This is a genomic window from Mesorhizobium sp. B2-2-4 (assembly GCF_006442375.1).
In the GTDB taxonomy this organism is placed as follows: domain Bacteria; phylum Pseudomonadota; class Alphaproteobacteria; order Rhizobiales; family Rhizobiaceae; genus Mesorhizobium.
Map to the genome: position 1 here is coordinate 169,303 of NZ_VFWB01000010.1, position 57,671 is coordinate 226,973.

General features: G+C 64.1%; 47 protein-coding genes (2 of these 47 only partly in view). 24 read left to right on the top strand and 23 right to left on the bottom strand.

What is annotated here, in order from left to right; all coding sequences use genetic code 11:
• The 8 genes from FJ959_RS24515 to FJ959_RS24550 form a co-directional block, all read left to right on the top strand.
• Nucleotides 1-1,345 carry the 3' portion of an amidohydrolase gene (locus FJ959_RS24515; protein WP_140632585.1) on the top strand. The gene continues 335 nt to the left of window position 1, outside the view, so the window shows 1,345 of its 1,680 coding nt (coding positions 336-1,680); the start codon falls outside the window, past its left edge; it ends in the stop codon at nt 1,343-1,345.
• Between the two features lie 153 nt (nt 1,346-1,498).
• Nucleotides 1,499-2,593: an ABC transporter ATP-binding protein gene (locus tag FJ959_RS24520; RefSeq protein WP_140522308.1), complete on the top strand. Its 1,095-nt coding sequence runs from the start codon at nt 1,499-1,501 to the stop codon at nt 2,591-2,593.
• Nucleotides 2,593-3,513, top strand: coding sequence for an ABC transporter permease (locus FJ959_RS24525; RefSeq protein ID WP_140522306.1), 921 nt, complete (start codon nt 2,593-2,595; stop codon nt 3,511-3,513). The genes FJ959_RS24520 and FJ959_RS24525 overlap by 1 nt, the downstream gene beginning before the upstream one ends.
• Nucleotides 3,506-4,306 (top strand): ABC transporter permease, encoded by an 801-nt coding sequence (locus FJ959_RS24530; protein ID WP_140496194.1) that lies wholly within the window; start codon nt 3,506-3,508, stop codon nt 4,304-4,306. The genes FJ959_RS24525 and FJ959_RS24530 overlap by 8 nt, the downstream gene beginning before the upstream one ends.
• A 23-nt stretch (nt 4,307-4,329) precedes the next feature.
• Complete coding sequence (locus FJ959_RS24535) at nt 4,330-5,364, top strand: extracellular solute-binding protein (protein WP_140496193.1); 1,035 nt, start codon at nt 4,330-4,332, stop codon at nt 5,362-5,364.
• 64 nt (nt 5,365-5,428) lie between these two features.
• Nucleotides 5,429-6,625, top strand: a complete 1,197-nt coding sequence (locus FJ959_RS24540) for a serine hydrolase (protein ID WP_140632588.1) — start codon at nt 5,429-5,431, stop codon at nt 6,623-6,625.
• Between the two features lie 33 nt (nt 6,626-6,658).
• A complete protein-coding gene (locus FJ959_RS24545) occupies nt 6,659-7,837 on the top strand; it encodes a serine hydrolase (RefSeq protein ID WP_140566272.1) in 1,179 nt (392 codons plus the stop codon).
• Nucleotides 7,838-7,958: 121 nt separating this feature from the next.
• On the top strand, nt 7,959-10,280 hold the full coding sequence (locus FJ959_RS24550) for a Tex family protein (RefSeq protein ID WP_140632674.1): 2,322 nt from the start codon (nt 7,959-7,961) through the stop codon (nt 10,278-10,280).
• Here FJ959_RS24550 and FJ959_RS24555 read toward each other — a convergent pair whose 3' ends face one another.
• Nucleotides 10,281-11,192, bottom strand: coding sequence for a LysR family transcriptional regulator (locus FJ959_RS24555; RefSeq protein ID WP_140513619.1), 912 nt, complete (start codon nt 11,190-11,192; stop codon nt 10,281-10,283).
• A gap of 104 nt (nt 11,193-11,296) precedes the next feature.
• Here FJ959_RS24555 and FJ959_RS24560 point away from each other — a divergent pair, with 104 nt between their 5' ends.
• The 8 genes from FJ959_RS24560 to FJ959_RS24595 all read left to right on the top strand — a co-directional run bounded on the left by FJ959_RS24560 (nt 11,297) and on the right by FJ959_RS24595 (nt 23,912).
• Entirely contained in the window at nt 11,297-12,493 is a 1,197-nt protein-coding gene (locus FJ959_RS24560; RefSeq protein ID WP_140632590.1) for an acyl-CoA dehydrogenase, read from the top strand.
• A gap of 104 nt (nt 12,494-12,597) precedes the next feature.
• A complete protein-coding gene (locus tag FJ959_RS24565) occupies nt 12,598-15,957 on the top strand; it encodes a transglutaminase family protein (protein WP_140632593.1) in 3,360 nt (1,119 codons plus the stop codon).
• Nucleotides 15,958-15,963: 6 nt separating this feature from the next.
• Entirely contained in the window at nt 15,964-18,375 is a 2,412-nt protein-coding gene (locus FJ959_RS24570) for a circularly permuted type 2 ATP-grasp protein (protein ID WP_140632596.1), read from the top strand.
• Between the two features lie 14 nt (nt 18,376-18,389).
• Nucleotides 18,390-19,274, top strand: a complete 885-nt coding sequence (locus FJ959_RS24575) for a transglutaminase family protein (RefSeq protein ID WP_140632599.1) — start codon at nt 18,390-18,392, stop codon at nt 19,272-19,274.
• Nucleotides 19,275-19,404: 130 nt separating this feature from the next.
• Nucleotides 19,405-20,508: a DNA topoisomerase IB gene (locus FJ959_RS24580; protein WP_140632602.1), complete on the top strand. Its 1,104-nt coding sequence runs from the start codon at nt 19,405-19,407 to the stop codon at nt 20,506-20,508.
• A gap of 84 nt (nt 20,509-20,592) precedes the next feature.
• Entirely contained in the window at nt 20,593-20,967 is a 375-nt protein-coding gene (locus tag FJ959_RS24585) for a YciI family protein (RefSeq protein WP_140496184.1), read from the top strand.
• Entirely contained in the window at nt 20,964-22,226 is a 1,263-nt protein-coding gene (locus FJ959_RS24590; RefSeq protein ID WP_140632605.1) for an RNA polymerase sigma factor, read from the top strand. Before FJ959_RS24585 ends, FJ959_RS24590 begins: the two co-directional genes overlap by 4 nt.
• 171 nt (nt 22,227-22,397) lie before the next feature.
• Complete coding sequence (locus tag FJ959_RS24595) at nt 22,398-23,912, top strand: aldehyde dehydrogenase family protein (RefSeq protein WP_140632608.1); 1,515 nt, start codon at nt 22,398-22,400, stop codon at nt 23,910-23,912.
• Nucleotides 23,913-24,099: 187 nt separating this feature from the next.
• On the opposite strand, the gene FJ959_RS24600 is transcribed toward FJ959_RS24595, so the two are convergent.
• The 17 genes from FJ959_RS24600 to FJ959_RS24680 all read right to left on the bottom strand — a co-directional run bounded on the left by FJ959_RS24600 (nt 24,100) and on the right by FJ959_RS24680 (nt 43,724).
• Nucleotides 24,100-24,954, bottom strand: a complete 855-nt coding sequence (locus FJ959_RS24600) for a hypothetical protein (RefSeq protein ID WP_140632611.1) — start codon at nt 24,952-24,954, stop codon at nt 24,100-24,102.
• Between the two features lie 382 nt (nt 24,955-25,336).
• On the bottom strand, nt 25,337-28,228 hold the full coding sequence (locus FJ959_RS24605) for a nitrate reductase (RefSeq protein ID WP_140632614.1): 2,892 nt from the start codon (nt 28,226-28,228) through the stop codon (nt 25,337-25,339).
• A 3-nt stretch (nt 28,229-28,231) separates the two neighbouring features.
• The gene (gene nirD / locus FJ959_RS24610) at nt 28,232-28,561 is read right to left on the bottom strand and encodes a nitrite reductase small subunit NirD (RefSeq protein ID WP_140522291.1); all 330 of its coding nucleotides are present in this window, start codon (nt 28,559-28,561) and stop codon (nt 28,232-28,234) included.
• Nucleotides 28,562-28,769: 208 nt separating this feature from the next.
• Entirely contained in the window at nt 28,770-31,220 is a 2,451-nt protein-coding gene (gene nirB / locus FJ959_RS24615) for a nitrite reductase large subunit NirB (protein ID WP_140632617.1), read from the bottom strand.
• A gap of 20 nt (nt 31,221-31,240) precedes the next feature.
• Nucleotides 31,241-32,542, bottom strand: coding sequence for a nitrate/nitrite transporter (locus FJ959_RS24620; protein WP_140496177.1), 1,302 nt, complete (start codon nt 32,540-32,542; stop codon nt 31,241-31,243).
• A gap of 68 nt (nt 32,543-32,610) precedes the next feature.
• Complete coding sequence (locus FJ959_RS24625) at nt 32,611-32,931, bottom strand: hypothetical protein (protein ID WP_140496176.1); 321 nt, start codon at nt 32,929-32,931, stop codon at nt 32,611-32,613.
• A 210-nt stretch (nt 32,932-33,141) separates the two neighbouring features.
• Nucleotides 33,142-34,368, bottom strand: a complete 1,227-nt coding sequence (locus FJ959_RS24630) for a CmpA/NrtA family ABC transporter substrate-binding protein (protein WP_181167297.1) — start codon at nt 34,366-34,368, stop codon at nt 33,142-33,144.
• A 2-nt stretch (nt 34,369-34,370) separates the two neighbouring features.
• On the bottom strand, nt 34,371-34,973 hold the full coding sequence (locus tag FJ959_RS24635) for an ANTAR domain-containing response regulator (protein WP_140496174.1): 603 nt from the start codon (nt 34,971-34,973) through the stop codon (nt 34,371-34,373).
• A 125-nt stretch (nt 34,974-35,098) separates the two neighbouring features.
• On the bottom strand, nt 35,099-35,431 hold the full coding sequence (locus tag FJ959_RS24640) for a hypothetical protein (protein ID WP_140496173.1): 333 nt from the start codon (nt 35,429-35,431) through the stop codon (nt 35,099-35,101).
• A gap of 112 nt (nt 35,432-35,543) precedes the next feature.
• On the bottom strand, nt 35,544-36,344 hold the full coding sequence (locus FJ959_RS24645; protein ID WP_140549708.1) for an endonuclease/exonuclease/phosphatase family protein: 801 nt from the start codon (nt 36,342-36,344) through the stop codon (nt 35,544-35,546).
• A gap of 107 nt (nt 36,345-36,451) precedes the next feature.
• Complete coding sequence (locus tag FJ959_RS24650) at nt 36,452-37,915, bottom strand: phosphatidylserine/phosphatidylglycerophosphate/cardiolipin synthase family protein (RefSeq protein ID WP_140632620.1); 1,464 nt, start codon at nt 37,913-37,915, stop codon at nt 36,452-36,454.
• A 124-nt stretch (nt 37,916-38,039) separates the two neighbouring features.
• On the bottom strand, nt 38,040-39,065 hold the full coding sequence (locus tag FJ959_RS24655) for an ABC transporter ATP-binding protein (protein WP_140632623.1): 1,026 nt from the start codon (nt 39,063-39,065) through the stop codon (nt 38,040-38,042).
• Between the two features lie 8 nt (nt 39,066-39,073).
• On the bottom strand, nt 39,074-39,916 hold the full coding sequence (locus tag FJ959_RS24660) for a carbohydrate ABC transporter permease (protein ID WP_140556658.1): 843 nt from the start codon (nt 39,914-39,916) through the stop codon (nt 39,074-39,076).
• Nucleotides 39,913-40,833: a sugar ABC transporter permease gene (locus FJ959_RS24665; RefSeq protein WP_140496454.1), complete on the bottom strand. Its 921-nt coding sequence runs from the start codon at nt 40,831-40,833 to the stop codon at nt 39,913-39,915. The genes FJ959_RS24660 and FJ959_RS24665 overlap by 4 nt, the downstream gene beginning before the upstream one ends.
• Nucleotides 40,834-40,856: 23 nt before the next feature.
• Complete coding sequence (locus FJ959_RS24670) at nt 40,857-42,101, bottom strand: sugar ABC transporter substrate-binding protein (RefSeq protein ID WP_140496168.1); 1,245 nt, start codon at nt 42,099-42,101, stop codon at nt 40,857-40,859.
• A gap of 79 nt (nt 42,102-42,180) precedes the next feature.
• A complete protein-coding gene (locus tag FJ959_RS24675) occupies nt 42,181-42,969 on the bottom strand; it encodes an SDR family oxidoreductase (RefSeq protein WP_140632626.1) in 789 nt (262 codons plus the stop codon).
• On the bottom strand, nt 42,966-43,724 hold the full coding sequence (locus FJ959_RS24680) for a FadR/GntR family transcriptional regulator (protein WP_140513598.1): 759 nt from the start codon (nt 43,722-43,724) through the stop codon (nt 42,966-42,968). The genes FJ959_RS24675 and FJ959_RS24680 overlap by 4 nt, the downstream gene beginning before the upstream one ends.
• A gap of 133 nt (nt 43,725-43,857) precedes the next feature.
• Here FJ959_RS24680 and FJ959_RS24685 point away from each other — a divergent pair, with 133 nt between their 5' ends.
• Genes FJ959_RS24685 through FJ959_RS24700 form a run of 4 tightly spaced genes read left to right on the top strand, consistent with a single transcriptional unit; the run spans nt 43,858 to nt 47,094 of the window.
• The gene (locus FJ959_RS24685; RefSeq protein ID WP_224518899.1) at nt 43,858-44,997 is read left to right on the top strand and encodes a mandelate racemase/muconate lactonizing enzyme family protein; all 1,140 of its coding nucleotides are present in this window, start codon (nt 43,858-43,860) and stop codon (nt 44,995-44,997) included.
• A 52-nt stretch (nt 44,998-45,049) separates the two neighbouring features.
• Nucleotides 45,050-45,916, top strand: coding sequence for a DUF6772 family protein (locus tag FJ959_RS24690; protein ID WP_140632677.1), 867 nt, complete (start codon nt 45,050-45,052; stop codon nt 45,914-45,916).
• Nucleotides 45,916-46,251: a hypothetical protein gene (locus FJ959_RS24695; RefSeq protein WP_140496164.1), complete on the top strand. Its 336-nt coding sequence runs from the start codon at nt 45,916-45,918 to the stop codon at nt 46,249-46,251. Before FJ959_RS24690 ends, FJ959_RS24695 begins: the two co-directional genes overlap by 1 nt.
• A 54-nt stretch (nt 46,252-46,305) precedes the next feature.
• Nucleotides 46,306-47,094: an SDR family oxidoreductase gene (locus tag FJ959_RS24700; RefSeq protein WP_140632632.1), complete on the top strand. Its 789-nt coding sequence runs from the start codon at nt 46,306-46,308 to the stop codon at nt 47,092-47,094.
• Nucleotides 47,095-47,235: 141 nt separating this feature from the next.
• On the opposite strand, the gene FJ959_RS24705 is transcribed toward FJ959_RS24700, so the two are convergent.
• The 5 genes from FJ959_RS24705 to FJ959_RS24730 all read right to left on the bottom strand — a co-directional run bounded on the left by FJ959_RS24705 (nt 47,236) and on the right by FJ959_RS24730 (nt 52,054).
• Complete coding sequence (locus FJ959_RS24705; RefSeq protein WP_140496450.1) at nt 47,236-47,538, bottom strand: DUF982 domain-containing protein; 303 nt, start codon at nt 47,536-47,538, stop codon at nt 47,236-47,238.
• 687 nt (nt 47,539-48,225) lie between these two features.
• Nucleotides 48,226-48,690, bottom strand: coding sequence for an Hsp20 family protein (locus FJ959_RS24715; protein ID WP_140632635.1), 465 nt, complete (start codon nt 48,688-48,690; stop codon nt 48,226-48,228).
• 354 nt (nt 48,691-49,044) lie between these two features.
• Nucleotides 49,045-50,814 (bottom strand): thiamine pyrophosphate-dependent enzyme, encoded by a 1,770-nt coding sequence (locus FJ959_RS24720; RefSeq protein WP_140632638.1) that lies wholly within the window; start codon nt 50,812-50,814, stop codon nt 49,045-49,047.
• Nucleotides 50,815-50,863: 49 nt separating this feature from the next.
• Nucleotides 50,864-51,304, bottom strand: a complete 441-nt coding sequence (locus FJ959_RS24725) for a DUF2267 domain-containing protein (RefSeq protein WP_140560359.1) — start codon at nt 51,302-51,304, stop codon at nt 50,864-50,866.
• A 147-nt stretch (nt 51,305-51,451) separates the two neighbouring features.
• Entirely contained in the window at nt 51,452-52,054 is a 603-nt protein-coding gene (locus FJ959_RS24730; protein WP_140560360.1) for an alpha-ketoglutarate-dependent dioxygenase AlkB, read from the bottom strand.
• Nucleotides 52,055-52,218: 164 nt separating this feature from the next.
• Here FJ959_RS24730 and FJ959_RS24735 point away from each other — a divergent pair, with 164 nt between their 5' ends.
• The 4 genes from FJ959_RS24735 to FJ959_RS24750 form a co-directional block, all read left to right on the top strand.
• Nucleotides 52,219-54,606: a phosphoketolase family protein gene (locus tag FJ959_RS24735; RefSeq protein WP_140632680.1), complete on the top strand. Its 2,388-nt coding sequence runs from the start codon at nt 52,219-52,221 to the stop codon at nt 54,604-54,606.
• Nucleotides 54,607-54,624: 18 nt separating this feature from the next.
• Entirely contained in the window at nt 54,625-55,815 is a 1,191-nt protein-coding gene (locus FJ959_RS24740) for an acetate/propionate family kinase (protein WP_348641485.1), read from the top strand.
• A 106-nt stretch (nt 55,816-55,921) separates the two neighbouring features.
• Complete coding sequence (locus tag FJ959_RS24745; protein ID WP_140632641.1) at nt 55,922-56,380, top strand: DUF2231 domain-containing protein; 459 nt, start codon at nt 55,922-55,924, stop codon at nt 56,378-56,380.
• Nucleotides 56,367-57,671, top strand: partial view of a sorbosone dehydrogenase family protein gene (locus FJ959_RS24750; RefSeq protein WP_140632644.1) — the 5' portion only. The gene runs 42 nt beyond the window's last position; the window shows 1,305 of its 1,347 coding nt (coding positions 1-1,305); its start codon is at nt 56,367-56,369; the stop codon falls past the right edge of the window. The genes FJ959_RS24745 and FJ959_RS24750 overlap by 14 nt, the downstream gene beginning before the upstream one ends.

Here is a 57,671-nt window from a genome sequence, read left to right on the forward strand (position 1 = left end):
CAAGATGCTGGTCGGACAGGGCGTCGACTACACCGTGCTCGACGACGAGCGAGTGACGCGCCATCATCTCGATGCGATCCTGCCGGACCGGCCCTTCGTCATGGCCGCGCCCGACCACCATACGATGTGGGCCAACACCAAGGCGCTGGACTTGGCTGGCATCCTGAATGGGCGCACGCTTGGCCCCGGCAATGAGATCGTCATGGGCGACGACGGTCTGGCAAATGGCGAACTGCGCGAGGGCGAGGCTTTCGGCCCGGTGCTCAATCTTGCCGGCGAGGGCCGGGTGCGGCTCGGGCTGGCGACGGGCGGCGAGCCAGACCCGATGCCATCGGCGGAAGAACGCGCCGCCGACCGCGACATCATGCGGCGCGGGCTCGCCTGGTGCGCGCGCCACGGCATCACCTCGATCCAGAACATGGACGGCAATCTCTACCAGCTCGAATTGCTGGCCGAGATCGAGGCCGAGGAGGGTCTGTCCTGCCGGGTGCAGATACCCTTCCACTACAAGAATTTCATGACGCTCGACATGCTCGACAAGGCCTCGGCGATGGCCGAGCGCTACAATGGCGAGTGGCTGTCGTCAGGCATGGTCAAGGTGTTCTACGACGGCGTGCTCGATTCCTGGACGGCCGTCATGATCGAGCCCTATGCCGACCGTCCCGACTGGGTGGGTGAACCACTGTTCACGCCCCAGCAATTCATCGATCTCGCCGTCGCCGTCGACAGGCGCGGCCTGCAGATCGCCGTGCATTCGATCGGCGACGGCGCGGTGCGCGCCGTGCTCGACGGCTACGAGGCGGCGCAAAAGGCCAATGGCAAGCGCGACAGCCGGCATCGTGTCGAACATATAGAGGTCATCGCTGCATCTGATGTGCCGCGTTTCGCCGAACTCGGCGTCATCGCCTCCATGCAGCCGCCGCATCCGCCCGGCGCCATGGATTTTCCGCTGGAGCCGACCGTCTCGCGCATCGGGCCGGCGCGCTGGCCGCTGAGCTATGCCTGGCGCACCCTGAAGAATGCCGGCGCGCATGTCGTGTTCGCGTCGGACTGGCCGGTGTCGCCGATCGATCCGATCCTGGGCATCCAGGCGGCAGTAATGCGCAAACCATGGGCATCAAGCGATCCGGACCAGAGCTTCTCGCTGCGTGAATCGCTTGCCGCCTACACGGTCGAGGGCGCCTATGCCGAATTCGCCGAGCACCGCAAGGGCACGCTGAAGCCAGGCTATATGGCCGATCTGGTGGTTTTGTCGGCCGACATCGAAAAAACGGCACCGGCCGACCTGCACAAGGTGCGCCCGGTAACGACGATCTGCGGCGGCAAAGTCACCTACCAGGCCTGACATGGCATGCGGCCTGCCTGCTGAAATGGCGGACTGAAATGACCGACTGAACTGTGATTCAATGCCGGACTTGCCAACCCACCGGCCGTGTGGTCACATCCAATAGGGGAAAAGCTCCGCCAGCAAGAGCGGGGTCAACAGTGAGGCGTAATCGTGCCGGACAAACCGGATCGGAATGCGATTGAAGTAGTAAACGTCAGCAAAATTTTCGGATCGGGTGAGGGGCAGGTCGCTGCCCTCGACACAGTCTCGGTATCCATCCGCGAGAACGAATTCTTCACACTGCTGGGACCATCCGGCTGCGGCAAGACCACCTTGCTGCGGCTGATCGCCGGCTTCGACTTTCCAACCGCCGGCGAAATCCTGCTTTACGGCCAGGACATCGCGCCATTGCCGCCCTTCAAGCGGCCGGTCAACACCGTCTTCCAGTCCTATGCGCTGTTCCCGCACATGACGGTGGCAGACAATATCGGCTTCGGCCTGGAGATGCTGGGCAAGCCCAAGGCGCAGATCAAGGCGCGCGTTGCCGAGATGCTGAAGCTGGTCAAGATGGAGGCGCTGGCGGGCCGGCGCACCGGCCAGATTTCCGGCGGCCAGCAGCAGCGCGTGGCGCTGGCCCGGGCGCTCGCGCCGCAACCGAAGGTGCTGCTGCTCGACGAACCGCTCTCCGCCCTCGACTACAAGCTGCGCAAGGAGATGCAAATCGAGTTGAAGCGGCTGCAGCACGAGACCGGCATAACCTTCATCTTCGTCACCCATGACCAGGAAGAAGCGCTGACGATGTCGGACCGCATCGCCGTGATGTCGTCGGGCAAGATCCTGCAGGTCGGCTCGCCCTGGGATATCTACGACAAGCCTGCCGAACGCTTCGTCGCCGACTTCATCGGCGAGACCAACTTTCTCACCGCGGCCATATCGGGCACCGGCAACGGCAAGGCGCGCGCGACGCTCAAATCCGGCACCACCATCGAGGCGACCGTCGCCGAAGGTTTCCAGCCGAAGGACAACGCCACCGTGGTGGTGAGGCCGGAGCATGCCAAGCTGACCAAGAGCAAGGGCGACCTGGCGGGCACGGTCGACAACATCGTCTATTTCGGCACCGACACGCATATCCATGTCCAGCTCGACAGCGGCGAAGCCTTCACCGTGCGCCAGCAGAACACGCGCAGCGCCGGCTGCGGTTTCGAGCGCGGCGACAAGGTCGGCATCCTGATCGGCAACGACGCCGCGCAAGTGCTGAGGGACTGATGGCCACCGCCGAAGAAGTCGCCAAGGCAGCGGAGCGGCGCGACGTCCGCGCCCGCTGGTTGCTGTCAGCGCCGGCGCTGCTGGTCATTCTGCTCGCCGCGACCGGCCCGTTGCTAATCGTGCTCGTCTATTCGTTCCTGACGCCCGGCGCCTATGGCGACGTGAAGTGGCAATTTTCGCCGGAAGCCTGGGTGTCGGTGTTCATGGAACGCGACATTTTCGACGACACGCTGTCGCTCGCGGCCGCCCACGTCACCATCTTCCTGCGCTCGATCAAGCTCGCGGTGGTGACGACGCTGGCGACTTTGGCGCTCGGCTTCCCGACCGCCTATTTCATGGCGACGCGCAGTGAAAAGACCAGGGATCTCTGGCTATTCCTGATCACCATTCCGTTCTGGACCAACCTCCTTATCCGCACTTTTGCTGTTCTGCAGATCATCCGCAACGAAGGCATCGTCAATACCATCCTTCTGAAGCTCGGCATCGTCTCGGCGCCGGTGCAGATCCTCTACACCGACACGGCGATCCTGATCGGCATGGCCTATGTCTACCTGCCGCTGATGGTGCTGCCGATCTATGCAAGCATGGAAAAACTCGATTTCCGGCTGGTCGAGGCTGGCTACGATCTCTACGCGACGCGCTTCAAGGTGCTGCGCAAGATCATTTTCCCGCTGGTCAAACCCGGGGTCATCGCCGGCTCCATCCTGGTCTTCATTCCGGCCCTTGGCGCCTATGTGACGCCGAGCGTGCTTGGCGGCGGCAAGAACATGATGCTGTCCAACCTGATCGAATTGCAGTTCGGACAGGGCCGCAACTGGCCGCTTGGCTCGGCGCTGTCGATCACGGTCATGATCATCGTCATGGTGGCGCTGCTGGCCTATGTGCGCAACGCCGGCAAGTCGGGGGTGCGTCATGGCTAGCAATTTCTCCATCAAGCACCAGCCTGGCTTCACCGCCATCGCGGCAACCTGTTTCGTCGTGCTCTATTTGCCGATCATCGTGCTGGTCATCTACGCCTTCAACGCGGCGAGCTCGACCTCGGAATGGGGCGGGTTTTCGCTCAAATGGTTCCAGTCGGCCTGGCAGAACACGCAGGTCATCGATGCGACGATGCGTTCCTTCCAGATCGGCGCCATAGCGGCGGCCCTTGCCACCATCTTCGCCACCATGGCCGCGCTCGCCACCACGCGCACACCGCCCTATCCCGGGCTGACCTTCAAATACGCGGCCATCAACCAGCCGCTGATGGTGCCCGAAATCGTCACCGGCGTGGCGCTGCTGATCTTCTTCTCGCGCATCAAGATCTTCACCGGCTATTCCGGCCTTGGCTACCTGATCGCCGCGCATACGGCGTTCTGCATCCCGTTTGCCTACCTGCCGATCCGGGCGCGGCTGGAGAATATGGACCTGACGCTGGAACGCGCCGCCGCCGACCTCTATGCGACGCCGTGGAAGACCTTCCGCCGCATCACGCTGCCGCTTTTGTGGCCCGGCATCCTCGCCGGCCTGATGCTGGCTTTCGTCATCTCGCTCGATGACGTCGTCATCACCGAATTCGTCAAGTCGGGCGGCCAGGACACGCTGCCCACCTACATGCTCGGCCAGATCCGCCGCGGCATCACACCCGAGATCAACGCGATATCGACCGCCTTCCTGCTGCTTTCGGTCGCGATCGTCACGTTGTTTTTCTTTGTCAGCAGGAAACGAGACTGAAACCGATAATGGGAGTTAAAACGATGAACTGGAAGACAACGGCGTCCGCCATGGGGTTGGCGTTGCTCGCTTCGACGGGCCTTGCCCGCGCCGACGGCGTGCTCAACATCTACAATTGGGGCAATTACACCAGCCCCGACGTGATCAAGAAGTTCGAAGCCAAATACAACGTCAAGGTGACCATCACCGACTACGATTCCAACGATACCGCGCTTGCCAAGGTGCGCCAGGGCGGCACCGGTTTCGACATTGCCGTGCCTTCGCAGACCTATGTACCGATCTGGATCAAGGAAGGCCTCGTTCAGGAAACCGATCCGGGCAAGATGGAGAACTTCAAAAACGTGGCGCCGGAATGGGCCAATCCTGAGTTCGATCCGGGCCGCAAATACACGGTTCCGTGGGCCTGGGGCACGATCGGCGTCGTCGTCAACACCGACGCCTACAAGGGCCCGGCCAACACGTGGGGCATCATCTTCAACACGCCTGACGAGTTGAAGGGTAAGGTCAATGTCGTACCGGAGATGGGCGACGTGATGTTCGCCGCGATCAAATATGTCGGCGGCCAGCAATGCACCAACGACAAGACGGTGCTGAAGAAAGTACGTGACCTGCTGGTGGCGGCCAAGCCGAACTGGATCGCCATGGAATACAACACCATTGAGAAGATGGGCGCCGGCGACTTCAAGGCAACCAGCGACTGGAATGGCTCGGCTTTGCGTCAGCGCCTCGCCAACCCGGCCATCCACTTCAACTACCCGAAGGAAGGCTATGGCCTGTGGAGCGACAACGTCGTCGTCCTGAAAGAGGCCAAGAATGTCGAGAACGCCAAGCTGTTCCAGAACTTCATCATGGATCCGGAAAACGCGGCCGGCCTCTCGGCCTTCCATCGTTACGCCAATGCCATCGCCGGTTCGGACAAATACATGCCGGCCGACATGAAGGACGCGCCGGAAGTCGTCATTCCGGCCGACGCCAAGCCGCTTGGCGAACTGCAGCAGATGTGCGCGCCAGAGACGCAGGAACTCTACACCAAGATCTGGACCGAACTGCAGAAGTAATCGCCGCATGACGGACCCGGCGGCACATGCCGCCGGGTCTTTTCCGTTTCCGGGAATGGCTTTCATGGACTCCTATCGCAACAGCGATCCGCGGCCGCCGATCATGCAGGGCTCGCCGCCCGCCATGGTGCCACCAAGGCTCGACTGGGACAGGCCGCCCTGGAACCGCTGGGCTTTCCAGCACATCAGGGAAATTCTGCCGACCGTCGAAGTCTGGCGCGGCAATGGCCACCGTCACCGCCTCGAACGCGCCGAGGTCGATCTCGACGGGCTGCCGGTCGAGGACAGCGATGGCAAGGCCTCGACGCTCGCGGGCCTGCTCGACGAGACCTACACGGATGGTTTCCTGGTGCTCAAGGACCGCAAGATAGCCTATGAGCGTTACCTCAACGGCATGGACGAGCGCACGCTGCATCTGTCGCAGTCCATGGCCAAATCGGTCACCGGCTCGGTGTTCGGCATACTGGCCGGGCGCGGGCTGGTCGATCCGACAAAACCGCTTGCCGACTACCTGCCGGCGCTGAAGGCAACCGGGTGGGCCGGCGCCAGCGTCCAGCACGTGCTCGACATGACGAGCGGAGTGCGCTTTTCCGAGGAATATACCGATCGCTATTCCGATATCGGCCAGGTCGATGTCGCCACCGGCTGGAAGCCGGTGCCGCCGGGCAGCGACCCGGACTTTCGCTGGCCCGCGCACATGTTCGAGCTGATCCTGGGCTTGACGGAGACGGTTCGGCCACATGGGGCGGCATTCGAGTACCGCTCGGTCGAAACCGATGTGCTCGCGTTCATCATGGAGGGGGTGACAGGCAAGCGGCTGGCACAGCTGGTTTCGGAAGAACTCTGGCAAAAGCTCGGCGCCGATGAAAGCGCCTGCTTCACCGTCGACAGCGCGGGCTACGCACTGGCCGATGGCGGCTTCAACGCGACGCTGCGCGATTATGCCCGCTTCGGCCAGCTGATCCTCGACAATGGCGGTGGCATCGTGCCTGCCGATTGGATCGAGGCGACGCGCAGCGGCAGCCACGGGCCGGGCTTTAGTCCGAACCTGCCAGAGGGCAGCTATCGCAACCAGTTCTGGATCGAGAATCCACATTCGCGGGCGCTGATGTGCCGGGGCGTGTTCGGGCAGATGATCCACATCGACTGGAATACGCGGATGGTCGTGGTCAAGCTTTCGAGCTGGCCGGATTTCAGCAACGTCGCCTATTCCATGGCGACGCTGAAGGCCGTGCATGCCATCGCCGCCGCGCTGAGCTGAACCCCCACAAGACACGACCTGGAAGGAAATGCCATGACCGGCAAGACCGCGTTCGAGACCCGTTACGGCTTCCGCCGCAACCAGGTGCTGCTCGCCAACTGGCGGGAAAATCCGTTCAACCGATGGTCATTCCAGAACGTCGGCGAGCTGGTGCCGAGCGCGCGTGTCGCCGCCCTGCCGGTCAACGAGGCGCCGGCCGAGGATTTCGGCGGATTGCTCGACGAAAAGATCGCGGTGGCGAGCACGCCGGAAACCGTCGCGGCTTTTCTCAGCCGCTCGCACACGGATGCGCTGACCGTCATGAGAGGCGGCAGGATCGTCGGCGACTGGTTTGCGCCGCATATGGATTTCGGCGCCCGCCACATCATCTTTTCGATCAGCAAGTCGGTGACCGCGATCATGGCCGGCATATTGGAAGGCGAGGGCGTGTTCGATCCGGAAGCCCCGGTGACGGCCTACATACCGGAAGCCGGCGATTCGGCCTATGGCGAGGCTACCGTGCGGCATGTGCTCGATATGAGTGTCAGCCTCGATTTCGAGGAGGCCTACCTCGATCCCGAAAGCGCCTTTGCTCGTTACCGTCGCGCCACCTTGTGGAACCCGGGCGGCGGCACGGAAAGCCTGCGTGAATTCCTCCTGACACTGCAGCGGCTCGCCGAGCCGCATGGCCAGACCTTCCGCTACCGGTCCCCCAATTCCGACCTGCTTGGCCTGCTGCTCGAACGGGCGTCCGGCCAGCGCTTCGCCGACCTGATGCGCGAGAAACTGTGGCTGCCGCTGGGTGCTGCCGGCGAAGCTTCGGTGGCGGTCGACATGGAGGGCACGGCGCGCACTGCCGGCGGCATCTCGGTGACGCCGCGCGATCTGGCGCGCGTCGGCGAGATGATGCGGCAAGGGGGCACTGCGAATGGCCGCCGCATCGTGCCCGAGGCCTGGGTGCGCGACACCACGGTAACCGGCGGCAGTTCTGAAGCCTGGCAGCGTGGCGCCATGCTGCCGCTGTTTCCCAAGGGCCGCTACCGCAACAAATGGTACCAGACAGGACATGAGAACGGGGCCTATTGCGGCATCGGGATCCATGGCCAGTGGCTCTATGTCGACCCCCGGACGGAAGTGGTGATCGCCAAGATGTCATCGCAGCCCGAGCCGGTCGACGATCCGCTCGATCTCGAGATCGTCGCATTCTTCGAAGCGCTGAGCCGGATGGTCTGAGCGGCCGCAACATTAGGGCGCGCTTTCCTGTGGACCTCTGTCGCCGGTGAAACCGCGAAGGTTGGCGGGCAGGATAACTGCGCCTATGGTCGCCGCTCTTTTCGAGAAGAGCAGGAACGGCATGGCATCCGACATCAAGCGCATCGCAGCCATTATCGCGACCGAGATCACAGCGCGGCCCGAACAGGCCGCCGCTGCCATCGGGCTGCTCGACGAAGGCGCGACCGTGCCGTTCGTGGCGCGCTACCGCAAGGAGGTGACGGGCGGGCTCGACGACACGCAATTGCGCCTGCTGTCGGAGCGTCTTGCCTATCTGCGTGAGCTCGACGCGCGGCGTGACACCATCCTTGGCTCGATCCGGGAGCAAGGCAAGCTGACCGACGAGCTTGAATCCAAGCTCGCCTCCGCCGTCACCAAGGCCGAGCTCGAAGACATCTACCTGCCCTACAAGCCCAAGCGCCGCACCAGGGCGGAGATCGCCCGGGAGCGTGGGCTGGGGCCGCTGGCGGAAGCCATCCTGGCCGACCGCTCGCTGGTGCCGGCGGAACTCGCACTGGCCTATCTGACCGAGGACGTGGCCGACGCCAAGGCGGCACTTGAGGGTGCGCGCGACATAGTGTCGGAGCAGTTCGCCGAGAATGCCGACCTGGTCGGCAAGCTGCGAAGCTACATGAAGGAACGCGCCTTCATGCGCGCCAGGGTGGTCGACGGCAAGCAGGAGGCGGGTGCGAAATTCTCCGATTATTTCGACCATGTCGAGCGCTGGGCCACCGTGCCGAGCCACCGCGCGCTGGCGATGCTGCGCGGCCGCAACGAGGAGGTGCTGTCGCTCGACATCGAGGTCGATGCCGACGACTCTTCGCCGGTGAAGCCGGTAGAGCGGATGATCGCCAATGCCTACGCCATCGGCGGCAGCCTGCCGGGCGATCGCTGGCTGATGGAGGTCGCAGGCTGGACCTGGCGCATAAAACTATCCCTGCACCTGACGCTCGATCTGATGCGCGACCTGCGCGAACGGGCCGAGGAAGAGGCGATCCACGTCTTCGCCCGCAATTTGAAGGATCTGCTGCTCGCCGCCCCCGCCGGATCGCGGCCGACGATGGGGCTCGACCCTGGCATCCGCACCGGCGTCAAGGTCGCGGTGGTCGACGGCACCGGCAAGCTGGTGGCGACGACAACGGTCTATCCGTTCCCGCCCAGGAACGATGTGCGTGGCACGCAGGCGGAGCTCGCCAAGCTCGTTCGCCTGCACAAGGTCGAGCTGATCTCGATCGGCAATGGCACCGGCAGCCGCGAAACCGAGAAGCTGGTGGCCGACATGCTGTCCGACATGCCTTCCGACGGCGGGCCGAAGCCGCTCAAGGTGATCGTCAGCGAGGCCGGCGCTTCGGTCTATTCGGCTTCGGCGACGGCGGCGGCGGAATTCCCCGGTCTCGACGTGTCATTGCGCGGTGCGGTGTCGATCGCGCGCCGCTTGCAGGATCCGCTGGCCGAACTGGTCAAGATCGAGCCGAAATCGATCGGCGTCGGCCAGTATCAGCACGATGTCGACCAGTACCGGCTTGGCCGCTCGCTGGAGGCGGTGGTCGAGGACGCCGTCAACGCGGTTGGCGTCGATCTCAACACGGCTTCGGCGCCGCTTCTGGCGCGGGTTTCAGGGCTCGGGGCGTCGCTCGCAGACGCCATCGTCGCGCATCGCGATGCCACCGGCCCGTTCGCCAGCCGCAAGGATTTGCTCAAGGTCTCCCGCCTCGGGCCGCGTGCGTTCGAGCAATGCGCCGGCTTCCTGCGCATCCCGAACGGCTCCGAGCCGCTCGACGCCTCGGCCGTGCATCCGGAAGCCTACGGCGTGGCCAAAAAGATCGTCGCCGCCTGCGGGCGCGATGTGCGTTCGCTGATGGGCGACAGTGCGGCGCTGAAGGCGCTCGATCCGCGCGTTTTCGTGGACGAGCGGTTCGGCCTGCCGACGGTGCGCGACATTTTGGCTGAGCTGGAAAAGCCCGGCCGCGATCCGCGCCCCGGCTTCAAGACGGCAACCTTCGCCGATGGCATCGACGACATCAAGGATCTGAAGCCCGGCATGCTGCTGGAAGGCACCGTCACCAATGTCGCCGCCTTCGGCGCCTTCGTCGACATCGGCGTCCACCAGGACGGGCTGGTGCACGTTTCGCAACTGGCCGACCGTTTCATCAAGGACGCGCATGAGGTGGTCAAGGCCGGCGACGTGGTCAAGGTGCGGGTCGTCGATGTCGACATCAAGCGCAAGCGGATCGCGCTTTCCATGCGCAGGGATGGTGGCGAGGGCGGCGCATCGCGCGGCCCGCGAGACAATGGCGGCGGCAGGCCGGCGCCACGCTCGCCCGCGCCGCAGCGCCAGCCGGAGCGGCCGCCACAGCAAGGTGCGTTCGGCGCGGCGTTGGCGGATGCGTTGAAGCGGAAGTAGCTACCACGCCAGAACAGCCGGGTCCTTTTCAACCTGGCTCGTCAGCCAATCTCGAAAACTCGCGACCGGCGGATGGCCGCGCTTGTCGTGCGGGACGACTAGATAATAGGCGCTGCGGCTGTGCATAGGCTGGCCGGGCGCGGGCACCAGCTGGCCGCGCTGCAACTCGCCTGAGATGAGGATTTGCGGCAGCAGAGCCACGCCCAGACCCGCCATACAGGCCTGGGCGGCGGTGCCGAACTGTTCGAACTGCATACCCGGTCCGGTCGGCGCGCTCAGGCCCTGATGCTCAAACCATTCTGTCCAGGCGCCAGGCCGCGTCGCCATGTGCAGCAGCGGCAGACGGCCGATGTCGGCCGGCGTGGCGATGGAGCGCTCGGCGAGAAATTCGGGCGACACCACCGGGGCCACCACCTCCCGCACCAGCAGCGTCGAGTCTGCCTCGGGCCAGTCCGGCAGGCCATAATGGATGGCGGCATCCAGCCGCTCTCTGGCGAAGTCGAAGCGGCCGACGCGGGTGACGAAGTTGATGGTGATGTCGGGATTGTTGTCGACGAAGTCTGGGATCATCGGCATCAGCCAGCGCGTGCCGAAGGTCGGCAGGATTGCGAGGTTCAGGATGCCGCTATGCCGATTACTCATCAATCCAAGGGCTGCGTCGCGCAATTGGCCAAGTGCCGAACGGACCACTTCGGCGTAGGTTTCGCCCGCCGCCGACAGCCGGACATTGCGGCTGTCGCGCTCGAACAGCCGGCGGCCAAACTGGCCCTCGATCAGCCTGATCTGCCGACTGACGGCGCCCTGGGTTAAATCCAGCTCCTGGGCTGCAGCGGTGAAACTGCCAAGCCGGGCCACCGCTTCGAAGGCGGCAAGCGCGTTGATGTTAGGCAAAAGACGACGTTGGACGCTCATGATCTATTCCTAACGCTCATTGATCGGTGAAGCAATTTCGTTTGATTTTTTCAGGCCGTGGGCCGATAAGCCGGGCTTCACCCGTTTTTAAGGATCGAGACGCCATGGCCGCCGACAAGAATGCATTCGCCTGGGAAGACCCGTTCCTGATCGAGGACCAACTTTCGGAAGACGAGCGCATGGTGCGGGACGGGGCGGCGGCCTTCGCCGCCGACAAGCTCGCGCCGCGCATCGAGGAGGCCTATCTCAACGAAACCTTCGACACGGCGATTTTTCGCGAGATGGGCGAGGCCGGCCTGCTCGGCATCAACATTCCGGAAGAATTCGGCGGCCTCGGCGCCAACTATGTCACCTACGGCCTGGTCGCCCGCGAAGTGGAGCGCGTCGATTCCGGCTATCGTTCGATGATGTCGGTGCAGTCGTCGCTGGTGATGTATCCCATTTATGCCTATGGCTCGGACGAACAGCGCAGGAAGTATCTACCCAAGCTCGCCAGCGGCGAGTGGATAGGCTGTTTCGGCCTGACCGAACCGGATGCCGGCTCCGACCCCGGCGGCATGAAGACGCGCGCCGAGAAGACCGCCAATGGTTACAAGCTTACCGGCTCCAAGATGTGGATCTCCAATGCGCCCGTCGCCGACGTGTTCGTCGTCTGGGCGAAGCTGAAGGGCGAGAACGGCAAGGATGAGATCCGTGGCTTCGTCCTGGAAAAGGGCATGAAGGGGCTTTCGGCGCCGAAGATCGGCGGCAAGCTGTCGCTGCGGGCGTCGATCACCGGCGAGGTGGTTATGGAAGGCGTCGAGGTCGGCGAGGATGCTCTGCTGCCCAACGTGTCGGGGCTGAAGGGGCCGTTCGGCTGCCTCAACCGGGCTCGCTACGGCATTTCCTGGGGCTCGATGGGCGCGGCCGAAGATTGCTGGCATCGCGCGCGCCAGTATGGCCTCGACCGCAAGCAGTTCGGCAAGCCGCTGGCCAGCACGCAGCTCTACCAGAAGAAGCTCGCCGACATGCAGACCGAGATCGCGCTCGGGCTGCAGGCCTCGTTGCGCGTCGGGCGGCTGCTCGACGAAGGCAAGATGGCGCCGGAGATGATCTCGATCGTCAAGCGCAACAATTGCGGCAAGGCGCTCGACATCGCCCGCCAGGCGCGCGACATGCATGGCGGCAACGGCATCCAGATCGGCTATCACGTGATGCGCCATGCGCAGAATCTGGAGACGGTCAACACCTATGAGGGCACGCATGACGTGCACGCGCTGATCCTGGGGCGGGCGCAGACGGGGATCCAAGCGTTTTTCTGAGGTTCGGTAGCCGTTTAAGTTAGGTGCAGCGCAACATCCGCTTGGAGAATGACGGCCAGATGTGTCAGGGTTCGGCCAGCTAAACGCCGATCTTCCGGGGCTCCATGGCAATTCTGGCCGCCGTCTATCACCTGACCCATTACAAATACGACCGGCCGGTGGTTCTTGGTCCCCAGGTGATCAGGCTCCAGCCGGCGCCACATTCGCGCACCAAAGTGCTCAGCCATTCGTTGAAGGTCGATCCGGCGAACCACTTCGTCAATCTCCAGCAGGACCCCTACGGCAATTTCCTCGCCCGTTTCGTCTTTCCCGACCCGGTGAGCGAACTCAAGATCGAGGTCGACCTCGTCGCCGACATGACGGTCTACAACCCGTTCGATTTCTTCGTCGAGGAGACGGCGGAAAATTTCCCGTTCGAGTATCCGGAAGAGACACGCAACGACCTCGCCATCTATCGCACACCGGAACCGGCAGGCCCGCTGCTGTCGGCGTTCCTGAAAACCATCGATACCAGCCCGAAAAACACGGTCAATTTTCTCGTCGACCTCAATGCCCGGCTGCAGCGCGAAATCGCCTATATCGTGCGCATGGAGACCGGCGTGTTCTCGCCGGAGGAAACGCTGGCGGCCGCCAAAGGGTCGTGCCGCGATTCGAGCTGGCTGCTGGTGCAGATCCTGCGCAATCTAGGCATCGCCGCGCGCTTTGTCTCGGGCTATCTGATCCAGCTCAAGCCCGACCTCGTCGCGCTCGATGGGCCGGCCGGTACATCCGTGGATTTCACTGACCTGCACGCCTGGTGCGAGGTCTATCTTCCCGGCGCTGGCTGGATCGGTTTCGACCCGACTTCGGGCCTGCTTACCGGCGAGAGCCATGTACCGCTTGCCGCCACCCCGCATTTTCGCAATGCAGCGCCCATTTCCGGCATGGCGAGCTTTGCCAATGTCGAGTTCGGCTTCGACATGCGGGTCGACCGCATCGCGGAGCATCCGCGCATCACCAAGCCGTTCTCGGATGAAAGCTGGCATGCGCTTGATGCGCTCGGCAACAAGGTCGATGCGGCGCTGGCGGACGGGGATGTACGGCTGACCATGGGCGGCGAGCCGACCTTCGTGTCGATCGACGATTTCGAGTCCGCCGAGTGGAACACCGCCGCCGTCGGCCCGACAAAACGCGAAAAGGCCGATGCGCTGATCCGGAGGCTGCGCGAGCGCTTCGCGCCTGGCGGCTTCCTCCATTATGGCCAAGGCAAATGGTACCCCGGCGAAAGCTTACCGCGCTGGACCTTTTCGCTCTACTGGCGCACCGACGGCCAGCCGGTGTGGAGCGACCCGTCGCTGATCGCGCGGGAGAAAAGCGAAGCCGATATCGGTCCGAAGCAGGCCGAGAGCCTGCTGACCGCGATCGCCGGCGAGCTCGGCATCGAAACGTCCATGGTCAGCGAAGCCTATGAGGATCCGGCCGAGTGGCTGCTCAAGGAAGGCAAGCTGCCGGAGAATGTCGATCCGTCCAATTCGAAGCTGGAGGATCCCGAAGAGCGCAGCCGCATGGCGACGGTGTTCGAACGCGGGCTAACCAAGCCGTCGGGCTATGTGCTGCCGGTGCAGCGCTGGAACAGCCAGGCGTCGGGCCAGCGCTGGCGCTCGGAAAAATGGACGACGCGGCGCGGGCGGCTGTTCCTGGTGCCGGGCGATTCACCGGTCGGCTACCGCCTGCCGCTCGGCACGCTGCCTCACGTGCCGCCGGAGCAGTTTCCCTATATCGTTCCGGTCGATCCGTCGCAGCCGCGCGGTGCGCTGCCCGTGCGGGAGGCGATCTTGCCCATGGCGGCTCCGGCCGATCCTCAGGGCGCCGATGAAATAGCACGCCGCCAGCAGGCGGCATCGTTCACGGCCGCGACCGCCCAGCAGGACCGGGTCGAGCAGGAGATCACCGAGATCGGCGGCGCGGTGCGTACCGCGCTTTCGGTCGAGCCGCGCGAGGGACGGCTCTGCGTGTTCATGCCGCCGGTCGAGGCGCTGGAGGATTATCTTGAGCTGGTGGCAGCAGCCGAGAACGCGGCCAAGGCGATCAGGTTGCCAGTGCATATCGAGGGCTACGGCCCGCCGCATGATCCGCGCCTCAACGTCATCCGCGTCGCGCCGGACCCTGGCGTCATCGAGGTCAACATCCACCCGGCTGCCAACTGGCAGGACTGCGTGGCGACGACCACGGCGATCTACGAGGAGGCGCGGCAAACGCGGCTTGGCGCGGATAAATTCATGATCGACGGCCGCCACACCGGCACCGGCGGCGGCAACCATGTTGTGGTCGGCGGCGCGACCCCCAATGACAGCCCGTTTCTGCGCCGCCCCGATCTTTTGAAGAGCCTGGTGCTGAAATGGCAGCGGCATCCCTCGCTGTCTTATCTCTTCTCCGGCCTGTTCATCGGCCCGACCAGCCAGGCGCCGCGCTTCGACGAGGCGCGCCACGATTCGCTCTACGAGCTGGAAATCGCCATGGCGCAGATGCCGCATCCGCACCACGGCAACGCGCCTTTGCCATGGCTGGTCGACCGGCTGTTCCGCAACCTTTTGACCGACGTCACCGGGAATACGCACCGCTCGGAAATCTGCATCGACAAGCTGTTTTCGCCTGACGGACCGACGGGACGGCTGGGGCTGGTGGAATTCCGCGGCTTCGAGATGCCGCCCAATGCGCGCATGAGCTTGGCGCAGCAACTGCTGGTCAGGGCGATCATCGCTCGCGCCTGGAAGAACCCGCTCTACGGCCGTTTCGTGCGCTGGGGCACGTCGCTGCACGACCGCTTCATGCTGCCGCATCATGTCTGGGCAGATTTTCTCGACGTTCTCGACGACCTCAAGCTCAACGGTTTCACGTTCCGCCCCGAATGGTTCGACGCGCAGGTCGAGTTCCGCTTTCCCTTCTGCGGCGAGGTCCAATATGCGGGCGTCAAGCTGGAACTGCGGCAGGCCCTGGAGCCGTGGCATGTCATGGGCGAGCAGGGGGCCATCGGCGGCACCGTGCGCTTCGTCGATTCCTCGGTCGAAAGGTTGCAGGTCAAGACCGAAGGTCTCAATCCGGAGCGCCATGCCGTCGTCTGCAACGGCCGCATCGTGCCGATGAAGGTTACCGACAACAGGGAAGTCGCGGTGGCGGGCGTGCGCTTCAAGGCGTGGCAGCCCGCTTCGGGCCTGCATCCGGCACTGCCGGTCAATACGCCGCTGGTGTTCGATATCTACGACCGTTGGTCGGGTCGGGCGGTTGGCGGCTGCGTCTATCATGTCGCGCATCCGGGCGGGCGCAGCTACGACACTTTTCCGGTCAACGGCAACGAGGCGGAAGCGCGCCGGCTCGCCCGCTTCGAAGCGCGCGGCCACACGCCGTCGGCCTATGTGTTGCGCGAGGAACAACCCACGGAAGATTTCCCCATGACGCTTGACCTTCGGCGTCCACCAAGATTCTGATCTGACATGGCAAAGGGGAATCACAAGCGGGTACGCGGCAAGGCGCAGATCCATTGCCTGCTGGAGCACTACCAGCCGATCGACGGCGTCGTCGACGAGATGGTCGACGCTTCGGGCAATCCCCGTCCGGCCTGGAAGCATTTCATCGAGGCGCTCGACGATCTCGGCGCCGAAGAACTCGCCCAGCGTTTTGCCCGTGCCGACCAGTATCTGCGCGACGCCGGCGTCTATTATCGCGTCTACGACAAGGCCGGCGCCAACGAGCGCGAATGGCCGCTGGCGCATGTCCCGGTGCTCATCGAGGACGCCGAGTGGGCAGCGATCAGCGCCGGCCTGGTGCAGCGCGCCGAGCTGTTCGAGGAGATCATCGCCGATATATACGGGCCGAACCGGCTGGTCGAAAAGGGCATCCTGCCGGCCGGTCTGATCGCGGCAAGCCCCGAATATTTGCGGCCGGTGGTCGGCACCAGGCCGGCCGACGGCCATTTCCTGCATTTCTGCGCCTTCGAACTCGGCCGCGGGCCGGACGGCCGCTGGTGGGTGTTGGGCGACCGTACTCAGGCACCATCCGGCGCCGGTTTCGCTCTGGAGAACCGCGTCGCCACGACCCGCGCGCTGTCGGACATCTATGGCGAGATGCATGTGCATCGCCTCGCCGGCTTCTTCCGGCGCTTTCGCGATGCGCTGATCGGCATGGCCAGGGAAGCCGACGGCCGCGTCGCCATTCTGACGCCTGGACCGCTCAACGAAACCTATTACGAACACGCCTATATCGCCCGCTATCTCGGCATCATGCTGCTCGAAGGCGAGGACCTGACCGTTTCCGGGGGCCGGCTGATGGTGCGCACCGTTTCCGGGCTGATGCCGATCAGCGTGCTGTGGCGACGGCTGGACGCGGCGTTCGCCGATCCGTTGGAACTGCGCTCGGAGTCGCAGATCGGTACGCCGGGCCTGATCGAGGCGATCCGGCAAGGCAGCGTGTCCACCGTCAATGCGCTCGGCTCGGGCCTGATGGAAACGCGCGCGCTACTTGCCTTCCTGCCCAAGATCGCGCGCGAATTGCGGGGCGAAGAACTCAAGCTGCCCACCGTCGCGACATGGTGGTGCGGTCAGGCATCCGACCGAGCGCATGTGCTCGCCAATATCGACCGCATGGTGATTGGGCCGGCGCTGTCGACGAGGCTGGCCTTCGAGGACGACGACCAGACCAAGCTCGGCGCGGCGCTGTCGGCCGGGGAGCGGGCCGACCTGGTGGCGCGCATCGAGCGCGACGGCGACGCTTTCGTCGGCCAGGAAGCGGTGACGCTTTCGACGACGCCCGTCTATGTCGGCGGCTGGCTGGAGCCGCGGCCGGCAAGCCTGCGTGTCTACCTGGCGCGCACGCCCGAGGGCTGGACGGTGATGCCGGGCGGGTTCGCCCGCGTCGGCCTGTCGCTCGATCCGACGGCAATCGCCATGCAGCGCGGCGGCCAGGCGGCCGACGTATGGGTGGTCAGCGACCGGCCGGTGGAGCGCGAGACGCTGCTGCCACAAGAGGGTGACAGCTTCAGCCGCACCAGGCCGGGCAGCCTGCCCAGCCGCGCAGCGGAAAACCTGACCTGGCTGGGCCGCTACATCGAACGCTCGGAAGACACGGTGCGCATCCTGCGCGCCTATCATGTGCGGCTCGCCGAAACCTCCGACCCGGATATGCCGTTGCTGGCCGACATCAGGGATCATCTCGAACCGTTCGGCATCGATGTCGAAACAGCGATCCCATCGGGGCTGATCGGCACGCTGGACAGCGCCGTCTACAGCGCCGGCCAGATCCGCGACCGTTTCTCGCCGGATGGCTGGCTGGCCCTCAAGGACCTGTCGAAGACCATCCATCAGTTCGCGACGACGGTGGCGCCGGGGGATGATGCGACACGGGCCATGACCGTCATCCTGCGCAAGCTCGCCGGTTTTTCCGGCCTGCTGCACGAGAACATGTACCGCTTTGCGGGCTGGCGCTTCCTTGAGATCGGCCGGCGGCTGGAGCGCGGCATACAGATCGCCAGCACGCTCGCCCGGCTGACCAGTGACAAGGCGCCGGACGGCTCGCTCGACATGATGCTGGAGATCGGCGACAGCGTCATGACGCACCGGCGGCAATACCCTGTGCAAGCCGGCCGCCGCACGGTGATCGACCTTCTTGCGCTCGATCCGCTCAATCCGCGTTCCATCCTGTTCCAGCTCGAACGGCTGAAGGCCGAGATCGGACTGCTGCCGGCGATCGGCGGCGAAGGGCACATGTCGCCTGCGGCCAAGGAGATCCTGCAGCTCAACACAGCCATCGCCATCAAGGAGCCAGCGGACATGAGTGTGAAGGCGCTGAACGATCTCGCCGGCGAGATAGGCGGGCTCTACAGCAGCCTCGCCAAGGCCTATTTCGGGTAAGGCGGCGCTCCGGCATGCTCTACGACATCAGGCTTCACCTTCACTACGATTACGCCGCCGTCGCCGGCGGCGGCCGTCACCAGGTGCGCGTACTGCCGCCGACCATCGAGGGCGTGCAGCGCGTCGTCGCTGCGTCGCTGTCCTTCGCGCCGGCGCCCTACGAACGCTCGGATTTTTCCGATTTCTTCGGCAACAACATCACCTCGATCGCCTTCCGCGACGCGCATGACGCACTCGACATCAGGATGAGCGCGCGCGTGGCGGTGTCGCGGCCCGAGCCCGGGCTCGACGTGTCGCCCGACCTTAGCCGGCTGCGTCAGGAGCTCGCCGCCGTGCGCTCGCTGGCACCGGATACACCGCACCATTTCCTGGCCCCCAGCGGTCACGCCGGCATCGATGCGGCGATCACCGCCTATGCGCGCGATAGCGTCGGCGGCTCGGCCGCCGGTACGGCGATGAACCTCTGCAATCGCATCCACCGCGATTTCACCTATGATGGCGAGGCGACAACCGTGCGGACCCTGGCTGGCGACGCATTCCGGCTGAAGCGCGGGGTGTGCCAGGATTTCTCGCATATCATGATCGCCGGCCTGCGCGGGCTTGGCATACCGGCCGGCTATGTCAGCGGCTTCCTGCGCACCATTCCGCCCAAGGGCAAGGCCAGGCTGGAGGGCGCCGACGCCATGCATGCATGGGTCAAGGTGTGGTGCGGGCGCGATGCCGGCTGGCAGGAGTTCGACCCGACCAACGGCATGCGGGCCTCCAACGATCACATCACCGTCGGCTATGGCCGTGACTATTCGGATGTCGCGCCGATCGTCGGCGTTCTCAAGACCACCGGCGGACAGGTCGGAGAGCAAGCCGTCGATGTTATTCCGGTGGTGCTGGAGAAGACCTGACGTCTGGCCTGCTTGCGCAAAGCGCCTTGCAGGGTTCCGCCCCGGCGTGGGTGGCCGCCGACTTTTCGGACAGGAATGGAACCAGTGCTCGGCCCAGAGGCTTATCTACGGGTGTTTCCGTGGGGCCAGCATGCTGCAGAAATCCGGATTGACTATCGACGGCGAGGCCGCACCAAAGAACGGCGCTCAGATCTCTGCCGAGGATGCCGCACTGATCTATGTCAGCGATACCGAGCCCGGTATCCGCCGACTGAAAGCGGGCAAGGGATTTTCCTACAGGGGACCTGACGGAAGGCCGGTCTCGGATGCCACCCGAGCGCGCATCGAGGCGATCGTTATCCCGCCGGCCTGGACGGATGTGTGGATCTCGCCCGAGGCGGACGGCCATATCCAGGCAACCGGCAGGGATCAGCGCGGGCGCAAGCAATATCGCTACCATCCGCGTTGGGCCGAGGAACGCGACAGCGCCAAATATTCGAGCCTTGTCGCTTTCGCCGAAAGCCTGCCGGAGCTTCGGCGTAGGATGGACAGCGACCTGCGCCGCCATGGCCTGCCGCTCGAACGCGTCGTCGCCGCGATCGTCTGGCTGCTCGACAACACCATGATCCGAGTCGGCAACGCCGCTTACGCCCGCGACAACAAGAGCTTCGGCCTGACGACGCTGCGGGACCGCCATGTCGACATCAAGGGATCGAGCCTGCGGTTCGCCTTCAAGGGCAAATCGGGCAAGGAATGGAAATTGAAGCTGGTCGATCGCCGCATCGCGCGAATCGTGCGCGGCGCGCAGGACCTGCCGGGCCAAAAGCTGTTCCAGTATCTCGACGAGGACGGCAACAGACACCCGGTGCGCTCCGAGGACGTCAACCGCTACATCCGCGAGGCCATCGGGGATGCATTCAGCTCGAAACATTTCCGTACATGGGGCGGCACCATTCACGCCGCGTCGCTGTTCGCGCAAACGGTGCTGCCCGACAGCCAGGCACAGCAGAAACGGGCGATGAACAGCGTCATCGACAGGGTCGCCGAGCGGCTGGGCAACACGCGCGCCGTCTGCCGCCAATGCTATATCCATCCGCAAGTCTTCGAAGCATGGCTGCAGGGACGGCTGCTTGCCGAAATGGCGGAAGCCAACAAGCGCAAACGGTCGATAGACGGTCTCGATGACGAGGAAGCGCTCGTGCTGCGATGGCTGAAGACGCACGAAAGCGGACCCGCGGCAACCAGCGGCCGCTGAATCCGCGGCGCCTCGATTTTTTTATCGACGCCGTGTCGGGATCGGTCCTAGTGTTTCGTCCTTTGACACAGAAGAGGACAAACCATGCTCTACGCGATCTTGTGCTATGCTTCCGAAGACGTCGTCTGCTCCTGGAGCAAGGAACAGGACGACAAGGTCATGGCCAACATTCTCGATGTCCAGCAGAAATACGCGGACGCCGGCCGGCTTGGCCCGGTGGCGCGGCTTTTGCCGACGACGGCGGCGACGACGCTGAGGAAGGTCAAGGGCGAATCGATCGTCATCGACGGGCCGTTCGCCGAGACCAAGGAACAGTTCCTCGGCTTCTACACGCTCGAATGCGCCGATCTCGACGAGGCGGTGGAGTTCGCACGCGAACTTTCCGAGGTCAATCCGAGCGGCGGCTCCTACGAAATCCGGCCGGTATCCATCTTCAATCCCACTAGGGTCGCCGTATGACCGAACTTGCCTGGATCAGCTCAGCGATCAGCGCCGCCCGCCCGCAGGCGATGGGTGCGCTGCTGCGCTATTTCCGCGACCTCGATACGGCGGAGGAAGCTTTCCAGGACGCTTGCCTCAGGGCGCTGAAGAACTGGCCGCAGAACGGTCCGCCGCGCGATCCGGCGGCCTGGCTGATCTTCGTCGGACGCAACAGCGGCATCGACGCGGTGCGCAAGCGCGCCAAGCAGGCGCCGATGCCGGAAGAGGACCAGATATCTGATCTCGAGGACGCAGAGAGCGACATCGCCGAGCGGCTCGATGGCGCGCACTACCGCGACGACATATTGCGGCTGCTATTCATCTGCTGCCATCCCGACCTGCCGGCAACGCAGCAGATCGCGGTGGCGCTGCGCATCGTCTCGGGTCTCACGGTCAAGCAGATCGCACGCGCCTTCCTGGTCGGCGAAAGCGCCATGGAGCAGCGCATCACTCGCGCCAAGGCACGTATCGCCGACGCCGGCGTGCCGTTCGAGACGCCGGGCGCGGTGGAGCGCTCGGAGCGGCTCGCCGCGGTCGCGGCCATGGTCTACCTGATCTTCAACGAGGGCTATTCGACCAACAGCGGCGAGGCGCCGGCCCGCGCGCCGCTGTGCGAGGAGGCGATCCGGCTGGCCCGGCTGCTGCTCAGGCTGTTCCAGACCGAGCCGGAGATCATGGGGCTGACGGCGCTGCTGCTGCTCCAGCATGCGCGCGCACCGGCCCGCTTCGATGCGGACGGAGAGATCGTTCTGCTCGAGGATCAGGACCGCAGCCTGTGGAGCCGCAAGATGATCGATGAAGGGCTGGCGCTGGTCGACAAGGCACTGCGCCACCGAAAGCCCGGCCCTTACCAGGTGCAGGCGGCGATTGCCGCGCTGCATGCTCGGGCTGAAAAGGCCGAGGACACGGACTGGGTGGAGATCGACCTGCTTTACGGCCTGCTCGAACAGATGCAGCCGTCGCCCGTCGTCACCCTCAACCGTGCGGTCGCGGTTTCCAAGGTGAGCGGACCGGAGGCCGCGCTCGCCATAATCGAGCCGCTGGAGCAGAGGCTTTCCGGCTATTTCCACTTCTTCGGCCTCAAGGGCGGGCTTTTGATGCAACTCGACCGGGGCGAGGAGGCGCGGGTCGCCTTCGATCGCGCCATCGCGCTTGCCAACACCGCGGCGGAAGCGGCCCATATACGCATGCACATCGACCGGCTGATGAAGGACAGCGCAGCGCGCACCGCAAGCTGACCCTGGTTCAATGGTCTGGCCCGAGCTTGGACCATGCCGGGGTGGCGATTTTTTCCTGAAACCGCTATTGGCACGCCAAGACAGCGCCACCCTGCGCCTGACCGCATAGGGAATGCACGGCGCAATGCTTTGACCACGCCACATGAATGGCGGGATCTGAAAGGGACAGACATGACGATAGCGAAGGAAACCGCCGAGCTGCTGGCGAAACTGGGTGTTGCCAAGGAGGCGCTTGTCGGCGGCGACCTGATCGTGCGCAGCCCGGTCACGGGCGAGCAGATCGCGGCATTGAGCACGATCTCGCCGACCGATGCGGCCAGGACCATCGATGCCGCGCACAAGGCGTTTCAGGCCTGGCGGCTGGTACCGGGCCCGAAGCGCGGCGAGCTGGTGCGGCTGCTCGGCGAGGAATTGCGCGCGCACAAGGCCGAACTTGGCCGGCTGGTGTCGATCGAGGTCGGCAAGATCCCCTCGGAAGGGCTCGGCGAAGTGCAGGAGATGATCGACATCTGCGACTTCGCCGTCGGTCTTTCCAGGCAATTGTACGGACTGACCATCGCCACCGAGCGCCCAGGACACCGCATGATGGAAACCTGGCATCCGCTCGGCGTGGTCGGCGTCATCTCCGCCTTCAACTTCCCAGTCGCGGTGTGGTCGTGGAATGCGGCGCTCGCGCTGGTCTGCGGCGACGCGGTGGTATGGAAGCCTTCCGAAAAAACGCCGCTGACGGCGCTTGCCTGCGAGGCGATCTTCAAGCGCGCCGTCAAGCGCTTCGGCACTGATGCGCCGGAAGGGCTCGCGTCGGTGCTGATCGGCGACCGCGCCGTCGGCGAGATTCTGGTGGATCATCCCAAGGTGCCGCTGGTCTCCGCCACCGGCTCGACCCGCATGGGCCGCGACGTCGGCCCGCGCCTGGCCAAGCGTTTTGCACGCGCGGTGCTGGAGCTCGGCGGCAACAATGCCGGCATCGTCTGCCCGACCGCCGATCTCGACATGGCGTTGCGCGCGATTGCCTTTGGCGCGATGGGCACGGCGGGCCAGCGCTGCACGACCCTGAGGCGCCTGTTCGTGCATGACAGCGTCTACGACGCCTTGGTACCGCGGCTGAAGAAGGCCTATCAGAGCGTCTCTGTCGGCAATCCGCTGGAGACGTCGGCGCTCGTTGGGCCGCTGATCGACAGGGCAGCCTACGAAGCCATGCAGAAGGCGCTGCAGGAAGCGTCCGCCCACGGCGGCAAGGTGACCGGCGGCACGCGGGTCGAGAATGGCCATCCGGACGCCTACTACGTGCATCCGGCGCTAGTCGAAATGCCCAGCCAAGTGTCGCCGGTGACCGAAGAGACGTTCGCGCCGATCCTCTATGTGATGAAGTATTCCGATTTCGACGCCGTGCTTGACGAGCACAATGCGGTGGGAGCGGGGCTGTCGTCGTCGATCTTCACCCGCGACCTGCAGGAGTCCGAGCGCTTTCTCGGCGTCGACGGCTCGGACTGCGGCATCGCCAATGTCAATATCGGCACGTCGGGCGCCGAGATCGGCGGCGCCTTCGGTGGTGAAAAGGAAACCGGCGGCGGCCGCGAGAGCGGCTCCGATGCGTGGAAAGCCTATATGCGCCGCGCCACCAACACGGTGAACTATTCCAAGGCGCTGCCGCTCGCCCAGGGTGTCTCCTTCGACATCGAGTGACATTGCGGGTTCCGGCTCGGGTGACCTTGCGCACCCGGGCCGTTCTGCGGCCTGAGGTTCACTGCTGAGGGCAGTTATGCTGTCATTCTTCGTATGGTGCTGACGTCCCGCCGCCGAGGCGGCTTTTTTGTTTCGAGGATACGCAGCGGCACGGACCGCCTTCATAGCCTGGGCAGCGGCGAGTCTCTCAGAGGTCGGTGGAAAAGCATGCTGCGAAGGCGGCATCCACGATGGCCAGCTTGGCGGCCTGGACGGTCATGTATTCCTGAAAGAAGCGGTGCGAGACCCACATCACGGAATTGCCGCGCTGGCCCAGCCAGCCGATGCTGCCGAGCGCCTCGGCATCGCGTAGTTTTCGGGCGAGGTGGGTGCGCGACAGTTTGAGCCAACTGGCGAATTCCGCCACCGAGACCACGCTGGTCGGAATCCGATCTAGGCCGGCATGGTCGGGGTCGATGCCGGACATGAGCCGATCCATGACGATGCCGCCATTGTTGAGCCAGATGAACAGGGAAAAGGTCTGGTTGGGTTCGCGCACCGGTTTGGACGAAAGCAGGCCGTCGGCCACGAGGGGCTGCAGGGCGGCGAGCATATCGGGCCGCTCCAGGTATTTCGCCAGCCGGTCCGCGCCGTCGAGTCGGTCAAGGGTGCTTAGATGTGCGTGCACCCATCCGGTGAATGTCCGCACCGTGTCCGCTGTCGGCTGCAACGGGTGGGTGCGCCCGTCTCCGCCCGCGACGTATTCGGCGATGCGGTAATTCAGCATCTCCTTGATGAAAGCGTCGGCGGTGTTGCGGCTGGCGACCTTGTGCTGATGCACGAACTCGATGAAGCGCGACACCGTCAACGCGGTGCGACGGTCGCCCGGGTCGCGCCTGAAATGCATGGCAAGGCCGACATGGCCCATCAGCCAGCGCTGCTGCGTGGCGAATATGGAAGCAAGCCGCGGGCTGGCTTCGTAGATGTGGATCAGCGCCAGCGACTGCTCCTGGACGTGGCGGTGCAGATCCGGATGAGCGGCTATGTCCTCGATGTCCAGCATCCGCCTCCTTCTGGTTGGCCAAGCTTACTGCGCTCCAAGAGCGGGTCGCGTCGAAGCGGATTCATGCGACGCGCTTTTGGCTTTTTCCGTGCATGTCGTCCTCCCAAAACCGAGGTTACTTTTGGGCGACATGCATTAAGACATTTTCAGCCTTGCGCTTTTGTGTCCAGATGAGACAGCTCGGACTAAAGTCCAGTTCTGTAGCCAATGATGGCGGCGAGACGTCGGCGGCAACCCACACGGCGGCAAGTACGGCGCGCTTAGCGATCTGGACAACCGCAGCTACGCCCCGGGTGTCGTCCTGCCGCCCGGCTATGATGGGCTGACGCGGGGTCCGCCGGCGCATACGCATCGGGAGGCCGCCGATGGCGGGTTCTGCCGCCTACTCGGCCGCCTGAACGCGATGTGCCTGGATGATGGCGCGGATCTCAGAGCGGCAGGAGCCGCAATTGGTGCCTGCCTTCAGCGCGGCGCCGATGGCTTCCACGTTCGTGCAGCCGGAAGCCACCGCCGCCGTGATCTGGTTGATCCCGACGTTGAAACAGGAGCAGACGGTCGCGCCGGCATCGCGCCGTTCGGCACCGGCGCGGCCGGCGACGATGCGGAAGCGCTCGCGTTGGCTGGCATGGGCCTCTTCGAGCTGCTGCGTTGCCCATCCGCGCGACACGGCGACCGGGCCGGGAGCGACGAACAGGGCGCCCGCGAGCTGTACGCCATCGAAGGCGGCGATGCGATGCTGGCCGGCATCGCGGTCGTGATAGGCGAGTATTTCGGCATCGGTCGAGGCGCCGAACAGGGATTGGGCAAAAGTCGTCCAGTCGATTTTGTCGTCTGCAAAGGCGAGCTCGACCCGCCAGCCATCCCTGCAGCGGGCCACGGCCCAATAGTCGCCGGCGACCGCTTCGGGCCTTTGTCGGGTCACGGCGAAGCCGAACGCCATCGCGGCGAATTTCTCGATGTGCACCGCGACGTGCTTCAGTGCCGGCTGGCCGGAAACCGGGTCGGTGAGCGGCGCGGTGAGCGTGTCGAGCCGGCCCTTGGCGGTGAACTGGTCCGTCCAGTGCATCGGCGCGAAGATGCTGCCCCGGCGCTGGCGGGACGTGATCAGCGCGCGCACGAGCACGGCGCCGCGCGGGCTGGAAACGCGCGCGATGTCGGCATCGCCGATGCCGTATCGCGCGGCGTCGTCGGGATGAATGTCGACGAAGGGTTCGGCCATGTGCTGCGACAGACGCGGGCTTTTGCCGGTGCGTGTCATGGTGTGCCAATGGTCGCGGACACGGCCGGTGTTGAGGATGAGGGGGAATTTCTCGTCCGTGCGGGTTTCCGTGACAGGGCGGACGGCGATGAAGCGCGCCTTGCGGTCGGGCGTGTAGAAATTGCCGTCGGCGAAGAAGCGGGTGTTCGGTGGCCCTGCTTTATCGTTCTCCGGTTGGGGCTCAGCTTGAACGTTCCCCTCCGAGAGATGTCGAGCCCAGGCGCCCCCCTCTGTCCTGCCGGACATCTCCCCCTCTAGGGGGGAGATCGGCAGTTTTGTCGACGGCGCTCGTCCTGAGATATCGGCGATTGGCGAAGGCCGTCGTGGCATCCAATCTCCCCGCTTGAGGGGGAGATGGCCGGCAGGCCAGAGGGGGGTGGCCGGGCTCGGTGCTGGCCATTGGAAAGGCGCCAGCGCGTCGTATTCCTCCCCATCGAGGCCGGCATAAACCCCAATGTCGAAATCGCGCCCACCGTCGTTTTCAAATCCCGACAGCGCGGCATGCTCGCCAAAAACCTCCGCCGGGGACGCATGCGCGAACGCTTCGGCAAAACCCATCCGCCGCGCCACTTCCGTAATGATCCACCAATCCGGCCGGGCCTCGCCAGGTGCCGCCAGGAACGGGCGCTGGCGCGAGATGCGGCGCTCGGAATTGGTAACGGTGCCGTCCTTCTCGCCCCAGGCGGTGGCCGGCAGCCGGACATGGGCATGGCGCACCGTGTCTGTGTCGGCCTGCACGTCCGACACCACCACAAACGGGCAGGCCTTGATCGCTGCTTCGACGGCGTCGGCATCGGGCATCGAATCGACAGGATTGGTGGCGAGGATCCACAGCGCCTTGATCCGCCCGTCGGCGACCGCCCGGAACATGTCGACCGCTTTCAGGCCGGGCTTTTGCGCGATGTCAGGTGCATTCCAGAAGCGCTTCACGCGTTCGCGATGCCCCGAATTTTCAATCTCCATATGCGCGGCCAGCATGTTGGCCATGCCGCCGACCTCGCGTCCGCCCATGGCGTTGGGCTGGCCGGTGACCGAGAACGGCCCGGCGCCGGGCCTGCCGATGCGACCGGTGGCGAGGTGGCAGTTGATGATGGCGTTGACCTTGTCGGTGCCAGACGACGACTGGTTGACGCCTTGGCTATAGACCGTGACGGTCTTGGCGGTCGCGGCGAACAGGCCGTAGAAGCGGGCGAGCTCGTCCTCGCTCAGGCCCGTGGCGGCAGCGATGCCGGCAAGGTCGAGTGCCGAGGCGGCGAAAAGGGCTTGTCCGAAGCCGGTCGTGTGCGCGGTGATGTAGGCGCGGTCGAGCGCATTGTGCTGGCCGAGCCAAGCGAGCAGGCCGGTGAACAGGGCGACGTCGCCATCGGGCGCGATCGCCAGGTGCATGTCGGCGATATCGGATGTCATGGTGCGGCGCGGGTCCACCAGCACGATTTTCATCTCCGAGCGCTTCTCACGCGCGGCAGCTATGCGCTGGTAGAGCACGGGATGGCACCAGGCGAGATTCGAGCCGACCAGCACGATGAGATCGGCAAGCTCCAGATCCTCGTAGGTTCCGGGCACCGTGTCGGAGCCGAAGGCGCGGCGATGGCCGGCGACCGAGGAGGCCATGCAGAGGCGCGAATTGGTGTCGATATTGGCCGAGCCGATGAACCCCTTCATCAATTTGTTGGCGAGATAATAGTCCTCGGTCAGCAACTGGCCGGAGACATATAAGGCGACCGCATTCGGCCCATGTTCGGCAATGGTTTGCGAGAAGGTCGACGCGACAAGATCGAGTGCCTCGTCCCAGGAGGCGCGGCGGCCGTGGATCTCAGGATGGAGCAGCCTGCCGTCAAGACCTATGGTCTCGGCAAGAGCAGAGCCCTTGGAGCAGAGCCGGCCGAGATTCGCGGGATGGTCGGGGTCGCCGCGGACCGACACCTGTCCGTCTGCGGCGACCTTCGCCAGCACGCCGCAGCCTACCCCGCAATAGGGGCAAGTGGTCCTCACCTCGCGTGCTTCGCCAATCTGCATGGGTCAGGCCGCGCGGCTTGCCAGCGCTTCCAGCGCGATGAACAAACGCTCGCCCTCGATCTTCACCGGAATGGTGCGCACCGCGCCCTCGTCGGCGCCGAGCGCCTTGCCGGTCTCCAGCGAGATGACCCAATTGTGCAGGGGGCAGGTGACCGCCGCGCCATGCACGATGCCCTGGCTCAGCGGCCCGCCTCTGTGCGGGCAATGATCGTCGATGGCGAAGACCTGGTCCTCGGCGGTGCGGAAGATAGCGATCTTGCCCTGCGGCGTGGCAACACAGCGCGCGCCCCGGCGGGGGATGTCGGACAGGGAGCCGATCGGTGTCCAGGTCATTGGGTCGCCTTTACTTGATACGAATGCGCCCAGGCGCCCCCCTCTGTCCTGCCGGACATCTCCCCCTCAAGGGGGGAGATCGGCAGTTTTGCTGATGGCGTCCGTTCTGCGAAGTTGGCGATTGGCAAAGGCCGTTGTGGCATCCAATCTCCCCCCTTGAGGGGGAGATGGCCGGCGGGACAGAGGGTGGCTCGCGCGAACATCTCCATCACTCCGCCGCCTCCGCGAACCCGACCGAGGCCATCGGCCGGAACTCGTGCTTGTCCTTGCCTGACACGCGTTCCGACCACGGATCGACCTGGGCGAATTTCTGGGAAAAGACGAAGCGGTCGTAGAAGGCCTTGCGCTTGTCGCCATCGTCCATGATCTGGCGCTTGATCTCGGCGATGCCGACGCGCTTGGCCCATTTGTAGATGCGTTCGAGATAGCGGGCCTGCTCGCGGTACATCTGCGTCAGCGCCACGATATGCTCCAGCGCTTCGTCCTCGGTCTTGACCAGGCCAAGCACTTCGGTGCCTTTGATGTCGAGGCCTGCCGCACCCGCGAAATGGATCTCGTAGCCACTGTCGACGCAGATGACGCCGACGTCTTTGCAGGTCGCCTCGGCGCAGTTCCTCGGACAACCCGACACCGCCATCTTGACCTTGGCCGGCGTCCACGAGCCCCACATGAATTTCTCGATGCGGATGCCGAGGCCGGTGGAATCCTGCGTGCCGAAGCGGCACCAGTCGGAGCCGACACAGGTCTTCACCGTGCGCAGGCCCTTGGCATAGGCATGGCCGGAGACGAAGCCGGCCTGGCCGAGGTCGGCCCACACCGCCGGCAGGTCTTCCTTGCGGATGCCCAGCATGTCGATGCGCTGGCCGCCGGTGACCTTCACCATGGGGATCTCGAACTTATCGACGACATCGGCGATGGCGCGCAGTTCGGCGGCATTGGTGACGCCGCCCCACATGCGCGGCACCACCGAATAGGTGCCGTCCTTCTGGATGTTGGCGTGGACGCGCTCGTTGATGAAGCGTGACTGGTAGTCGTCCGCGTATTCGTCCGGCCAGTCGCAGACGAGATAATAGTTGAGTGCCGGCCGGCATTTGGCGCAGCCGCAGGAGGTTTTCCATTCCAGTTCCTGCATGATCGCGGGAATGGTCTTCAGCGCCTTGGCCTTGATCAGCCGGCGCACCTCGTCATGGCCGAGCGTCGTGCAGGAGCACATGGGCTGTACGGCGGCCGGGTTGTACTTGTCGCCGATGGTCAGCACCATCAGTTTTTCGACCAGCCCGGTGCAGGAGCCGCAGGAAGCCGACGCCTTGGTGTGCGCGCGCACGTCGTCGAGCGAAGTCAGCCCCTTGGCCGCGATCGCGCCCGTGATCTTGCCCTTGCAGACGCCGTTGCAGCCGCAGATTTCCGCATCATCCGGCAAGGCTGCAACGGCCGCCATAGGGTCCAGTGGGGCACCCCCCTGGTAGGACTGGCCGAAGATCAACGTATCGCGCATTTGCGATATGTCTGTTTGCTTCTTCTTGAGGTCGTTGAACCAGGCGCCGTCCGCGGTCTCGCCGTAGAGCACGGTGCCGATGATGCGGTCGTCCTTGAGCACGAGGCGCTTGTAGACGCCGGCCGCCGCGTCGCGCAGCACGATCTCCTGGCGGTCCTCGCCCTCTGCGAAGTCGCCGAGCGAGAACAGGTCGATGCCGGTGACCTTGAGCTTGGTCGGCGTGTCCATGTGGACAAAACCGGCCGCCTCGTCGCCGGCGAGCTGGCGGGCGGCGACGCGGGCCATCTCGTATAGGGGGGCGACCAGCCCATAGATCTGGCCGTTCACCTCGGCGCATTCGCCGAGCGCGTAGATGTCCGGGTCGTTGCTGCGCATGCCGGCATCGACGACGATGCCTCTGTTGACGGCGATGCCCGCCTCCTTCGCCAGCGCTGCGTTCGGCCGGATACCGACGGCCATCACCACCAGCGTCGCGGGGATGACGGTGCCGTCGACGAGTTCGACCTGCTCGACCTTGCCGTTGCCCGTGATCGCCTTTGTATTGGCCTTGGTGACAACCTTGATCCCGCGCTGCTCGACGGCGCGCTGTAACAGATAGCCTGCCGCCGGATCGAGCTGGCGCTCCATCAGCGTCGGCATGACATGCAGCACGGTGACGTCCATGCCTTGCGCGTTGAGGCCCGCTGCTGCTTCCAGTCCGAGCAGTCCGCCGCCGATGACCACAGCCTTGGCGCGCGACTGGGCCGCGAGCATCATCGCCTGGACGTCGTCGAGGTCGCGATAGGTGAGAACGCCGGGCAGGTTGTGGCCGGGCACCGGGATGATGAACGGCACCGAGCCGGTGGCGATGACAAGCTTATCGTAGGGTTCGGTGACGCCGTGGTCCGACGTGACGGTCTTCGCTGCGCGGTCGATGGCGACGATCTTGTGGCCCTTGTAGAGGGTGATGTTGTTGGCGATGTACCAGCCGTCGCCATGGATGATGATTTCTTCGTAGGCCTTCTCGCCCGAGAGGACCGGCGACAGCATGATGCGGTCGTAATTGACGCGCGGTTCGGCGTTGAAGATGGTGACGCTGTAGCGGTCCGGCGCCTGTTCCAGCAGGTGCTCCAGCATGCGCCCGGGGGCCATGCCGTTGCCGATGATGACGAGTTTTTGGGTCATGTTCCTAATCCGCTCCGGTGTCACTCTGCAGCATAGGAAAGGGTCGACGCCTTGGTTGATGCGGCCCGCCCCATCCGCCTGACGCTGACATGCATCCAGGCAAAGCAGGCGACGACGAGGACGAAGAGCAGCATGAAGCAACTCGACCAGACGCCGGTGAGATCGTTCAGCGCGCCAAAGGCGATCGGCAGGATGAAGCCGCCAAGGCCGCCGATCATGCCCACGACGCCGCCAACGGCCCCGACGCTCTGCGGATAGTAAGCCGGGATATGTTTGTAGACGGCGGCCTTGCCGAGGCTCATGAAGAAGCCGAGCACGCAGGCGACGGCGATGAAGGCGAGCGGGCCGATCTCGAAATGGAAGGCGATCGGCCCGCTGATGCCGCGCACCACATAGTCTGCCGAGGGGAGAGACAGCACCAAGGTCGCGACGGCACAAACGGAGAAGGTCCAGTAGAGTACGGTACGAGCGCCGACGCGGTCGGAAAGCACTCCGCCATAGGCGCGGAAGATGCTCGCGGGAATCGAATAAGCCGCGCCGATCATGCCGGCGGTCGCCAGCCCGAAGCCGTAAACGCCGATCAGGTAGCGCGGCAGCCACAGCGACAGCGCCACGAACGCACCGAAGGAGAAGAAGTAATAGAAGGCGAAGCGCCAGACCTGCGGGTTCTTCAGCGGCGCGAATTCCTGCCAGAAGCTCCTCGCAGGCGTGGTCTTGCCGGCGCGGCGCTCGCGAATCACGGGATCGTCGCCGGTCGTGAACCAGAAGATGGCGGCCATGATGACGAGTGCTGCCGCCCAGATCAGCGCGACCGATTGCCAGCCCCAGGCGAGAAGCACGAAAGGCGCCAGGAATTTGGTGACAGCGGCGCCGACATTGCCGACACCGAAGATGCCGAGCGCCGTGCCCTGCCTGCCCGCCGGGAAGAAGCGCGAGACATAGGCGACGCCAACGGCGAAGGAGCCGCCGGCAAGCCCGACGCCGAGTGCAGCGATCAGCATCTGTCCGTAAGTGTGCGCAAAAGCGAGCAGGAAGGTCGCTACCGCCGCAGCGAGCATGGTGGCGGTGTAAACCAGCCGTCCGCCATAGCGGTCGGTCCAGACGCCGAGCACCATGCGCACGAGGGAGCCGGTGAGGATCGGCGTGCCGACGAGCAGGCCGAACTCCGTCTCGTTCAGCCCAAGTTCCTGCTTTATGCGCACGCCGATGATGGAAAAGATCGTCCACACCGCAAAGCAGACTGTGAACGCGATGGTGGACATCACGAGCGCCTGCCGGGGGGCATTGTCCTGGCTGGGCGCGGCTGGGAGGATTGCGGTCATGTCAGGCTCCGGTTTGCGATGGAGAAGCACCGCGCGTGTTTTCTTGATCGATGGTCAGCGGCGCGGCATCAGCGCGGCGAGCTTGGCGCGTTCACTTGGGCACCTTTGCCCTCGGCCACGGCGCCAACCGGGAACAGCATCTTCGCTGCGACGAACAGCGCCGCCGCCAGCGCGCTGCTGGCGACAAAATCGCGGCGCGTGAAATCCTTGAGGGTTGTTCCAGTTCCGATCCGTTTCGTCATCGTCGTCTCCGGTTGGGCGCTGCCTGGGACCAGCACCGTCGATTGCGTGTTCGGCCAAACAAAAAAGCCGCCGGCCAGGTCTTCGCGTCCGGGAATCCGGATCGCGTCTTGACCTGAGCGGCAGCTTTGCCTGTGGGCGCCCGCCATTGGACGCCTGTTCCGTGACCCACTAAGGGTCCGGTTATTTCAATGCAGGAACCGTGCCAGTCTCGCCTTAGAAAGGAATTTCGAATGAATTCAGCTGAATAGCCGATTCACGGGCAGATCCGGCCACCAGGTGACAAGGCCAAACATTGGTCAGCTATGCGATCAGTCCGCATAAATTTTGTGCAATGCACAAGAATGGCGCGGAAATGATCACCCTTGCCGCTGCGCCCCGATATAAGCGTCGATCTGGTCCGGATCGAAGATGCGGCCGTCGAAGAAACCGTCGGGGCCGAGCACCAGGCTTGCCCCGGCCGAGCCGACGGGCGTTGCGATCTTCAACGCCCCCTCGACCTTGGCATTGGCGCCCGGCAGCGCTACGCCGAGTGGCTTCAGCGCCGCCCGATAGAGGTCGGGCCGGTAGCAGTCGCGGGCGACGGCGAGGTTTTCAGGCGTGTGCGCGATATCGCCCCAGCGCACCATCTGGGTGTAGAACCACAGCGCATGGCTCTTCCAGGGAAAGTTCGCCGCCTTGTCGAACGGAACGAAGAAGTCCTCGACGTTCCGCTCGGCGCCGCTGCCGAGGCGGAGATGTCCGGTCAGGACCGGCATCTGGATTTCGGCGGACTGGCCAAGGAGGCCGGGCTGCGCCATCAGCGCCGCCAGTTCGCCTCGATTGGCCGGGTCCTGGCACCAGCGGGCGGAGTGGTGCAGTGCCCTGAGCAGCGCCGCCAGCGCCTCCGGCTGCGCTTCGGCCCAGGCCTTGCGCGCACCGATCACCTTTTCGGGACTGTTGCGCCACAAAAGCGCCTTGACGGTGACGATGTGGCCGGTGCCGGCCGCGACGGACGCACTGTTCCAGGGTTCGCCGACGCAATAGCCGTCGATGCGGCCGGCGGCCAGCGCGTCGGCCATGAAGGGCGGCGGCACGATGACGATCTCGATCTCACCGTCGGGGTCGATGCCGCAGGCGGCGAGCCAATAGCGCAGTTCGTAATTGTGCCCGGAATGCGGATGCACGACGGCGAAGCGTAGCGGGTCGCGGCCGGCCGCCGCGCGTTCGCGGATAAACGCGCCGAGCGCCGCGCCGGCGCGGGCCGGATCGAGATCCGATACGGCGCCGTGCGCCGCCATGCCTTCCCAGACGGCGTTGGAGATGGTGACGCAATTGCCGCCGAGGCCGAGCGAAAAGGGCACGATCGTCTCGGATGCCAGCGGCGTGAGCCCGAGGTTGCAGGCGAGCGGCATCGGCCCAAGCATATGGGCAAGGTCGAAATGGCCAATGGCGATGCGGTCGCGGATGTTGGCCCAGGAGGTTTCGCGGTGGAGGACGAGATCGACGCCTTCGCGCGCGGCAAAGCCCATTTCGCCGGCCGCGACCAGCACGGCGCTGTCGAACAGGGGCATGAAGCCGGCGGTGATCTGATGCGCAGCTGTCATGCTCATTCATCCTCCAGCGGCCCGAGCAGCCCGGCTGTCGTCACCAGGCTATGGGCGATGTCGCTGATCTTGCGGTTCTGGTTCATCGCCGTCTTGCGCAGCAGCGTGTAGGCCGCGTCTTCGCTCAGACCCCGCGATTTCATCAATATTCCCTTGGCGCGGTCGATGACCTTGCGGTTCTCGAGTTCGCTGCGCGCTTCCTCCAGTTCGCGTGCCATGCGAGAAAAGGCGTTGAAGCGGCTGACGGCCATGTCGAGGATCGGCTTCACGCGTTCCTGCCTGAGGCCATCGACGACATAGGCGGACACGCCGGCATCGACCGCGGCCTCGATAGAGGCCTGGTCGGAACGGTCGACGAACATGGCGATCGGGCGCTTCACCGCGCGCGACAGCTGGAACATGTTCTCCAGCATGTCGCGGTTGGGATTTTCGAGGTCGATGACAATCACGTCGGGTTCGATCTCGGCGATGCGGCGCGCAATGCCCGCCACGTCATGGACGACGGTCACCCGCTGATGGCCGGCCTCGCGCAGTCCCGCCTCGATGATCGAGGCGCGGATACGGTTTTCGTCGATCACCAGGACGGCTAGGGAGGATAGGACCATGCCCCGCATTGTGGGCAAGGTCGCGGAATTGTGCAATGCGGCATAGCCAGTGCAGCAGAAGGGGCGTGGCCGCAGCTTACCGCATTGCAATCAGGCCACGCAGATGCACTTCAGCGATCCTCGGGTCAGGTGCAGACACGAACCTCTTCGATCACCCTGTGATGGTGGCGCCAGTGTTTCACCAACTCGATGTGGCAGCGGTGGTGACGATGGTAGCGGCGGTATTCGCGGTCGCTGTAACGAACATCGCTGTCCTCGTCGTCGTTATAGCGATTGTCGATATAACGCTGGCGATCGTGATGGCGGCGCACGACGACCTCGCCATTGTCATAGTCGTCGTCGGGCGAATACTGGGGCTCGTCGCCGGACTGGATGGTGACGCTCGCGGCCTGCGTCGGCGCAATGACGGAAGCCGAAGCGGCCAACGCCATCATCGAGGCCAGGAAAAAGCTTCTCATGTCTCGTCCTCCTGTTGTCCAAGCCATATCAACTCGCAAAAGGAGCCGCCGTTCCGATACCGCCCTACACGCTTTCCAACGCGGTCGACATCAAGGCGTTATCGGCGCGTGGCTACAGGCGGACAAAGGCGGTCAGCGGCAGATGGTCGGAGGCGACCCGCGACAGCGGCGTGTCATGCGCTTCGACGGCCGCGATCATTCCGTGCCGGTTGGCCATGATGCGGTCGAGCGCCAGCAGGGGCAGGTTCGAGGGGAAGGTGGGAACAGCCGGAGGCAACGGTCCAAACGTCAGATGCAGCGTGTTCAGCGCGGAGCGGTTTCCGAGGCGCCATTCGTTGAGGTCGCCGAGCAGCAGCGTCGGCTTCTCGTCGGGGCTGTTCATGATATCCAGTACGACCTGTGCCTGCTGCGACCGCGAACGGCGCAGCAGGCCCAAATGCGCCGCGATGACGCGCAGGGACTGGCTTCCGTCGAGGTCGATTTCTGCCACCAGAGCGCCACGCGGTTCCAGCCCGGGAAGCCTGATCTGATGCACGTCGCGCACGACGCCCTTTTTGAAAAGCAAGACGTTGCCGTGCCAGCCATGGCCCTTGCCGGTTGCCGAAATCGGCACCGGCACCAGGCCGGTTTCCAGTTCGAGCCGGGACAGGTCGAGAAGTCCGGTCCGGTCGCCGAAACGATTGTCCGCTTCCTGCAGGGCGATGACATCCGGGTCGATCTCGCGGATGACGCGACTGGTGCGCTCGGGATCGAACTTGCGGTCGACGCCGATGCATTTGTGGACATTGTAGGAGGCGACCAGCGTTCCGGTGGCGTCCGCCTTGTTGGTCGACGTGGCATTGGCCTTCCGCATCCGCTTGTCGCGAATGGACAAAAGCATGCTTGCCGGCAGGCTGCGCCCGTTCACCCGCATCGTTTGCCCGCCATTCCTGCTGCTTGCACCATGCACCTCAAAAAATAGAACCTTTCGGCATCTGTTCCATCATCGATTTCAAGCTATCTGGCAAACACGTCCTTTTGTTAAAGATAGGGCGAGCCCAGCCACAGGATGCGATCGAACAGACGGATGACGAATGGCCGCGCCCGCAATGCTTCCAGCGTGACAGGGACGGCCGTCTCGATCGCCGCCGCGATCCGCTTTTCGACCTCGCTGGCGAAGCCGGCGTCGAGTACCTCCAGGTCGATCTCGAAATTGAGCCGTAGCGACCTGGCGTCAAGGTTGGAAGACCCGATATAGGCCCATGCGCCATCGATCGAAAGCAGCTTCGAATGGTCGAAAGGTCCTTCCGTGCGCCAGACGCGGCAATAGTGCTTCAGAACCTGGTCGAATTGCGCCGTCATCGCACGGTCGACAAGGAAAAGATTGTTCACCGCCGGCACCACGATATCGATTTCGACACCGCGTCTTGCCGCGGTCGTCAGGGCGCTGATCAGTTCGCGGTCCGGCAGGAAATAGGGCGACATGAGGCGGATCGATTTGCGCGCGACGGAGAAGGCGCCGATCAGCAGCTTGTGATTGGTCTCGACGCTGGCGTCCGGGCCGGACGCGACCGCCCGCACCAGCATGGGCGTGGCGGGCGCCGGCGACAGCGGGGCAATTCGCCAGGCATCGCCCTTCAGCGCCTCGTTGCTGGCGAAACGCCAATCTTCGGCGGCAACCGAAAAGAGGTCGGCTACCACTGGACCGGTCACGCGAAAATGCGTGTCCCTGGAACTGTTGGAGCCGGCAAACTCGGCGGAAAAGCCCTTGCGAATGTTCATGCCGCCGGTAAAGGCAACCGTGCCGTCGACCACCAGGATCTTCCGGTGGGTCCTCAGATTGGCATAGGGCAGGTGCAGGCCCATGACGATGTTGCCGTTGAAGAGCCCGGCGGTGATGTCGGCGCCGCGCAGGTGGCCCAATATGCTGGGCACGGAATAGCGGGCGCCTACGGCGTCGATCAACACGCGCACGCTGACGCCGCGGCGGACCGCCCGGGCAAGGGATTCCACGAAGAGCAGGCCGACGGGGTCATTGTCGAAAATATAGGTTTCGAGCAGGACGCTGCGTTCGGCGCCGTCGATGGCCGCGCACATCGCGGTATAGGCTTCGTCGCCTGTTTCCAGGACCGTGATGGCGTTTCCCGGATGAAGCGCGCGCCGCGCGACCCTGTCGCCCAGCGTCCTGAGGCCGATGAAGCGCGGCCCGTATCGTTCGATGATCAGGGCCTCCTCGGCGGCAATGTCGCGGTCGTGCCTGGCGGACGCCAGATCGCCGGCAAGCGAGCGCTGTGCGCTGATCGAGGCGCGACGGATGCGGTTGATGCCGGCCACGGCATAGATCAGCACCCCCAGGATCGGCGACAGCACCATCACGCCGACCCAGCCGGTGGCGGCCCGGACGTCCTCCTTGGTCATGACGGCATGGGCAATGCCAACGCTCGCGATCACCACCGAGATGGTCGCCAGGATTTGAGGCCAGTGAGTCGCCAGGCTCTGCAGCATGGCTGGAACTATCCAGCGAGCGGATACAGAAGGCAATGCGGCCGGTCATTCGCCGCGTTCCCATGCTTCCGCGGGTTATCGCGTCCGCACGCCGGCTACGCGCTGGCGGCCATTCATGATCGCGTCAGACCGCGCGCCCTTCGCCGTCGAAGAAATGCAGGTGCGCGGGGGCTGCGTTCAGGCCGATCTCGGCGCCAATCTCGGGCGCCGTCCCCTGATTGTGGATGACAAGGCATGTCTGGCCCGCGTTCAATTCCACGTGGATGAGCGTGACGGCGCCAGTGTATTCGGCAAGCTTTACCTTGCCGCGCAGCGTGGCGGACGAAGGCTGGGCCAGCGACAGGTGCTCGGGCCGAACGCCGACCGAGACGGCCGCCGCGGGCACGGTCACCCCGTGGGTGATTGGCCGTCCATCGGCGAGCGGCAGGATGTTCATCTTCGGGCTGCCGATGAACTGGGCGACGAAAATGGTTCGGGGGCTGTCGTAGAGCTCGCGCGGTGAGCCGACCTGTTCGATCTTTCCGTCGCGCAAAACCACGATCTTGTCGGCAAGCGTCATGGCCTCGATCTGATCGTGGGTCACGTAGATCATCGTCGTCGACAGGCGCTGGTGGAGCGCGGCGATCTCGGAGCGCATGTGCACACGCAGTTCGGCGTCGAGGTTCGAAAGCGGTTCGTCGAAAAGGAAGACGTCGGGATTGGCGACGATGGCGCGGCCGATGGCCACGCGCTGGCGCTGCCCGCCCGACAGCTGACGCGGGAAACGGTCGAGCAACGGCTCGAGCTTCAGCGTCGCGGCGGCCTCCGAGACGCGCCGGGCGCGCTCGCCGGCCGGCACTTTGCGGACCTTGAGGCCGAAGCCCATATTGTCGCGGACGGTCAGGTGAGGGTAGAGCGCGTAGGACTGGAACACCATGGCCACGCCGCGCCTGGCCGCCGGAACCTCATTGACCAGACGGCCGCCAATGTGGAGTTCGCCCTCGCTGAGATGCTCGAGGCCGGAGATCAGCCGCAACAGCGTCGACTTCCCGCATCCCGACGGGCCGACGAAGACCACGAACTCGCCATCCTCGATCTCGAGATCGACGCCACGGATGACCTCGACCGTTCCGAACCGCTTGCGGATGTCCTTGAGCAGAAGCTTTGTCATGACTCCCCTTATCCCTTGACGCCGGAGAGGGCGAAGCTCTCGATGATCTGGCGCTGGGCGATCAGATAGATGATGAGGATGGGAACCACGGCCAGGCTGGTCGCCGCCAATTGCAGATTCCACAAGGGCAGGCCGTAGCTGTCGTTGAAGTTGGACAGCGCCAGCGGCAGCGTGAATTTTTCGAGCGAACTGAGGAAGATCAGCGGCTCGAGGAAGAGGTTCCACGAATGCAGGAAGGTGATGATAGCAACCGCGGCGAGCGCCGGCCGCGCCATGGGCAGGGCGATCTTCAACCAGACTCCGAACCGCGACAGGCCATCCATCTTGCCGGCTTCTTCGAGTTCCCTGGGCAGCGCCAGGAAGAACTGACGCATCAGGAAGGTCGCCACCACGCCCTGCGGGCCGAAGACCGGCAGAAGGATGAGCGGCCAGTGCGTGTCGATCAGGCCCATGGCGCGGATCAGGAAGAAGTTAGGGATGATGGTGACCTCTTCCGGCACCATCAGCGCCATCACCAGGAACAGCATCAACAGCCCGGCGCCGGCAAAGCGGATGCGCGCCAGCGCGTAGCCCGCGAGCGAGGCGATGGACAGGGTCAGCACCGTCACCGTCGCGGCGATGTAGAGCGAGTTTAAATACTGCCGCGCGAAGGGCTGATAGGTGAACACTTCCGCGAAGTTCTCGAAGCGCCAGACGCGGGGAATCAAGGTCGGCGCGCCGAAGATTTCGGTGGTGCTCTTGAAGCCGCCGGAAATCATCCACAGGAACGGGAACACGAAGGGCACGGCCAAAAGCAGCAGCGCCATGGTCCAGCAGATGCGATAGAGAATCTCGGTCCGGCGCTGGGTCACTCCATCTCCTTCCGCCGCAACATCACCTGCACGAGGGTGAGCGCCATCACGATGACGAACATGATCAGGGCCAGCGCGGCCGCGTAGCCGACGTTGAAGAATTTGAAGCCTTGCTGATAGATGTAGAAGGCCAGCACCAGGGTGCCGTTTTCCGGGCCGCCGCCGGTCATCTGGTAGATGTGGTCGAACACCTTGAACGAGCCGATCGTCGTCAGAACCATGATGACCAGCGTCGTCGGCGCGAGCAGCGGCCAGGTGATCATGCGAAAGACCTGCCAGCGCGAGGCGCCTTCCAGCGCCGCTGCCTCCTCGTAGTCGCGCGGTATCGATTGGAGCGCGGCGATGTAGAGGATCATGTTGAGGCCGACCATCTTGATGACTCGGGTGACGATGACGGCCGCCATCGCCCAGTTGGGCTCGCGCAACCAATTCGGGCCATCGATGCCGATCCAGGCGAGCATCTGGTTCACGGCGCCGCCTTCGCCCTGCAGCATGAATTTCCAGACGATGGCCCAGGCGATTGCCGATGTGACCACCGGCGCGAAGAAGACCGTGCGAAAGAAGACGACACCGAAGAACGGCCGCGAAAGCGCCAGCGCGAGGGAGAGCGCCAGCGCCATGTTCAGGGGAACGAGCCCCAGCGCGAAGATCACGGAATTGCGCACGACATGCCAGAAGTCGGGGTTCTCCAGCAGCGCATTCTGGAAATTGCGAAGCCCGACGAAGGTCGCCTGCTGGCTGAGCAGGTTCCACTCGGTCGTCGAATAATAGAAGATGGCGACCAGCGGCCCAAGGAAGAAGACCAGGAAGCCGATCAAGGTCGGGCTGACGAACAGCCATGCCTCCAGCATCTCCCTGGCCTTCAAGCTCAGCCACGGCGCGCTGGCAGGGCGCGCCGCATTGTCCCGGGATGCCATGCCGGCCATGAACCGAAATCCTGTCAGAGCAATGGCTGAATGGCGGCGCAGACGCCCTTCAGCGCCTCTTCGACATTGGCGTCGGCCCGCCACAGCGCGTCGACGCGCGGCGCCATCGCGGCGAATATCTGCGGCACATGCTCATGCGAAGGGTGAACGCGGCCGTTGACGATCGCTGCGGCGACGCTTTTCATCTGCTCGGGCGGGATCAGCTTGTTGGAGTTGACGAAGGCGTCGCTCTCTAGGACGCTCTTGCGGGCCGGCGGAAAGAACTGGGCCATGACAGCCACATTGTCCTTGCTGGTCATGTCGGCCACCAGTTGCGCGGCAAGCTCCTTGTTCTTGCCGGACGCAAAGACTGTCAGCGCGGCCTGGCCGATGACCGGAGCTTCGCCGGCGGGTCCCGAAGGCAAGGGGGCGATGCCCCATTTGAAGCCTGCCTCGGGCATCTTCGAGGCTCGCGAGATCTGGTTCACGGTCATCGCCGAATTGCCGGAGAAGTAGTCGCCCTGCTCTCCCGGCGGCACGATCGACCTGTCCTTGAACACCATATCATGGAGCTGCTTGATGGCAGCCACCGCTTCAGGCTTGTCGAGGCCGCACTGGCCGTCGGCCCACAGATCACCGCCGTAAGCGCGCACGGGCGGCAGCAAGGCGTGCGTCATACGCGATGCGTAACCTTCGCCATCCTTGAATTCGAAGCCCCATTTGCCGGGATTGGCCTCGGTGATCTTCTTGGCGACCTCCTGGAATTTCTGCATGTTCCACTCGCCCTTCGCGGCGAGCTGGTTGGGATCTTCGACACCTGCTTTGTCGAACATGTCCTTGTTGTAGTAGATCAGGAAAGGCGAGGTGGAGAAGGGCACGCCGTAGACCTTGCCGTCCTTCTGCCAGAGCGCCATGGCGGGCTGGGAGAAATCGTCGAAATTGTATCCCTCGGTCGCCTTGAGCGTCGGGCCGATGTCCATCAGCAGCCCGGCGTTCTCGAAGGCGGGTGCGGCATCCTCCATCATCCAGGCGATGTCGGGGGCGTTGCCCCCGGCGACCTGGAAAGTGAGCTTCTGCGTGTAGTCGGCGACCGGAACGGTCTCGAATTTCACCGTGACGCCCGGATGCTTGGCGATGAAGCCCTGGGCGATGCCGTTCAGCATCTTGAGGTGGGCCTCGCTGCCCGTCCACACGGTCACTCGGAGTTCCTGGGCCAGCGAGTGCGCCGACAGGGCGCACAGCGCCAAGGTCGATAGTGCAAGCTTGATTGCGGTCTTCATGGTTTCCTCCCGAAACGCCGATGGTCCAATCAACAACTGCGGGCGCGCAACGAACGGGCCGGCAGGCGGCGGCGACTTGTCATGCCGTTGTCCCCGGCAGCGCGCCGGGCGCGTCGCCGATCGTCCAACCGCCGTCAACGGGCAGGTCAGCCCCGGTAATGTAGCCGGCGGCGTCGCTGCACAGAAAAACGAAGGCGCCGACGAGGTCGTCGGCCTGGCCGTGGCGGCCGGCGGGAATCTTCGCGGCGACCGCTTGGCGGAAGGCGGCGTCCCGGTAGCGCTCGGCCGTTGCCTCCGTCTCGATCGCGCCGGGCGATACCACATTCATGGTGACGCCATGCGGCGCAACCTCGCGCGCCAGGGCGCGCACCGCCGTAAGTTGCGCCGCCTTCAGCGAGGCATAGACGATCGTTTCCGCGCGCGGACGCCTCGCCATCACGCTGCCGGTCGCGACCACGCGTCCCCATCCGCGCTTGGCCATGGCGGGAACGAACCGCGTGGCCAAGGTGAGCAGGGCCGTGAAGTTTGCCGCCACATGGGCCTGGATATGCGCTTCGTCGATCTCGCTCCATGCACGGCGCCGCTCGATCGCGCCGTTCGAGACGAGGATGTCGATGGGCCCGGCGCCGGCGGCTTCGTCGGTAAAGGCCGACATTGACTTGCTATCGGTGAAATCGGCCTCGAGAACCGCGGTGCCCGGGCCGATGGCGGCAGCCGTTTCGCGCGCGCCGGCGGCGTCGCCGAAGTGATGCAGCGCGACGCTGGCACCATGCTGCGCCAGGGCGATCGCAACCGCGCGCCCGATGCCGGAGCTGGCGCCGGTCACCAGCGCCCGCCGTCCGGCAAGGGAAAAACGGTCCTTGCTCACGGCGACGGCTCCCCGAGCTTGCCGGCCACCTCGAACGAGGCGATATCGGCCGCGTCGAAATGCTCGTGAATGCGCCGGTCCGCGAGATCGGTGTCGCCCGCCATGATCGCGTCGTAGATCGCCTGGTGCCGTTCGACGGTCGCCCGCCAATCCGCTTCCGTGCGGTTGGAGCGCTGGGAGAACAGTTCAGAAACCTCGCGTTGGACAGACCGCATCCCTTCCATCTGAATACGGATCATGGAGTTGCCCGTGGCCGTCGCGAGGCCGAGGTGGAACAGAATGTCGGCTTGCGTGAAATCGCCAGGCCTGCCGATGCCGGCGTGCATGTCGAGCACGGCCTGGCGCATCATTTCCAGGCCGCGCGGATCGCGGCGCTCGGCGGCCAGCCTGGCTATGCCAACCTCGATGACGCGGCGCATCTCGTTGGCTTCCTGAAGCCGCGTCAGGCTCGAACGGACCGCATAGGCGTAGATGCGCTCCATCGGCTCCCCGCTGAGTGCCTTGGCGCGGGCAACTTTTCCTTGCTGCGTCGAAACGAGGCCGGCGCTGGTCAACTGGCGCAGCGCCTCGCGTGCGATGGGCTTGGAGACGCCGAATTCCCGGGCGATCTCGCCTTCCGGCGGCAGCGCTTCGCCAGGCGCGATGCGTCCGTCGAACAACGCCGCGGCGATCGCATCCGAGACGCCGTCCGCGAGGCGGGAAGGGCTCGCGAGTTTCGCGGAGAAAATCGGCTTGCGTGCTTCGTCCAGGGGCATTCGGAATCCTTTCAGAGCTCACTAGCACGGTTTTCCCGAACATAGCAACTAAGTTTTTTGGTTGCTAAGTTTACAAGTGAAAGCTATGAAGGCGGTGCGAGAGGACCAAGGGAGAAATCTGGAGCCGATGCACGTGAGCGATCCAATCGCGGCGGGGCCGCTGAAGATTGCCGAGGTGATTGCCCATCCCCTCAGCCAGACATTGCCCCGGCCCACGGTCACGTCCTGGGGCGTCTATGAAAAGGTCTCGCTGGTCCTGGTCGAAGTGCGCACGAGCGAGGGCATTGTCGGCGTAGGCGAAACCCTGGCGCGGTTCTCGCCCAAGGCTTATGTCGAGCTGATCGAAAGCTCGCTCAAGCCGCGCCTGCTCGGCCAGGACGCGCGCAACATCGGCGCCCTATGGCAGTCCATGCGCCGCGCGCTTTCGGGCAGGGCGGGCGGCGTGCTGATTGAGGCCATCGCCGGCGTGGACATCGCGCTATGGGATATATTGGGCAAGGCGACCGGACAGCCGATCGCGAAGCTTCTCGGCGGTGTCGGACGCGACCGCATCGACGTCTATGCCGCCGCGGTCAACTGGGTCGACGACGATGCCGCCGACGCTGAACTCGATCGTTATCTCGGCGAGGGCTTTACGCGCATCAAGGTTAAGATGGCGCGGCCCGTGCGCGAAGCCTGCAAACGGATCGAGCGCATCCGCAAGCGCGCCGGCGATGCGATCGGGCTCTGCGTCGATGCGAACTGGGCCTACAATCTGGACGAGGCGGTCGAGGTAGGTCGTGCGCTTTCGGCAAACGGCTATTTCTGGTTCGAGGAGCCGCTGCAACCGGAAAACGAGCAGGGCTACGAGGAACTGCGCCGGCGCTGCGACGTGCCGCTGGCCGCGGGCGAGAGCAATTTCACGTTGGACCAGGCGCAGCGCCTGATCGCCAACCGGACGCTGTCCGTGCTGCAGCCCGACGTGGCGCGCGCGGGCGGCATCTCCGAGACGCGTCGCATGGCCGACTACGCCGCGGCGCATGATGTCCGCTACGCGCCGCATATCGGCATGTCGGGCATCGTCTGCGAGACCGCAAGCGTCCATCTGTCAGCCGCGATGCCGAACTTTGGCGTCATGGAGTGCGAGTGCGACGCCAGCCCGTTCAAGGCCAGCCTGGCCGATCTCGCGCCCGGTTGCGTCAGGCAGAAGAACGGCACGCTCGACGTCCCGCAGAAACCCGGGCTCGGCATCGAGATCGACTGGGACGCCGTCAAGAAACTGAAAGCCGGATGAGGCCGAGATGAAGAACCAGGTTCCAAACCAGGGCGCTGACCTCGCCGAGGCGATGCGGCTGGCGTTGTTGCGCGCGGACCCCGCGCTCAGCCGCTTCGACCCGCTGCCGCGGATATTGTCGTTCGACGATTTCGCGCGCGGCCATTGCGGCTGGTCGCAGCTTGTCGGCAACTATGAGGACGATCTGGACACCATGCTGCCGGGCTACGCGCAGCATACCAGCGCCATGCTGTCGACGCTCGCGCACTGGGACGCCGGCTCACACGGGGGGATGGATTCATCCTATGCGTTGAAGGTTGCGACACGTCCCCTGCCGGGAGCCCGCAACGTCGCCATCAAACGCCACACATTCAGGAAGCGCGGACCGATCCGCTTCGAAATGTATTTCACCTTCAAGCCCGAAGCCAATGCGCTGAAGCTTTCCGAAACCGATGTGCGCTCCGTCGGCTTCCTGTTCGACCTGCAGGGCGGAGATCAGGATGGCAACAGCGATCGGGTCATGCCGCATCTGCGCTTTTTGAACGCGCTCGACGGCCAGCACTTGCAAAAATGGCAATACAAGCGCGAGACCGAGAAGATCATCCCGATCGGCAGCGACGACAAGACGATCAGCCACTATCACCTGTCGCCGGAGGGATGGCTCGACCTTCCCGGCGGATCGCAGCGCCTGTGCTACAACGAGATCCCCACCAAGGTGAACTGGACTTATCTGTGCTTCGATTTCGATCTGGAATCGATGACGGCGCTCGGGCTGCGCTGCAACGATCGCAGCTTCGATCTCTCGGGATTCGATTCGATCCGCATTCCGGCGATGAAGAACCTGTGGTGCATGCTCAATTTCGGCCTCTTCGCTGAAACCGACGTTGCCAAACGGGCCTTCCTCTATGTCGATTCCATCTGCATTTCCGGAGACTTCTGATGCTGCCCGAGAACATCACCGCGGTCGTCTCGCGCAACGAGCGCTGGCGCGGCGAGGCCGCCAGCGAGCCTTACGAGGCAGGATGGGCGCGCGAGGCGATCTTCTTCGTGCGCGCGTTGAAGCAACCTGTCGGCCCTGCGGCAACGGCGTGGATCGAGATCTCGCCGGATGGAATGCACTGGCTGCGCGAAGGCACCGAGTTTGTCATGCCGGCCGAGCGCGACGGCATGGCAATGGCGCGGCTTAGCCATTTTGGCAACTGGCTGCGCGTCGCGGCGCGTTTCGACAGCGGCGCGGAGTGCAGCGTGCTCGTGACGCTGCACCTGAAGGCCTGAACACGCCTCGCCAAACGTTGCCGCCGGCCAACCCTTACTGTTCACGGAGACATCATGATCGACCCTTATGCGACGTTTGCCCAGGACAGTTTTGCCGGCAAGACCGTGCTGGTGACCGGTGCCGCGAGCGGCATGGGTTTCGAGACCGCCCGTGCCTTTCTTTCCAAGGGCGCCGAGGTCGTGATGTGCGACCGCGATACCGAGGGGTTGGCGAAGCGCCATGACGAATTGAGCGGAAGGGCCGGGACCCCACCGCACAAGGTGGTGGCCGACATGGGCGACCCCGACAGCATCGCGCGCATGTTCGACTATTGCGACGCCAAGCTGGCGCGGCTCGACAACGTCGTGACCTGCGCGGCGATCATCACTGCCAAGAGAATCGCGGAGCAGGATTGGGCGCACTGGCAGCGCGTCCTCGGCGTCAATCTGCTGGGCACCTTCTTCACCGTTCAGGGGGCGGTGCAGCGCATGCAAGGCAATGCCGGCGGGGGGAATATCGTGTGCGTGGCCTCCGACGCCGGTGTGCATGGCGGCGGCGGGCTCATCGCCGACACCGCCTATGCGGCGTCCAAGGCCGGCACGCTGTCGCTGGTGAAGTCGGTTGCGCGCGAATTGGCGGGAAAGAAGGTGCGCATCAACGCCCTCAATCCGGGGCCGACCGATTCGCCGATGCATTCCCATATCGACCAGGCTCTCAAGGACCGCATCGCGGCCAATTTGCCGATGCGCCGCATGGGCCGGCCCGACGACATGGCCGCCGCGATCCTATTCCTTTGCTCGGACGCCGCGAGCTTCGTCTATGGCGCGGCGCTCGACGTTGATGGCGGCTCGATGTTCCGCTGACCGGCACCGCCAAGCATGGTGACCGGCGTTAGCACCGGTCACCGCGCCCTGCCGGCGGCACGACCTACGGAATTAGGCGCTCTCCATGACTTTGCTCGGAACCTGACATACTTGAAACCGAAGGTTCGGCGAACGTTCTCCTCAGGCGGAAATGCCGCCTCTGCCCGTCTTGATCCCCGCCATCCAGGGTATGGAGGTCGAGACGTCTTCAAGGATCCTGGCCGAGCGCGCAAAGCCGGCAAAAGCATCGCGTGCCAGCGAGGCTGGGACATGGCCGTCATAGGCGCGTTGACACGCGCGCAGGGCGGTTTCGAAAATCGGGCCTCTGCGGTTCCGGGGCCAATTCTGCAGAAACTCGAATGCATCTTCGAGGCACGCTACTTCCTCGATCATGAAATCCCCGTTCTTCACCAGAACAGGCTGCTCGAACATTTTGTCATTCATGAACTTCCTCCATTGGCTGGATGCTTTTGAGGGGTTGGCCCCAACCCCTTCATTGGGGCAGTTCATCGTTTCACGAGACGCCGAACTGCTCTAACTGTTTGTTTCTACGTAATTTCCACGGAAAAAGCGGTATGCGCTTTTCCCGGGATTGCTCTAGGCTGCTTCAGGTTCCGGCAGGGAAAATGCCCCGCCACCGCCTGCCCTCGGCGGGATCGCCGCGCAGACCGGGCTCGGAGGTGGATCGTCATCATCGTCTTCACCTCGGATGCCCGCGATCCAGCGGGACCAACTCCCTCGACGGAAGCGGCCGAAAGAACGCCGCTGGGACCGAGACGCCGCCCTGTGCGGCGGATGCCCTTGCTCGCGCTCATCCAGTGCCTTCAGCGCGCGAAGGATCTCATCCACATTCATGACCGAGCCGTCATCCAGCCTGCGCAGCGACGGAGCGTCGTCAACCGCATGCGCGTCCGAGGCCCATGAGGCAAGCAAGGCACGCTTCGCCTCAAGGCTCATAGTTGAGCAGTTGAGAACGTCGCCGGGGTTTTTCGGCACCGGCGAGACGTCGATGCGGGTCGGTTTTCTTGTGCCGGCTTGAAGAAAGATATCAGCTTCGCTTCTCATCTCCGTTCTCCGCAATCTTGGCTTCCCGGCGTTGCCGGGAGGCGGACCGCAGGTTGTTGCGACATTCTATGCCGCCTTGCGCGACACATCCTGGCTTATCGACTTCGTTGTATTTTCAGGGCCGCGGACGCCAATCTCGATGCGACGCGGCTTGAGTTCTTCGGGCACCTCACGCACGAGCTCGATGGCGAGCAAACCGCAGTTCAGCGTCGCAGCCTTCACCCTTACGTGGTCGGCCAGCCTGAAGGCCTGTCTGAAATTACCTATCGCAAGGCCTTGGTGGAGAACTTGCCGCTGTTCTGGATCTGGCTTCTTGCGTCCGGTAACGCACAGTTCGGCGCCGTTCTGCACGAGTTCGAGCTCGTCCAGGTCGTAGCCTGCTACCGCCATGGTGATGCGGTAATTGTTCTCATTATTCTTTTCAATGTTGTAGGGAGGCCAGTCCGAGCGAATGCTGCTGTCGAGCATGTCGAAAAGACGGTCGAAGCCGACCGTCGTGCGGTAAAGGGGTGCAAAATCCACGCTTCTCATATCCATATCCTCCGAAAAGCAACATGGGACGCCGCGGGTGTCGCGACGCCTTTTTCATCGAGCCGAAGCCTCGACGCGAAACGATCTGGGAACGGCCAGAAATCTCTTCAAGAGGGGTCCCAAAAATTTTTTGATGCTAAGTTGCCATGCAAGAACAGTGGCTTGCGGTAGTTTTGCCGCACGACCCTTTCACTCTTGCAACAGCAGGATCTGCCCCGAAGCGGTACATGGCCCGAGACTTCCGCGATGGTCGGGGCGCCGATACCGATCCCACGGACTCGGTAGAAGTATCCCTATGCAGTGTCGCCGCGCACGTCGCCATCCGTCGCGGACGTGGGGCGAGATCGGCTGTGCCTACGCTTCCTCGGAAACTTCGTTCATCATGGACTTCAGCGGCTCCTCGCCGACATTGTCCTCGATCTGGTCGTGTCCAGGCGTGTCCGGCAGCGCCTTGCGGAAATTCCTCGCATAATCCGGCGGCATCCTGGGCGGCATCATTGGCTCATAGGCGTCCACGACGGCCTCGATGATCACCGGTCCCTGCGTGGCGAAGGCCGCCTCAAGCACGCCCTCGACCTCTTCCGGCCGCGAGACGCTGTAGCCGATGCCGCCCATGGCCTCGGCGGCCATGGCGAAATCGATGGGCTGCAGCTCGCAGCCGAATTGCGGATTGCCAAGGAACATCATCTGCTCCCAGGCGATCTGGTTCAGCATGCCGTTCTTGAGCACGAGGACCTTGAGGGGAATGCCGTGCCGTACCGCAGTCGAGAATTCGCCGAGTTGCATGGCAAGCCCACCATCCCCAACCACTGCGAAGATAGGGCGCCCCGGAAAGGCAATGCCGGCGGCAATCGCATAGGGAAGGCCGCAGGCCATAGAGGCGAGCGCTCCAGAAACCCCGAATGCCTGTCCGGCCTTCATGTCGATGTGCCTGGCAGCCATCTCGGTATTCTGTCCTGAATCGGCTGCCAGGATCGCGTTCTCAGGCATACGCCTGCCGAATGCCTTGACCACGAGTTGCGGCTTCAGCGGCACATCCGGCTTGGCTTCGGATAATGCCATTGCATCGCGCCAGCGGGTCATTTCCTGCCGCGCCTTTCCCAGGAAGGAGCGGTCGCTCTTGCGCTCGAGGCGTTCGTTGAGAAGACGCAAGGTTTCGGCGGCATCGCCTACGAGCCCTGCCTCGACGGGATACCGCAGGCCGATCCTCTGCGCGTCACGGTCGATCTGGACGCCGCGCGCCTTGCCAGGTTCGGGATAGTATTCGATGTAGGGGAACGTCGATCCGACAATCAGCAGGGCGTCGCATTCGCTCAGCGCATCCTGCGAGGCGCGGGTGCCGAGAATGCCGATGCCGCCGGTCGTATTCGGATGGTCGTCGGGCAGCACGGCTTTGCCGAGCAGCGCCTTGGCGACGGGCGCCGCCAGCAGGTCCGACGCGCGCTCAAGTTCTTCGCGCGCGCCGAGTGCGCCGCGTCCGGCCAGGATAGCGACTTTTTTCGCCGCATTGAGAATCTTAACCGCCTGGTCGAGCTGGTCGGCAGCCGGAAGCCGGCTGCCTTCGAACCATCGATCGGGGGTGTGCGAGGGCCGGTTTCGCTTCGAGCGGTCTGCCTCGGGCAACTCGTTTTCCTGTACATCGCTGGCAATCGACAGATGGGCGACGCCGCGCCGGGCAAGAGCCGAGCGGCAGGCGAGACTGGCCAGGTTTTCCATATGGGCGGCATCGGAGACCTGCGCGTTGAAGATCGCGACGTCGTTGAAGGCGCGGGTCAGGTCGACGTCCTGCTGCGTAAAAGTCTCGATAAGGTCGTGGAACTGCATGCCGGTGATGGCAAGCACGGGAGCCTGGTCGAGCTTGGCGTCATAGAGGCCGGTAAGGAGGTGTGTGCCCCCCGGTCCCGAGGTGGCCAGGCAGACGCCCAACCTGCCGGTCCATTTGGCATAGGCGCACGCCATGAAGGCGGCAGATTCTTCGTGCCTGACCTGGACGAACCGGATGCGGTCCTGACGGGTGCGCAACGCCTCCATGATGCCGTTTATGCCGTCGCCCGGCAGGCCGAAGACGACCTCCACTTTCCAGTTGATCAGCGTGTCGACGAGGATTTCGGCGGCATTGGGCATGGCGGATTTCCTTTATTGAGCACGCCGCCCTCTCGAACCGAGAGGAGGTTCAGTGTTTCGTATCGGGATCGGGACAGAGCTGCCGTACGTCCTCAGGCAGCGAGGCGCGGACCTTTCTGATCTGACCAGGGTCGATATGATGAAAGAGGACCTTGAAGACCGATTGAACCGCGGCTTTCGGGTCGACGGGACGCGTATCGTTCATGCCCTGCTCAACGGGGCCGAGAAACTCTTCAAGAGAACGGCTCTTTTGCGGCAGGCGTGACGGCTCGAACTGCTCATAGTAGGTGCCGCGCACGAGCAGCGGCAACTGCGCTCCAAGATGCGAAGCCATGTCGACCGGCAGCCGGTCCCTGACGGTGCGCAGGACGACGCCGAGCAGGTGCCAAGCGAACTGGCGATCCTGTCCGTGGTCGGCCATGATCTCGTCCAGCCAGACGTTGGTGGTGTGGGTGGTCTTGTCGAAAATCTCGAGTCCGGTAGCGCTCATCGCCGCCTCCTCAATCGAATCGCTCACCCGCAAAACCCGTCGGCAAAACCATCGGTGGCAGGGAAAGTTTCATGCCGGGCCGAAATTTCTTCGCTTCGGCAGTTCACGCGAGATGCTGCACCGGCTGTCGCAGTCGCTGTCCGACGATCACAACGGCCGGAGCGTCCGCAACGTGATCGAATAGCGATGCTCTTTCACCGGCGGTATGCTGTGCTCCCACTCGGTCCGGGCGGCCCCAGCCATCAGATATGCGGACCTCGGCTCGACCGTGACGGTTTCGCGGTCCCATTTCGCACCGTTCCTGCGGCGCAGGCGGAAACTGCAAGCAGCCAACAGCGACACTCCGGCGACAATGCCGAAGTGCGGCTTGTCGCTATGCCATCCGATGCCGGCGCCCGGTCGATATTCGTTGATCAGGACCTGCACGAAATCGGTGGCAGGCAGGCCGGCAAAGCCGGCTACCTTGTCCCTCAAGGGCAGCAAGAAACCTGGTATGGGCGGCGCCTCCATCACCTGGCGCCGCTCATAGTCGTAGCGCAGGCCGAAGCCTGCCACGCGTCTGTTCGCGAGATAGCCGTGGAAATCGAATGGCTGGAAGGACAGGCTCTCGAGCTCCCGCACCAGTTCAGCTTCCTGCGCCGGCGTGATCAGTTCGGGCAGGTAACGAAATCCTTCCGGCAAGCTGTCGGGCGCACCAAAGAGGTCGTCCTGGCGAGGGTCCGTGGGATTGCTGGATCGGGGCGATGGCATCGCCTTTAGATGGTGAAATCCGCGGCTGAGGCAAGATTTCCCCGGCCGGCTGTGGGGGGCGGCTCGCATTTGATGGGAACCTCGACTTCGCTGTCGGATTATTCAATGCGGGCGGCACGCATCGTATTTCAACCAGCTTTGCCAAGGAGAAACTCGTGCGGGCAATGCGTAGCCGGCCTGAACAAGGAGAGCTCGATCTCATCGACCGTTATTGGCGGGCGGCGAATTTTCTGTCGGTCGGACAGATCTATCTGATCGACAATCCGCTGCTGAAGGAGCCGTTGCGGCCGGAGCACATCAAACCTCGCCTGCTTGGCCACTGGGGGACCACGCCCGGGCTGAATTTCATCTACGTCCATCTCAATCGCATCATCAGGCAGCGTGATGCCGACGTGATCTACATTTGCGGCCCAGGCCATGGTGGACCGGGGATGGTCGCCAATACCTATCTCGAAGGGACCTACAGCGAAATCTATCCCGAGGTCAGTCGCGACGAGGATGGGCTGCGCAAGCTCTTTCGCCAATTCTCCTTTCCGGGCGGCATCCCGAGCCATGCCGCCGCGGAAACGCCGGGGTCGATCCATGAGGGCGGCGAACTCGGCTATGCGATGGCTCACGCCTATGGCGCCGCGTTTGACAACCCGGACCTCGTCGTGGCCTGCGTGATCGGCGACGGCGAGGCGGAAACGGGGGCGCTGGCAGCCTCCTGGCATTCGAACAAATTCCTCAATCCGGTCCATGACGGCGCTGTCCTGCCGATCCTTCATCTCAACGGCTACAAGATCGCGAATCCGACGGTGCTCGCCCGGATCGACGCGCAGGAGTTGCGAAGCTTGCTGGCTGGATATGGCTATGAACCTTTTTTCGTCGAAGGCGACGAACCGCGGGCGATGCACCGGCTGATGGCCGAAACGCTCGATACTGTCTTCGATCGGATCGATGAAATCCAGAAGGAAGCGCGCGAGACCGGCAGAGTGGATCATCGGCCCCGCTGGCCGATGATCGTGCTGAGAAGCCCGAAGGGCTGGACCGGCCCGAAGGAGCTGGATGGCAAGAAGGTCGAGGGTTTCTGGCGCGCGCACCAGGTGCCGATCACCGACCCGCGAAACGATGCAGGCCATCTCGCAGCTCTGGAAAATTGGATGCGCGGCTATCGGCCCGAGACGCTTTTCGATGAAGCGGGCAGGTTTCGAAACGAGCTACAGGCCCTGGCGCCGGACGGCGAGCGGCGCATGGGCAGCAATCCACATGCCAATGGAGGGATGCTCAAGCAGGAGTTGCGATTGCCGGATTTCCGCCACTTCGGGGTCGCGGTCCCGAAACCCGGCGGCGCAAGGGCCGAGGCGACGAAGCTCATGGGAGCGTTCATGGAGGAGGTCATACGGCTGAATGCCGATGCCCGCAATTTCAGGCTCATGGGACCGGACGAGACATCGTCCAACAGGCTGGATGCGGTCTTCGACGCGACCGAGCGCGTCTGGATGGAAAAGATCGAGCCTTATGACGAGCATCTGGCGCGCGACGGCCGCGTCATGGAGGTGCTGAGCGAACATCTTTGCCAAGGCTGGCTGGAAGGATACCTGCTGACCGGCCGGCACGGCCTCTTCTCATGCTACGAGGCGTTCATCCACATAGTCGATTCCATGTTCAACCAGCACGCCAAATGGCTGAAGGTCTCGCGTGAACTTGTCTGGCGGCGGCCGATCGCGTCGCTCAACTATCTGTTGACCTCCCATGTGTGGAGGCAGGACCACAATGGTTTCAGCCACCAGGATCCCGGCTTCGTCGATCTCGTCGCCAACAAGAAGGCGGACATCGTGCGCATCTACTTCCCGCCGGATGCCAATACGCTGCTCTGGGTCACGGATCACTGCCTGCGAACCTACAATCGGGTCAACGTGATCGTTGCCGGCAAGCAGCCGGCTTCCCAGTGGCTGCCGATGGACGACGCCATACGTCATTGCGAGGCCGGCATCGGGATCTGGGATTGGGCGGGAACCGAGCGTGGAGGGGAGGATCCCGACGTGGTGATGGCCTGCGCGGGAGACGTGCCGACGCTGGAGACGCTCGCCGCTGTCGACCTTCTTCGCCAGGCGATACCGGATCTCGCGATACGCGTCGTCAATGTAATGGACCTGATGGCGCTGCAACCCAAGGAGCAGCACCCCCACGGCCTGGCGGACGCGGAATTCGACAGGCTGTTCACGACCGCCAGACCGGTGGTCTTCGCCTACCACGGCTATCCCTATCTCATTCACCGGCTGACCTACAAACGGGCCAATCACGACAACTTCCACGTTCGCGGCTACAAAGAAGAGGGCACGACGACCACGCCCTTCGACATGGCGGTGCTCAACGAACTGGACCGTTTTCACCTAGCCATCGAGGCGATCGACCGGGTGCCGGGGCTGAGCGCCAGGGCAGCCGATGCGAGGGCCCGATTTGCCGACGGCCTGAACGAGCACACGCGCTATGTTCGCGAACATGGCGAGGACATGCCCGAGATCCGGAACTGGGCCTGGCGCGACAAAGCGGGCGCGGCGGATGGTTAAGGCTGTGCCCGCCGGGGAGTGCCGCTCGTGACCAGCGCAATACTCGCCCTCAATGCAGGCTCGTCCAGCCTGAAGTTCGGCCTGTTCGAAGCCGGATCACAGGAGGGGCCGGTGCTCACGGTGAGCGGTGCGTGCGAAGACTTGGATGACGAGCCAAGCCTCGTCGCCAAGGACGCGTCGGGCAAATCCATCTTCAAACGCGCCGTCAAGCCCGCAAGCCCGCCCGTAGAGGTTCTCCTGCGGGACTTGTTCGATGTCCTCGATCCGTATCTTGCGCAGGCTCCGCTGAGCGCGGTCGGCCATCGCATCGTCCATGGTGGCAAGCGGTTTTCGACTCCGGTCCTGCTGACCGGCGAGATCGTCGAGGCGCTCGACGCGCTGACGCCGATGGCACCGCTCCACCAGCCGGCCGGCCTGGCGCCGGTTCGTGCGATCTCCAAACTGCTGCCCGGCCTACCCCAGATCGGTTGCTTCGACACCGCCTTTCACCGCACGCTGGAGCCGCCCGTCAACCGCTATGCGCTGCCGCGCGAGTTCGAGGAAAGCGGGATCCGCCGTTACGGCTTCCACGGCCTTTCCTACGAATTCGTCGCAGGCCAGCTGCAGGCGCTTTCGCCCGGACTCCGGGGCAAGCGTTGCGTGGTCGCGCATCTCGGCAGCGGATGCAGCCTGTGCGCCATGCGCGAAGGCAGAAGTCTCGACACCACCATGGGGTTCACCGCGCTTGACGGGTTGATGATGGCCACGCGGCCGGGCGCCATCGACCCCGGCGTGCTTCTCTACCTTCAGCAGGCGCGCGGCATGTCCGTGAAAGAGTTGGAGACCTTGCTCTATCACAAGTCCGGCCTGCTCGGCGTTTCGGGAGTGTCGGCAGATGTGCGGACCTTGCTTGGCAGCAAGGATCCTCGTGCGGCGGAGGCGATCGATCTCTTCACGTTTCGGATCGCCCGCGAGATCGCGGCGATGGGAGCCACGCTCCAGGGTATCGAGGCGCTGGTGTTCACGGGAGTGATCGGAGAGCATTCCTGGCAGATCCGTGAAGCGGTTTGCGAGCGCCTGCGATGGCTGGACGTGTTGCTCGACGCGAATGCAAACCGGTCGGGAAAAGGGCGGATCACCGGCGAGGGCAGCGCGGTCGATGTTTACGCAATCGCCACTAACGAAGAATTGATCATCGCCCGCCAGGTGCTGGCGATCGTGCCGATCTGACCGCTGAACTCGGTCCGCGGCGACCCGCCGGGACCATCAGGCAGGAACCTCCGGCCTTGGGGATTGTTTATGGGCCAACCAAGAGTTGATATGGAAGGACTTCCTCATGGCAAGGGAGAATCCGGCTTCCACGGCCAGCATCGCCGGCCATCCCATCCATCCGATGCTCGTGCCCATTCCCATCGCCTGCTTCGTCGGCGCATTGCTGACGGACCTGAACTACTGGCGGACGGCGGAGATGATGTGGGCGAATTTCTCCGCCTGGCTGCTGACGGTCGGGGTGATCGTCGGCGTCCTAGCCGCCATTGCCGGCTTCACCGACTTCCTGGGCGATCGCCGGGTGCGCGCACATAAAACCGCGTGGCTGCACATGCTGGGCAATGCGGTGGCGGTCATACTGTCCTTCTTCAACATGCTCATACATACCCGTGATGCCTGGACCTCGGTGATGCCGACAGGCCTTATCCTGTCGGCGCTGGTGGTACTCATCCTGATATTCACCGGCTGGCTGGGCTGGGCCCTTGTCTACCGCCACCACGTGGGAGTGGCCGATGAAACCGTTTGATCGATCCGGCAAGCGACGCGCTTATGGTACAGGGCTTGCGTTCCTTTGCTTTGCGACGCTCGGCGCCGCGGGCTGCAGCAACGATGCCGCCGACCCAAGCACTCAGATAGGCCCCAACCCGAATTTGCCGGAGATAAAGCAATATCTGTTCCCGCCGATGCATCTTGCATCCGTGGTCGGCTGGAAGAAGGATGAAACGCCGACGGTAGCGCAGGGCCTGCAGATCCATGCGCTGGCGACCGGGCTTCAGCATCCGCGCTCGCTCTACATCCTGCCGAACGGCGATGTGCTGGTCGTCGAATCGAAGGCCCCGCCGGAACCGCCAGCCAAACGGCCGAAGGATATCGTGATGGGCCTAATCGAATCGCTTGTCACCTCGGGCGGCGATACGGGACGGAGCAACCGCATCACCTTGCTGCGTGACAGCAATGGCGACGGCGTGCCTGACGTCCGGGATGTGTTCCTCGATCACCTGAATTCGCCCTTCGGCGTCGCCCTGGTGGGAAACGACCTCTACGTTGCCAACACCGACGCGATCATGCGCTATCCCTACAGGCCAGGCGACACCAAGATCACCGCGCCGGGCGTCAGGTTAACGGAATTGCCGGGCGGTCCGATCGATCATCATTGGACCAAAAGCCTCGCCGCCAGTCCGGACGGGTCGTTGCTCTATGTCGGCGTCGGTTCGAACAGCAACATCACCGAAAACGGCATCGGCGCGGAAAAGGACCGCGCCGCAATCTGGCAGGTGGACAGGGCCACCGGACGATCGCGCATTTTTGCCAGCGGATTGCGCAATCCGAACGGCTTGAGCTTCGAGCCGCAGACGGGAGCACTCTGGACCGTCGTCAACGAGCGCGATGAACTCGGACCAAATCTAGTGCCGGACTACATGACATCGGTGAAGGACGGCGGCTTCTACGGCTGGCCGTACAGCTATTACGGCCAGCATGTCGATCCCCGGGTAATGCCGCAGCGCCCGGATCTGGTCGCCAAGGCGATCGTTCCCGATTATGCGCTGAGTTCGCATGTGGCACCGTTGGGCATGGCTTTCTACACCGGAACCAGCCTGCCGCAGATATATCGGGGCGGCGCCTTTGTCGGCGAGCACGGCAGCTGGGACCGTCCCGGGCTGAATGGCTACAAAGTCGTCTTCGTGCCGTTCAGCGGTGGCCGCCCCAGCGGCATGGCTCAAGACGTCGTCACAGGTTTCCTCAACGACCAGGAGGAGGCGCGTGGTCGGCCGGTCGGCGTTGCCATCGACAAAACCGGAGCGCTGCTGATCGCGGAC

Coding starts and splice junctions, on each gene's coding strand:
- FJ959_RS24635 (WP_140496174.1), bottom strand. CDS start 34,973: ATGGTCCTATCCTCCCTAGCCGTCCTGGTGATCGACGAAAACCGTATC.
- FJ959_RS24725 (WP_140560359.1), bottom strand. CDS start 51,304: ATGAGCGCTACCGGACTCGAGATTTTCGACAAGACCACCCACACCACC.
- FJ959_RS24730 (WP_140560360.1), bottom strand. CDS start 52,054: ATGCCATCGCCCCGATCCAGCAATCCCACGGACCCTCGCCAGGACGAC.
- FJ959_RS24605 (WP_140632614.1), bottom strand. CDS start 28,228: ATGCAGATTGGCGAAGCACGCGAGGTGAGGACCACTTGCCCCTATTGC.
- FJ959_RS24570 (WP_140632596.1), top strand. CDS start 15,964: ATGGCAAAGGGGAATCACAAGCGGGTACGCGGCAAGGCGCAGATCCAT.
- FJ959_RS24545 (WP_140566272.1), top strand. CDS start 6,659: ATGACCGGCAAGACCGCGTTCGAGACCCGTTACGGCTTCCGCCGCAAC.
- FJ959_RS24525 (WP_140522306.1), top strand. CDS start 2,593: ATGGCCACCGCCGAAGAAGTCGCCAAGGCAGCGGAGCGGCGCGACGTC.
- FJ959_RS24625 (WP_140496176.1), bottom strand. CDS start 32,931: ATGGCGGGCGCCCACAGGCAAAGCTGCCGCTCAGGTCAAGACGCGATC.
- FJ959_RS24550 (WP_140632674.1), top strand. CDS start 7,959: ATGGCATCCGACATCAAGCGCATCGCAGCCATTATCGCGACCGAGATC.
- FJ959_RS24595 (WP_140632608.1), top strand. CDS start 22,398: ATGACGATAGCGAAGGAAACCGCCGAGCTGCTGGCGAAACTGGGTGTT.
- FJ959_RS24680 (WP_140513598.1), bottom strand. CDS start 43,724: ATGCCCCTGGACGAAGCACGCAAGCCGATTTTCTCCGCGAAACTCGCG.
- FJ959_RS24720 (WP_140632638.1), bottom strand. CDS start 50,814: ATGCCCAATGCCGCCGAAATCCTCGTCGACACGCTGATCAACTGGAAA.
- FJ959_RS24650 (WP_140632620.1), bottom strand. CDS start 37,915: ATGCTGCAGAGCCTGGCGACTCACTGGCCTCAAATCCTGGCGACCATC.
- FJ959_RS24645 (WP_140549708.1), bottom strand. CDS start 36,344: ATGCGGGTGAACGGGCGCAGCCTGCCGGCAAGCATGCTTTTGTCCATT.
- FJ959_RS24580 (WP_140632602.1), top strand. CDS start 19,405: ATGCTGCAGAAATCCGGATTGACTATCGACGGCGAGGCCGCACCAAAG.
- FJ959_RS24560 (WP_140632590.1), top strand. CDS start 11,297: ATGGCCGCCGACAAGAATGCATTCGCCTGGGAAGACCCGTTCCTGATC.
- FJ959_RS24705 (WP_140496450.1), bottom strand. CDS start 47,538: ATGAATGACAAAATGTTCGAGCAGCCTGTTCTGGTGAAGAACGGGGAT.
- FJ959_RS24540 (WP_140632588.1), top strand. CDS start 5,429: ATGGACTCCTATCGCAACAGCGATCCGCGGCCGCCGATCATGCAGGGC.
- FJ959_RS24600 (WP_140632611.1), bottom strand. CDS start 24,954: ATGCTGGACATCGAGGACATAGCCGCTCATCCGGATCTGCACCGCCAC.
- FJ959_RS24565 (WP_140632593.1), top strand. CDS start 12,598: ATGGCAATTCTGGCCGCCGTCTATCACCTGACCCATTACAAATACGAC.
- FJ959_RS24620 (WP_140496177.1), bottom strand. CDS start 32,542: ATGACCGCAATCCTCCCAGCCGCGCCCAGCCAGGACAATGCCCCCCGG.
- FJ959_RS24715 (WP_140632635.1), bottom strand. CDS start 48,690: ATGAGAAGCGTGGATTTTGCACCCCTTTACCGCACGACGGTCGGCTTC.
- FJ959_RS24690 (WP_140632677.1), top strand. CDS start 45,050: ATGCGGCTGGCGTTGTTGCGCGCGGACCCCGCGCTCAGCCGCTTCGAC.
- FJ959_RS24735 (WP_140632680.1), top strand. CDS start 52,219: ATGCGTAGCCGGCCTGAACAAGGAGAGCTCGATCTCATCGACCGTTAT.
- FJ959_RS24535 (WP_140496193.1), top strand. CDS start 4,330: ATGAACTGGAAGACAACGGCGTCCGCCATGGGGTTGGCGTTGCTCGCT.
- FJ959_RS24630 (WP_181167297.1), bottom strand. CDS start 34,368: ATGACAGCTGCGCATCAGATCACCGCCGGCTTCATGCCCCTGTTCGAC.
- FJ959_RS24590 (WP_140632605.1), top strand. CDS start 20,964: ATGACCGAACTTGCCTGGATCAGCTCAGCGATCAGCGCCGCCCGCCCG.
- FJ959_RS24700 (WP_140632632.1), top strand. CDS start 46,306: ATGATCGACCCTTATGCGACGTTTGCCCAGGACAGTTTTGCCGGCAAG.
- FJ959_RS24530 (WP_140496194.1), top strand. CDS start 3,506: ATGGCTAGCAATTTCTCCATCAAGCACCAGCCTGGCTTCACCGCCATC.
- FJ959_RS24665 (WP_140496454.1), bottom strand. CDS start 40,833: ATGGCATCCCGGGACAATGCGGCGCGCCCTGCCAGCGCGCCGTGGCTG.
- nirD (WP_140522291.1), bottom strand. CDS start 28,561: ATGACCTGGACACCGATCGGCTCCCTGTCCGACATCCCCCGCCGGGGC.
- FJ959_RS24585 (WP_140496184.1), top strand. CDS start 20,593: ATGCTCTACGCGATCTTGTGCTATGCTTCCGAAGACGTCGTCTGCTCC.
- FJ959_RS24575 (WP_140632599.1), top strand. CDS start 18,390: ATGCTCTACGACATCAGGCTTCACCTTCACTACGATTACGCCGCCGTC.
- nirB (WP_140632617.1), bottom strand. CDS start 31,220: ATGACCCAAAAACTCGTCATCATCGGCAACGGCATGGCCCCCGGGCGC.
- FJ959_RS24745 (WP_140632641.1), top strand. CDS start 55,922: ATGGCAAGGGAGAATCCGGCTTCCACGGCCAGCATCGCCGGCCATCCC.
- FJ959_RS24640 (WP_140496173.1), bottom strand. CDS start 35,431: ATGAGAAGCTTTTTCCTGGCCTCGATGATGGCGTTGGCCGCTTCGGCT.
- FJ959_RS24670 (WP_140496168.1), bottom strand. CDS start 42,101: ATGAAGACCGCAATCAAGCTTGCACTATCGACCTTGGCGCTGTGCGCC.
- FJ959_RS24555 (WP_140513619.1), bottom strand. CDS start 11,192: ATGAGCGTCCAACGTCGTCTTTTGCCTAACATCAACGCGCTTGCCGCC.
- FJ959_RS24655 (WP_140632623.1), bottom strand. CDS start 39,065: ATGACAAAGCTTCTGCTCAAGGACATCCGCAAGCGGTTCGGAACGGTC.
- FJ959_RS24695 (WP_140496164.1), top strand. CDS start 45,916: ATGCTGCCCGAGAACATCACCGCGGTCGTCTCGCGCAACGAGCGCTGG.